Origin of the sequence: Variovorax paradoxus (genome assembly GCF_040544635.1) — a bacterium.
GTDB lineage: Bacteria > Pseudomonadota > Gammaproteobacteria > Burkholderiales > Burkholderiaceae_C > Variovorax > Variovorax paradoxus_R.
Map to the genome: position 1 here is coordinate 280937 of NZ_JBEPKJ010000006.1, position 56908 is coordinate 337844.

General features: G+C 66.2%; 47 protein-coding genes (2 of these 47 cut by a window edge). 23 read left to right on the plus strand and 24 right to left on the minus strand.

Features of this window, described 5'->3' with window-relative positions:
- Window positions 1–1675: the 5' portion of a glutamine--tRNA ligase/YqeY domain fusion protein gene (locus ABIC94_RS12875; RefSeq protein ID WP_354373388.1), read on the minus strand. It extends 152 nt beyond the left edge of the window; only the first 1675 of its 1827 coding nucleotides appear in the window; it begins with the start codon at window positions 1673–1675; its stop codon lies beyond the left edge, outside the window.
- Between the two features lie 134 nt (window positions 1676–1809).
- Here ABIC94_RS12875 and ABIC94_RS12880 point away from each other — a divergent pair, with 134 nt between their 5' ends.
- Window positions 1810–2163, plus strand: a complete 354-nt coding sequence (locus ABIC94_RS12880; protein ID WP_354373389.1) for a hypothetical protein — start codon at window positions 1810–1812, stop codon at window positions 2161–2163.
- A 92-nt stretch (window positions 2164–2255) separates the two neighbouring features.
- Here the strand turns inward: ABIC94_RS12880 and ABIC94_RS12885 are convergent, their stop codons facing one another.
- The 4 genes from ABIC94_RS12885 to ABIC94_RS12900 form a co-directional block, all read right to left on the minus strand.
- Window positions 2256–3095: a LytR/AlgR family response regulator transcription factor gene (locus ABIC94_RS12885; RefSeq protein ID WP_354373390.1), complete on the minus strand. Its 840-nt coding sequence runs from the start codon at window positions 3093–3095 to the stop codon at window positions 2256–2258.
- A complete protein-coding gene (locus tag ABIC94_RS12890; RefSeq protein ID WP_354373467.1) occupies window positions 3092–4186 on the minus strand; it encodes a sensor histidine kinase in 1095 nt (364 codons plus the stop codon). Before ABIC94_RS12890 ends, ABIC94_RS12885 begins: the two co-directional genes overlap by 4 nt.
- A complete protein-coding gene (locus ABIC94_RS12895; protein ID WP_354373391.1) occupies window positions 4186–4479 on the minus strand; it encodes a 2TM domain-containing protein in 294 nt (97 codons plus the stop codon). The genes ABIC94_RS12890 and ABIC94_RS12895 overlap by 1 nt, the downstream gene beginning before the upstream one ends.
- A gap of 68 nt (window positions 4480–4547) precedes the next feature.
- Window positions 4548–5069, minus strand: coding sequence for a DUF6622 family protein (locus ABIC94_RS12900; RefSeq protein ID WP_354373392.1), 522 nt, complete (start codon window positions 5067–5069; stop codon window positions 4548–4550).
- A gap of 226 nt (window positions 5070–5295) precedes the next feature.
- Here ABIC94_RS12900 and ABIC94_RS12905 point away from each other — a divergent pair, with 226 nt between their 5' ends.
- Genes ABIC94_RS12905 through ABIC94_RS12920 form a run of 4 tightly spaced genes read left to right on the plus strand, consistent with a single transcriptional unit; the run spans window position 5296 to window position 14468 of the window.
- Window positions 5296–6627: an efflux RND transporter periplasmic adaptor subunit gene (locus ABIC94_RS12905; protein ID WP_354373393.1), complete on the plus strand. Its 1332-nt coding sequence runs from the start codon at window positions 5296–5298 to the stop codon at window positions 6625–6627.
- Between the two features lie 43 nt (window positions 6628–6670).
- Window positions 6671–9778 (plus strand): efflux RND transporter permease subunit, encoded by a 3108-nt coding sequence (locus ABIC94_RS12910; protein WP_354373394.1) that lies wholly within the window; start codon window positions 6671–6673, stop codon window positions 9776–9778.
- Window positions 9775–13017 (plus strand): efflux RND transporter permease subunit, encoded by a 3243-nt coding sequence (locus ABIC94_RS12915; protein WP_354373395.1) that lies wholly within the window; start codon window positions 9775–9777, stop codon window positions 13015–13017. The genes ABIC94_RS12910 and ABIC94_RS12915 overlap by 4 nt, the downstream gene beginning before the upstream one ends.
- 23 nt (window positions 13018–13040) lie before the next feature.
- Window positions 13041–14468 (plus strand): efflux transporter outer membrane subunit, encoded by a 1428-nt coding sequence (locus tag ABIC94_RS12920; RefSeq protein WP_354373396.1) that lies wholly within the window; start codon window positions 13041–13043, stop codon window positions 14466–14468.
- Between the two features lie 11 nt (window positions 14469–14479).
- Here ABIC94_RS12920 and ABIC94_RS12925 read toward each other — a convergent pair whose 3' ends face one another.
- On the minus strand, window positions 14480–14845 hold the full coding sequence (locus tag ABIC94_RS12925) for an SPW repeat protein (protein WP_354373397.1): 366 nt from the start codon (window positions 14843–14845) through the stop codon (window positions 14480–14482).
- Between the two features lie 121 nt (window positions 14846–14966).
- Window positions 14967–15833 carry a MurR/RpiR family transcriptional regulator gene (locus tag ABIC94_RS12930; protein WP_354373398.1) on the minus strand — a complete coding sequence of 289 codons (867 nt, stop codon included), beginning with the start codon at window positions 15831–15833 and terminating at the stop codon, window positions 14967–14969.
- 183 nt (window positions 15834–16016) lie between these two features.
- Here ABIC94_RS12930 and ABIC94_RS12935 point away from each other — a divergent pair, with 183 nt between their 5' ends.
- The 4 genes from ABIC94_RS12935 (at window position 16017) to ABIC94_RS12950 (ending at window position 19939) form a co-directional block, all read left to right on the plus strand.
- On the plus strand, window positions 16017–17351 hold the full coding sequence (locus ABIC94_RS12935) for an aspartate aminotransferase family protein (RefSeq protein ID WP_354373399.1): 1335 nt from the start codon (window positions 16017–16019) through the stop codon (window positions 17349–17351).
- A 69-nt stretch (window positions 17352–17420) separates the two neighbouring features.
- Window positions 17421–18338, plus strand: a complete 918-nt coding sequence (locus tag ABIC94_RS12940) for an amino acid ABC transporter substrate-binding protein (protein WP_354373400.1) — start codon at window positions 17421–17423, stop codon at window positions 18336–18338.
- 17 nt (window positions 18339–18355) lie between these two features.
- Window positions 18356–19006 carry an aspartate/glutamate racemase family protein gene (locus ABIC94_RS12945; RefSeq protein WP_354373401.1) on the plus strand — a complete coding sequence of 217 codons (651 nt, stop codon included), beginning with the start codon at window positions 18356–18358 and terminating at the stop codon, window positions 19004–19006.
- Between the two features lie 108 nt (window positions 19007–19114).
- Window positions 19115–19939 carry an undecaprenyl-diphosphate phosphatase gene (locus ABIC94_RS12950; RefSeq protein ID WP_354373402.1) on the plus strand — a complete coding sequence of 275 codons (825 nt, stop codon included), beginning with the start codon at window positions 19115–19117 and terminating at the stop codon, window positions 19937–19939.
- A 34-nt stretch (window positions 19940–19973) separates the two neighbouring features.
- Here ABIC94_RS12950 and ABIC94_RS12955 read toward each other — a convergent pair whose 3' ends face one another.
- Both ABIC94_RS12955 and ABIC94_RS12960 read right to left on the minus strand, forming a co-directional pair.
- Window positions 19974–20657, minus strand: coding sequence for a response regulator transcription factor (locus ABIC94_RS12955; protein ID WP_354373403.1), 684 nt, complete (start codon window positions 20655–20657; stop codon window positions 19974–19976).
- A 187-nt stretch (window positions 20658–20844) separates the two neighbouring features.
- Window positions 20845–22737 carry a sensor histidine kinase gene (locus ABIC94_RS12960; protein ID WP_354373404.1) on the minus strand — a complete coding sequence of 631 codons (1893 nt, stop codon included), beginning with the start codon at window positions 22735–22737 and terminating at the stop codon, window positions 20845–20847.
- An 85-nt stretch (window positions 22738–22822) separates the two neighbouring features.
- Here ABIC94_RS12960 and ABIC94_RS12965 point away from each other — a divergent pair, with 85 nt between their 5' ends.
- The gene (locus tag ABIC94_RS12965; protein ID WP_354373405.1) at window positions 22823–24655 is read left to right on the plus strand and encodes a YadA family autotransporter adhesin; all 1833 of its coding nucleotides are present in this window, start codon (window positions 22823–22825) and stop codon (window positions 24653–24655) included.
- A gap of 39 nt (window positions 24656–24694) precedes the next feature.
- On the opposite strand, the gene ABIC94_RS12970 is transcribed toward ABIC94_RS12965, so the two are convergent.
- Genes ABIC94_RS12970 through mutS form a run of 4 tightly spaced genes read right to left on the minus strand, consistent with a single transcriptional unit; the run spans window position 24695 to window position 29761 of the window.
- The gene (locus tag ABIC94_RS12970) at window positions 24695–25402 is read right to left on the minus strand and encodes a response regulator transcription factor (RefSeq protein ID WP_354373406.1); all 708 of its coding nucleotides are present in this window, start codon (window positions 25400–25402) and stop codon (window positions 24695–24697) included.
- Between the two features lie 10 nt (window positions 25403–25412).
- The gene (locus tag ABIC94_RS12975) at window positions 25413–26222 is read right to left on the minus strand and encodes an alpha/beta hydrolase (protein ID WP_354373407.1); all 810 of its coding nucleotides are present in this window, start codon (window positions 26220–26222) and stop codon (window positions 25413–25415) included.
- Between the two features lie 14 nt (window positions 26223–26236).
- Complete coding sequence (locus tag ABIC94_RS12980) at window positions 26237–27076, minus strand: proteasome-type protease (RefSeq protein ID WP_012748685.1); 840 nt, start codon at window positions 27074–27076, stop codon at window positions 26237–26239.
- 27 nt (window positions 27077–27103) lie between these two features.
- Complete coding sequence (gene mutS, locus ABIC94_RS12985; RefSeq protein ID WP_436318003.1) at window positions 27104–29761, minus strand: DNA mismatch repair protein MutS; 2658 nt, start codon at window positions 29759–29761, stop codon at window positions 27104–27106.
- 105 nt (window positions 29762–29866) lie between these two features.
- Here mutS and ABIC94_RS12990 point away from each other — a divergent pair, with 105 nt between their 5' ends.
- Both ABIC94_RS12990 and ABIC94_RS12995 read left to right on the plus strand, forming a co-directional pair.
- Window positions 29867–30490, plus strand: coding sequence for a hypothetical protein (locus ABIC94_RS12990; RefSeq protein ID WP_354373408.1), 624 nt, complete (start codon window positions 29867–29869; stop codon window positions 30488–30490).
- 33 nt (window positions 30491–30523) lie between these two features.
- The gene (locus ABIC94_RS12995) at window positions 30524–31501 is read left to right on the plus strand and encodes a magnesium and cobalt transport protein CorA (RefSeq protein ID WP_354373409.1); all 978 of its coding nucleotides are present in this window, start codon (window positions 30524–30526) and stop codon (window positions 31499–31501) included.
- A gap of 132 nt (window positions 31502–31633) precedes the next feature.
- On the opposite strand, the gene ABIC94_RS13000 is transcribed toward ABIC94_RS12995, so the two are convergent.
- The 3 genes from ABIC94_RS13000 to ABIC94_RS13010 form a co-directional block, all read right to left on the minus strand.
- Window positions 31634–32476, minus strand: coding sequence for a siderophore-interacting protein (locus tag ABIC94_RS13000; protein WP_354373410.1), 843 nt, complete (start codon window positions 32474–32476; stop codon window positions 31634–31636).
- Window positions 32477–32492: 16 nt separating this feature from the next.
- A complete protein-coding gene (locus ABIC94_RS13005) occupies window positions 32493–33107 on the minus strand; it encodes a PadR family transcriptional regulator (protein WP_354373411.1) in 615 nt (204 codons plus the stop codon).
- Between the two features lie 173 nt (window positions 33108–33280).
- A complete protein-coding gene (locus ABIC94_RS13010; RefSeq protein WP_354373412.1) occupies window positions 33281–34147 on the minus strand; it encodes an HDOD domain-containing protein in 867 nt (288 codons plus the stop codon).
- Window positions 34148–34364: 217 nt separating this feature from the next.
- Between ABIC94_RS13010 and ABIC94_RS13015 the strand changes: the two genes are divergently transcribed.
- The 3 genes from ABIC94_RS13015 to ABIC94_RS13025 all read left to right on the plus strand — a co-directional run bounded on the left by ABIC94_RS13015 (window position 34365) and on the right by ABIC94_RS13025 (window position 38579).
- Window positions 34365–35879 carry a ComEC/Rec2 family competence protein gene (locus ABIC94_RS13015; RefSeq protein ID WP_354373413.1) on the plus strand — a complete coding sequence of 505 codons (1515 nt, stop codon included), beginning with the start codon at window positions 34365–34367 and terminating at the stop codon, window positions 35877–35879.
- A gap of 31 nt (window positions 35880–35910) precedes the next feature.
- Entirely contained in the window at window positions 35911–37077 is a 1167-nt protein-coding gene (locus tag ABIC94_RS13020; RefSeq protein WP_354373414.1) for a hypothetical protein, read from the plus strand.
- Window positions 37078–37145: 68 nt separating this feature from the next.
- Window positions 37146–38579 (plus strand): SEFIR domain-containing protein, encoded by a 1434-nt coding sequence (locus ABIC94_RS13025; RefSeq protein WP_354373415.1) that lies wholly within the window; start codon window positions 37146–37148, stop codon window positions 38577–38579.
- A gap of 260 nt (window positions 38580–38839) precedes the next feature.
- Here the strand turns inward: ABIC94_RS13025 and ABIC94_RS13030 are convergent, their stop codons facing one another.
- The 3 genes from ABIC94_RS13030 to ABIC94_RS13040 form a co-directional block, all read right to left on the minus strand.
- Window positions 38840–39697, minus strand: coding sequence for a hypothetical protein (locus ABIC94_RS13030; RefSeq protein WP_354373416.1), 858 nt, complete (start codon window positions 39695–39697; stop codon window positions 38840–38842).
- A 174-nt stretch (window positions 39698–39871) separates the two neighbouring features.
- Entirely contained in the window at window positions 39872–41203 is a 1332-nt protein-coding gene (locus ABIC94_RS13035; protein ID WP_354373417.1) for a sulfatase family protein, read from the minus strand.
- A 14-nt stretch (window positions 41204–41217) separates the two neighbouring features.
- Window positions 41218–42210, minus strand: a complete 993-nt coding sequence (locus ABIC94_RS13040; protein ID WP_354373418.1) for a Bug family tripartite tricarboxylate transporter substrate binding protein — start codon at window positions 42208–42210, stop codon at window positions 41218–41220.
- An 86-nt stretch (window positions 42211–42296) separates the two neighbouring features.
- Here ABIC94_RS13040 and ABIC94_RS13045 point away from each other — a divergent pair, with 86 nt between their 5' ends.
- Entirely contained in the window at window positions 42297–43541 is a 1245-nt protein-coding gene (locus tag ABIC94_RS13045) for a DUF418 domain-containing protein (RefSeq protein WP_354373419.1), read from the plus strand.
- Here ABIC94_RS13045 and ABIC94_RS13050 read toward each other — a convergent pair.
- From ABIC94_RS13050 to ABIC94_RS13060, 3 genes are read right to left on the minus strand one after another with little or no spacing between them, the layout of a single operon-like run.
- Window positions 43517–44647: a mechanosensitive ion channel family protein gene (locus ABIC94_RS13050; RefSeq protein ID WP_354373420.1), complete on the minus strand. Its 1131-nt coding sequence runs from the start codon at window positions 44645–44647 to the stop codon at window positions 43517–43519. The two genes, ABIC94_RS13045 and ABIC94_RS13050, sit on opposite strands and share 25 nt — an antisense overlap.
- Window positions 44644–46878: an FUSC family protein gene (locus ABIC94_RS13055; protein WP_354373421.1), complete on the minus strand. Its 2235-nt coding sequence runs from the start codon at window positions 46876–46878 to the stop codon at window positions 44644–44646. The genes ABIC94_RS13050 and ABIC94_RS13055 overlap by 4 nt, the downstream gene beginning before the upstream one ends.
- Window positions 46878–47939 carry an inositol monophosphatase family protein gene (locus tag ABIC94_RS13060; RefSeq protein ID WP_354373422.1) on the minus strand — a complete coding sequence of 354 codons (1062 nt, stop codon included), beginning with the start codon at window positions 47937–47939 and terminating at the stop codon, window positions 46878–46880. The genes ABIC94_RS13055 and ABIC94_RS13060 overlap by 1 nt, the downstream gene beginning before the upstream one ends.
- 121 nt (window positions 47940–48060) lie before the next feature.
- Between ABIC94_RS13060 and ABIC94_RS13065 the strand changes: the two genes are divergently transcribed.
- Genes ABIC94_RS13065 through ABIC94_RS13075 form a run of 3 tightly spaced genes read left to right on the plus strand, consistent with a single transcriptional unit; the run spans window position 48061 to window position 50201 of the window.
- The gene (locus ABIC94_RS13065; protein ID WP_354373423.1) at window positions 48061–48801 is read left to right on the plus strand and encodes an RNA methyltransferase; all 741 of its coding nucleotides are present in this window, start codon (window positions 48061–48063) and stop codon (window positions 48799–48801) included.
- Between the two features lie 57 nt (window positions 48802–48858).
- The gene (gene cysE, locus ABIC94_RS13070; protein ID WP_354373469.1) at window positions 48859–49650 is read left to right on the plus strand and encodes a serine O-acetyltransferase; all 792 of its coding nucleotides are present in this window, start codon (window positions 48859–48861) and stop codon (window positions 49648–49650) included.
- 14 nt (window positions 49651–49664) lie between these two features.
- Window positions 49665–50201: a DUF4256 domain-containing protein gene (locus ABIC94_RS13075; protein ID WP_354373424.1), complete on the plus strand. Its 537-nt coding sequence runs from the start codon at window positions 49665–49667 to the stop codon at window positions 50199–50201.
- Between the two features lie 44 nt (window positions 50202–50245).
- Here ABIC94_RS13075 and cadR read toward each other — a convergent pair whose 3' ends face one another.
- Window positions 50246–50722 carry a Cd(II)/Pb(II)-responsive transcriptional regulator gene (gene cadR / locus ABIC94_RS13080; RefSeq protein WP_354373425.1) on the minus strand — a complete coding sequence of 159 codons (477 nt, stop codon included), beginning with the start codon at window positions 50720–50722 and terminating at the stop codon, window positions 50246–50248.
- 71 nt (window positions 50723–50793) lie between these two features.
- On the opposite strand from cadR, the gene ABIC94_RS13085 reads away from it, so the two are divergent.
- Window positions 50794–53085 carry a heavy metal translocating P-type ATPase gene (locus tag ABIC94_RS13085; RefSeq protein WP_354373426.1) on the plus strand — a complete coding sequence of 764 codons (2292 nt, stop codon included), beginning with the start codon at window positions 50794–50796 and terminating at the stop codon, window positions 53083–53085.
- Between the two features lie 35 nt (window positions 53086–53120).
- Window positions 53121–54386 (plus strand): cation:proton antiporter, encoded by a 1266-nt coding sequence (locus ABIC94_RS13090; protein ID WP_354373427.1) that lies wholly within the window; start codon window positions 53121–53123, stop codon window positions 54384–54386.
- A gap of 30 nt (window positions 54387–54416) precedes the next feature.
- Here ABIC94_RS13090 and ABIC94_RS13095 read toward each other — a convergent pair whose 3' ends face one another.
- Window positions 54417–55094: a heavy metal response regulator transcription factor gene (locus ABIC94_RS13095; protein ID WP_354373428.1), complete on the minus strand. Its 678-nt coding sequence runs from the start codon at window positions 55092–55094 to the stop codon at window positions 54417–54419.
- A gap of 160 nt (window positions 55095–55254) precedes the next feature.
- Here ABIC94_RS13095 and czcI point away from each other — a divergent pair, with 160 nt between their 5' ends.
- Complete coding sequence (gene czcI, locus ABIC94_RS13100) at window positions 55255–55632, plus strand: cation efflux protein, CzcI family (RefSeq protein ID WP_354373429.1); 378 nt, start codon at window positions 55255–55257, stop codon at window positions 55630–55632.
- A 95-nt stretch (window positions 55633–55727) separates the two neighbouring features.
- On the plus strand, window positions 55728–56908 hold the 5' portion of the coding sequence (locus ABIC94_RS13105) for a TolC family protein (protein ID WP_354373430.1). 145 nt of this gene lie beyond the right edge of the window; 1181 of the gene's 1326 nt are visible here — the first part of the coding sequence; the start codon lies at window positions 55728–55730; its stop codon lies beyond the right edge, outside the window.

The following is a 56908-nucleotide window of genomic DNA, read 5'->3' on the forward strand; positions in this document are numbered from 1 at the left end:
CAGAGCAGGTTTCAAGGCTGGCCTTGTTCAGCTCATCCATCAGCTCCCCGCTGCCCGGATTGGCGGCCGCAAACAGCCGTTCATACAAGCGCACTTCGGCCTGCATTGCATCCGCCGCGGCCACCCAGGTGATGTTGCCCTTCACCTTGATGGCATCTGCACCGGGCGTGCCGCTCTTGGTGTCGGGCACCAGCGTGGCCTGCACTTCGATGAGCTTGCCGCTCGCGTCCTTGGTGCCGCCGGTGCATTCGATGACGTGGCCGTACTTGAGCCGCACCTTGTTGCCCGGGAACAGGCGGAAGAAGCCCTTGGGCTGCACTTCTTCGTAGTCGGTGCGCTCGATCCACACCTCGCGGCCGAGCTTGAACTCGCGCTTGCCCATTTCGGGGTGGTGCGGGTGCACGGGGGCGGAGCAGTCGTCGAGGACGCTTTCATCCTTGTTGGGGCCGCCCATCAGCTCGCCCCAGTTGGTAATCACCAGCTTGACGGGGTCGAGCACGGCCATGGCGCGGGGCGCCGTGGGGTCGAGCGTGTCGCGCAGCGCGGCCTCCAGGCTGGCGTAGTCGATCCAGCCGCCGGACTTGGTGGTGCCGCTGCGTTCGCAGAACAGGCGCAGCGCCTCGGGCGTGTAGCCGCGGCGGCGCAGGCCGGCCAGGGTGGGCATGCGGGGGTCGTCCCAGCCGTCGACGTGCTTTTCTTCGACCAGCTGGCGCAGCTTGCGCTTGCTGGTGAGCACGTGCGTGACGTTGAGCCGCGCAAATTCATACTGGCGCGGATGCGGGCTGGCGATGAGGCCGCCTTCGGCCAGCCGGTCGAGCAGCCAGTCGTAGAACGGGCGCTGGTCTTCGAACTCCAGCGTGCAGATGGAATGGGTGATCTGCTCGAGCGCGTCTTCGATGGGGTGCGCAAAGGTGTACATCGGGTAGATGCACCACTTGTCGCCGGTGTTGTGGTGGGTGGCACGGCGCACGCGGTACAGCGCGGGGTCGCGCATGTTGATGTTGGTGCTGGCCATGTCGATCTTGGCGCGCAGGATGGCGGCGCCATCGGCCACCTGGCCACCCTGCATGGCGCGGAAGCGCGCAAGGTTTTCTTCGGGCGTGCGGGTGCGGAAGGGGCTGTCGGTGCCGGGCGTGTTGAAGTCGCCGCGGTTCGCGCGCACTTCGTCGGCCGTCTGTTCGTCCACGTAGGCGAGGCCGGCGCCGATGAGGTATTCGGCGGCCTCGTACATGAAGTCGAAGTAGTCGCTCGCAAAGTACTCGTGCGGCTGCAGGGTGCCCGGCGCGCTGGGGCGGTCGGCCAGGTAGGTCTCGTAACCGAGCCATTTGACGGCGTCGCGGATGGAGTCGACGTATTCCTGCTCTTCTTTTTCGGGGTTGGTGTCGTCGAAGCGCAGGTGGCACACGCCGCCGTATTCCCTGGCCAGCTCGAAATTGAGCCAGATGCTCTTGGCATGGCCGATGTGCAGGTAGCCGTTGGGTTCGGGCGGAAAACGCATGCGCACCCTGGCCGGATCGGCCATGCCCTGGGCGTGATGGGCAGCGTCGCCGGGCGAACCGCCCCATTTGCGGCCAGAATAGGCACCCTGCGCAAGGTCGTTTTCGATCACGTGGCGCAAGAAATTACTCGGTGCAGCGGCTGTTTTTGCGCTGTCTTTGTCGGTCGGGGAGGTCATTGCGGCATTCTAGAGTGCACCCCCCGCCAGTTACTTTTGGCAACGTTCTTCACACTACGGCGGGCAACCGCTTTGCATTTGGCGCGTTCAATACCTACATGGGCGGGTAACGCCCCAACCAGGAGTCCAAGATCATGAGCCTCACACGTTCAACCTTCTTCAAATGGGCCGCCGCGGGTGTCGTGGCAGCCGGTGCTTTGTTTGCGGCCACTTCGGCCAGTGCCCGCGGTGACGTGAGCTGGTCAATCGGCGTGGGTCTGCCGGGGGTTGCCGTGGGAGTGGGCGCTCCGGCCTACTATCCGGCCCCGGTTTATTCGGCCCCCGCGCCGGTGTACTACGACGCGCCGCCCCCGGTGTACTACCGTCCGCCGCCGCCGGTCTATTACCGCCCGGCACCGGTGTACTACGCGCCGCCGGCGTATTACGCACCGCGTGGCTACTACCGCGGCGGTTATGGGCACGGCCACGGCCATCGCCACTGGCGTTAAGCCATAGCGCCTTCAAGGCGCGATTCGCAAAGTCAAAAAAAGCCGGTTCCCTTGAAGGAGTCGGCTTTTTCATGCGCGTTCGACTGTCGATTTCACATGGCGCGAAAGAGGTGGCCATAAAGCCGGCTGACGGGAATTTTTTCGGGCCGACCCTTCAGGTCCAGGTGCAGCTTGCCGGCCTCGTCGCGATGCACCGCCTCGATGGCCGAACTGCGCACCACCACCGCGCGGTGGACCTGCCAGAAGACCTCGGGGTCGAGCTGGGTCAGCAGCTGCTTCAGCGGCGTGCGAATCAGGTATTCGTGCGTGGCGGTCAGCACGCGAATGTATTTGTCGGCCGCCTCGAAATACAGCACCTCGTCGATCGGGACCATGCGCACGGTGCTGCCGCCGGCTTCGCTGGCGGCAATCATGCGCAGCGGGGCAGTGGAAGCGGGCAGTGCCGACCCGCCGTTGCCCGCGGCGGCCAGCACCTGGCGCCACTGTGCAAGGGTTCTCTCCAGCGCTTCGTCGGCTGCGGCGGGGGCCGGCTTTGTCTGCTGCTGCGCTGCCAATGCCTGCTGAAGCCGAAGCACGGTCTTGCGCAGGCGCTCGGGCTGCACGGGCTTGAGCACGTAGTCGATGGCCTGGGTCTCGAAGGCGCGGGCGGCGTATTCGTCGTAGGCGGTCACGAAGACGAGTTGCGGCATGGGCGCCTCGTCGGTGGGCCAGCGGTCGGCCAGTTCCGCGGCGGCACCCAGGCCGTCGAGGCCGGGCATGCGGATGTCGAAGAACAGCACCTGCGGCAGCAGCCGCAGCGCCTCGCGCACGGCGCTGCGGCCGTCGCCCGCGGTGGCAAGCAGTTGCAGCTCGGGCCATGCCGCGGCAAGTTCGGCCTTGAGGGCGTGGGCGAGCAGGGGCTCGTCTTCGGCGATGAGGGCGGTGGGATTCATGGGTGGGGCTGCAATGGAAAGCTGAGTGTGGCAAGGGTTCCGCCCGAAGGCCCGGCGGCCAGGCTCATGCGGCCCTGGTCGCCATACACGGTGGCAAGCCGTTCGCGCACCTGCTCGAGCCCGAAACCGCTGCCTTCGCCGCCTTCGTCACTTTCGATCGGCGAGGGCCGGGCCGCGTCGAGGCCGACACCGGTGTCACTCACTTCGATGACGAGCCGACCCGCCTCTTGCCGTGCACGCACGACGATCTCGCCGCCTTCCACCTTGGGCTCGAGCCCGTGGCGGATGCTGTTTTCAACCAGCGGCTGCAGCAGCAGCGGCGGCACCGGCGTGTCGCGCAATTCAGCGGGCAGATCGAGTGTGTAACGCAGTCGCTCGCCCATGCGCACCGACATCAGTTCGAGGTAATCGGCCAGCCGTTCGAACTCGGCCGACAGAGGATGCGCCAGGGCGCGCGAGCCGCTGAGCGTCATGCGCAGGTAGTTGTTCAGGCGGTCGAGCATGGCCACGGCGCGCGGCGGATCGGTCGTGATCAGCACGCGAAGGTTGGCCAGCGTGTTGAACAGCATGTGCGGTTCAAGCTGTGTTTCGAGCAGCTTGAGCCGCGCCTCCGTGGCGTTGCGCTGCGCCACGTTGAGTTGGCCCTGCATGTGCCTGCTCTTGCCGAGGCTGTAGAAGAAGTAGGAGATGCCGGCGGTGGCTGCCAGCGTGATGGCAATGGTGGAGACCATCTTCGCCTGGCCCAGCTTATAGAACGCGAACATCGGCCGGCCGCTCCATGCATCGCCAATGGCCTGGCCCGCGAAAAAGCCGATGGTCACGCTCACCGCCACCAGCACGACGCCGCGCGCACCGCGGGGCCAGCGGATGGGCTCCTGCCCGCTCAGCAGCAGCCGGCCCACGTCGATGAGAAACCAGCTGATGAGTCCGATAGACAGCGAATAGACAAGCTGCTCGCTCCAGCGGCCGCCTCCGGATGCGGTGATGGCGGCCGCAATGACGCAGCAGCAGGCTGCGGTGATCAGGCCGTGCCGCAGCAGGTCCCGCAGGTTCTCGGCCCGGGAAACCACCCTGGGAGGCGGGGCTGCTATCAAGAATCGCCTCCACGCAGCGTGCGGCGTTCGCGCTCCACCAGCCGGTCATAAAAACTGCCGCCGGGCGCAATGAACCAGATGACGGCGCCGTGAATCAGCAGGCCCAGGCCCCAGCCCATGAGCGGATACACCGCCCAGCTGTGGCCGCGCGAAGCGGAGATAGCCACCAACCCGAGGTTGACCAGTACATAGACGAAGGCATGGATGTACCAGCCCATCTTGGCGCCGGCGCGGCGGCGGGCGCGCTTTTCGATGTCGCCGGCGGAAGGGTTCGCTTGTGTGGTGTTCATGACAGTTCTCCGATAACGAATGGCTTGAATGGCTGGTTTGGCGGCAGTCGATGAATCGGCTGGCGATCTTAGGCCGCACGGGCTTCGATGGCCACGGCGTCGGTGCGGGCGGCCAGCTTCCAAAGCCGCACGGCGCGCGCCGCGAAAATGCCGCTGAAAGCGCCGTACAGCATGGGAATCGCGACGGCGAAGCTGGCCTGCTGGCGCAGTTCGGGGTGCATGGCCAGGGACACGCCCACCACGTACTTGGTGAGGAAAATGCCCATCATCAGCACCAGCGGTACCGCGCTGCCGGCCACATGAAACTCGCGTGCCGCACGGTCGTAGCGGGTGCTGGCGGGCAAGGGGCTCTGGAGTACCAGCAGCACCAGCGCGGCCGCCGCAACGGCCCAGCCGAGCAGGGCGCCGGGCGAGTCGCCGAAGGCCGAGATCACGCCGGCCAGCGAGAGGCCGGTCATGGCAATCGGCATCACGGTGACCTTGGTCAGGCTGACGCTGCCGGACAGCAGTTGCTTGCAGCCGAGCCACAGAAGCAGCGCGAAGACGGCGAAGACCCACTTCGGGGTGTGAAGAATGATTTGCAGCAGCATGGCGGTTCTCCGTTGAAAAGGCGATTCGATGGGCCGGACTGTGCCGGCGCCCCCATGCAGTCGCCACCGGCCTGCGACGAAATGCAAGCCGGCGGCGCGAGACGCAGCCAGCCGGCGCGAAACGCGCCGTTTTCCGGAGCTTTACCGGCGCTTTACGGTTCGGAAGACAGGAGCGCTACGATCCAGCGCTCCACTAGCGGCTGTACTTGCGCACTGCCACACACACATGGAATCACCGAACTCCGAGCCTTCTTCCGGCGATTCGCCTGCTGTTCAACCGGTACACCCTGCCTCGTCTCCACCTCCCCGGCCGCCTTCGCGCCGCAGAATCTGGCTCGGCAGCCTGATCGCGCTGCTGTTGCTGGTGGTGCTGGGAGGCGGCGCCTGGTACCTCATCAACCGCAAGAGCAGCTCCGCCGGCGGGCCGGGCTTCGGCGGTGCGACCGTCACGGTCGGCAACGCAAGGGCACGCGAGATCGAATTGCCGGTGACCATCGACGCGCTCGGCACCGTCACGCCGCTGGCAACCATCACGCTCAAGGCGCAGGTCGGCGGCGTGCTGACCGAGGTCCTGTTCACCGAAGGGCAGACGGTCGCCAAGAACCAACTGCTCGCGCGCATCGATCCCCGGCCCTACGAGCAGGCGCTGATGCAGGCCCGCGGCACGCGCCAGCGCGACGAGGCGCAGCTCGAGGCGGCGCGCGTCACGCTCGTGCGCTACCGCACGCTGCTGGGGCAAGACTCCATTGCCCGGCAAGACGTCGACACCCAGGCTGCGCTGGTCCGCCAGCTCGAAGGCACCGTCACCACCGACCTGGCCGCCGAGGCCGCCGCCAAGCTGAACCTCGACTACACCCGCATCACCTCGCCCGTGGCCGGCCGCATCGGCCTGCGCGCGGTGGATGCGGGCAACACCGTCACGGCCAACGCGACCACGGGCATCGCGGTCATCACGCAGATGAACCCGATCGACGTGCAGTTCTCGGTGCCGCAAGACCGCGTGCCAGACATCCAGACCCAGCTTGCCAAGGGCGAGCCGCTGCCGGTCACCGCCTTCGACCGTACCCGCGCGGCCACGCTCGACACGGGCACCTTCTCCACGCTCGACAACGTGGTCGACACCACCACCGGCACCGTCAGGGCCAAGGCCCGCTTCGGCAATGCACAGACCACGCTGTTCCCGAGCCAGTTTGTCAATGTGCAGTTGCTGCTGCGCAAGGTGCGCGCGGTGGTGGTGCCGGTCACGGCGGTGCGCACCGGCCCCAATGGCGACTACGTGTATGTCATCAACGAAGACCGCACCGTCTCCATGCGCCAGGTGAAGCGCGGCGAGGCGAATGTCGATGTGGTGGCCATCACTTCGGGCCTGCAGGCCGGCGAAAACGTCGTGACCGAGGGCGGCGACCGCATCAAGGACGGCGGCGTCGTGCAGCTCCAGGGCGACCGGCCCGCTGCAGGCCCGCGCGGCGGCGCCTCGGGCCCGCGCGGTGCGGCATCGGGCCCACGCGGAGCGCGTGGCGAAGGCGGAGAGCGGCGGCGCCAGCGTCCGCCGCAATGACGAGCAATAGCAGCAACCCACGGAACCAGCGAGCGCGTTCGCGATGAGCCCCTCACGCCCTTTTATCGAACGGCCGGTGGCCACGGCGCTGCTGATGGTCGCCATCGTGCTGGCCGGCTTCGTGGGCTTGCGGCTGCTGCCGCTGGCCGCGCTGCCGCAGGTCGACTACCCGACCATCCAGGTGCAGACCCTCTACCCGGGCGCCAGCCCCGAGGTGATGAGCCGCACCGTTACCGCGCCGCTCGAGCGTCAGTTCGGGCAAATGGCCGGGCTCAACCGCATGAGCTCGGTGAGCTCAGCGGGCGTGTCGATCGTCACGCTGCAGTTCGCGCTCGACCAGACCCTCGACGTGGCCGAACAGCAGGTGCAGGCCGCCATCAATGCCGGCGGCTCGCTGCTGCCGGCCGACCTGCCGGCGCCGCCCGTGTACGCCAAGGTGAACCCGGCCGACGCGCCCATTCTCTCGCTGGCGGTGAGCTCCGAGACCATGCCGCTCACCGAGGTGCAGAACCTCGTGAACACGCGGCTCGCGCAGAAGATCAGCCAGGTCAGCGGCGTGGGGCTGGTGTCGCTTTCGGGCGGGCAGCGTCCGGCCGTGCGCATCCAGGCCGACACCAATGCGCTGGCTTCGGTTGGCATTGGGCTGGACACGCTGCGCAGCGCCATCACCGCGGCCAACGCCAACAGCGCCAAGGGCAGCTTCGACGGCCCGCGGCGGGCCTACACCATCAACGCGAACGACCAGCTCGTGACGGCGGACGACTACAAGAACCTCATCGTCGCGTGGAAGAACGGCGCGCCGGTGAAGATGACCGACGTGGCGCGCGTGGTCGACGGTGCCGAGAACACGCAGCTGGGCGCCTGGGCCGCGCTGCGCACCGGCGAGCAGCAACCCGCGCTGTACCCGGCCATCATCCTGAACGTGCAGCGCCAGCCGGGCGCCAACGTAATCGGCACTGTCGACGCCATCAAGAAGCAGTTGCCCGAGCTCGAGGCCTCGCTGCCGGGCTCGCTGAAGGTGGAGGTGCTGAGCGACCGCACCACCGGCATCCGCGCCTCGGTCTCGCACGTGCAGCTCGAACTCGGGTTGGCGGTGGTGATGGTGGTGCTGGTGATCTTCTTCTTTTTGCACAGCGTGCGCGCGACCATCATCGCCAGCCTTGCGGTGCCGATCTCGCTCATCGGCACGTGCGGGCTGATGTACCTGCTGGGCTACAGCCTCAACAACCTGAGCCTGATGGCGCTGACCATTGCCACCGGCTTCGTGGTGGACGACGCGATCGTCATGATCGAGAACATCGCCCGCTACCTGGAAGAGGGCGAGCCGCCATTCAAGGCCGCGCTCAAGGGGGCCACGCAAATCGGCTTCACCATCATCTCGCTCACGGTGTCGCTCATCGCGGTGCTGATTCCGCTCTTGTTCATGGGCGACGTGGTGGGCCGGCTGTTCCGCGAGTTCGCCGTCACGCTGGCCATCACCATCCTGATTTCCGCCGTGGTGTCGCTCACGCTGGTGCCGATGATGTCGGCGCGCTGGCTCAAGCCCCAAGCCGAAGAGGGCGGGCGCTTCGGTGCCAGCGTGCAGCGCTTCTTTGACCGCGTGATTGCCCGCTACGACGTGTGGCTGCAATGGGTGCTGCGCCACCAGCTGCTGACGCTCATCGTGGCGGTGGCCACGCTGGCGCTTACCGTGCTGCTTTACGTGGTGATTCCCAAGGGCCTGTTTCCGACGCAGGACACCGGGCAGCTGCAGGCGCGCATCGAGGCGGCACAGGACGTGTCGTATACGCGCATGGCCGAGCTGCAGCAGCAAGCCGCCAACGCCATCCTGGCCGACCCCGAGGTGGCGAGCGTGAGCTCGGTGGTGGGCGTGGACGCGGCCAACAACACGGCGCTGAACACTGGCAGCATGCTCATCAACATGCGCGCCGACCGCGGCAACCAGGAAGACACGATGCAGCGCCTGCGCGAGCGGGTGCGCGCCGTGGCGGGCGTGACGCTGTATTTGCAGCCCACGCAAGACCTGACCATCGATGCCGAAACCGGTCCGACCGAGTTCCGCGTTTCGCTCGAAGGGGTGGACACCAACACCGTCGATGCCTGGGCGCAAAAGCTCGTGGAGCGCCTGCGCTCCGAACCGTTGGTGCGCAATGCCACCACCAACGCAGGCGCGAAGGGCCTGGCTGCCTATGTGGACATCGACCGCAACACGGCGTCGCGCCTCTCGGTCACGGCCAGTTCGGTGGACGACACGCTCTACAGTGCATTCGGCCAGCGCATCGTCTCGACCATCTTCACCGAAACCAACCAGTACCGCGTGATCCTCGAAGCGCAGCGCGAAGCCCTGGCCTCGCCGCAGCTGCTGGGCAACCTGCAATTGCGCACCGGCGGCGGTGGCGCGACCACGCTGTCGTCGATTGCCACGGTGCGCGAGCAGGCCGCGCCGCTGCAGGTGACGCACGTGGCGCAGTACCCTGCCGCCACGGTGGGCTTCGACACGGCCGAGAACGTGGCGCTCGGAAAATCGGTGGCGGCCATTCGCGCGGCGGCCAAGGAAATCGGCATGCCGGCGAGCATGACCATGAGCTTCCTGGGTGCGGCGGGGGCCTACGAAAAATCGCTCTCCAACCAGCTGTGGCTCATTCTGGCGGCGGTGGTGTGCGTGTACATCGTGCTGGGCGTGCTGTACGAGAGCTACATCCACCCGCTGACGATTCTCTCGACACTGCCCTCGGCCGGCGTGGGCGCGCTGCTTGCCTTGATGGTCACGGGCAACGACTTGGGCGTGATCGGCATCATCGGCATCATTCTTCTGATCGGCATCGTGAAGAAGAACGCGATCATGATGATCGACTTTGCCATCGACGCCGAGCGGCGCGAAGGCAAGTCGCCGCAGGAGGCCATTCACCAGGCGGCGCTGCTGCGCTTCCGGCCCATTCTGATGACCACGCTGGCGGCGCTTTTTGCGGCGCTGCCGCTGATGTTCGGCTGGGGCGAGGGCGCCGAGCTGCGCCGGCCGCTGGGCCTGGCCATCTTCGGCGGGCTGGTGGTGAGCCAGGTGCTCACGCTGTTCACCACGCCGGTGGTGTACCTGGCCTTTGACCGCATGGGCCGCCGGTTCGGGCGCAAGCCGGAGGTTGTGGCCGAATGAACCTCTCCAGGCCTTTCGTCGAACGCCCGATTGCGACGGTCTTGCTGACCATCGGCATCGCGCTGGCCGGGATTGCGGCGTTCTTCGTGCTGCCTGTGTCTCCGTTGCCCCAGGTCGACTTTCCCACCATCTCGGTCTCCGCCAGCCTTGCGGGTGCGAGCCCGAGCACCATGGCCTCGAGCGTTGCCACGCCGCTGGAGCGGCGGCTCGGCGTGATCGCGGGCGTCAACGAACTCACCTCGACCAGCTCGAACGGCTCGACCCGCATCAGCCTGCAGTTCGACCTGAAGCGCAACATCGACAGCGCCGCGCGCGAGGTGCAGGCGGCCATCAACGCGGCGCGGGCCGATCTGCCGGCCACCTTGCGCAGCAACCCGACCTACCGCAAGCGCAACCCCACGGCCGCGCCCATTGCGATTCTGGCGCTCACCTCCAAGACGCGCACGCCGGGGCAGATCTACGAGGCGGTGTCCAACATCGTGAGCCAGAAGCTCTCGCAGGTGGAAGGCGTGGGCGAGGTCGAGATCGGCGGCGGCTCGCTGCCGGCCGTGCGGGTGGAGCTCGAGCCCTTCTCGCTCAACCGCTTCGGCATCAGCAGCGAAGACGTGCGCGCCGCCATCCAGGCCAACAATGCCAACCGGCCCAAGGGCGCGATCGAGAACGACGACCGCCGGCTGCAGATCTACACGCCGTCCCCGGGCCGCCACGCCGTGGAGTACCGCGACATGGTCATTGCCTGGCGCAACGGCGCCGCCGTGAGGCTGGGCGACGTGGCGCGGGTGATCGACAGCGTGGAGAACACGCGCACGCTGGGCCTCTTCAACGGCCAGCCGGCGGTGATCGTGCTGGTCACGCAGGAGCCCGGCGCCAACATCATCGAGACCGTGGACGGCGTGCGCGAGCTGCTGCCCGAACTGCGCGCGCAGTTGCCGCAGGACATCGAGGTGCAGGTGGCCTCCGACCGCACCAACTCCATCCGCGCCTCGCTGCACGAGATCGAGGCCACGCTCATGATCTCCATCGCGCTGGTGGTGCTGGTGGTCGGCCTGTTCCTGCGCAAGGCGCGCGCCACCATCATTCCCGCGGTGGCCACGGTGGTGTCGCTGCTCGGCACCTTCGGCGTGATGCACCTGCTGGGCTACAGCCTCAACAACCTGAGCCTGATGGCGCTCACGGTGGCCACCGGCTTCGTGGTGGACGACGCCATCGTGGTGCTCGAGAACACCAGCCGCCACATCGAAGCCGGCGTGGGCCGCATCGAGGCGGCCCTGCGCGGCGCGCGCGAGGTGGGCTTTACCGTGCTGTCGATCAGCCTCTCGCTCGTTGCGGTGTTCATTCCGCTGCTGTTCATGGACGGGCAGATCGGCCGGCTGTTCCGCGAATTCGCGGTCACGCTGTCGGTGGCGGTGCTGATATCGCTGGTCATCTCTCTCACCACCACGCCCATGCTGTGCGCCATGCTGCTGAAGCCCGAGGAGCCCGACGCCAAGCCGCCGGGGCGCTTTGCGCGCATGTCGGAGAGCGTGTACCAGTGGAGCCTGCGCACCTATGCCCACAGCCTGGATTGGGCGCTCGCGAGCAAGGCCGTGGTCATGGTGGTGCTGCTGGCGGTGGTGGGCCTCAACGTGTATCTGTTCTCCGCCATTCCCAAGGGCTACTTCCCCGAGCAGGACAACGGCCAGCTCAATGCGGGCCTGCGCGCGGACCAGAGCATTTCGTCGGTGGCGCTGAGCGAAAAGCTGCGCCAGGCGGTCGACATCATCCACAAGGACCCGGCGGTCGACACCGTGGTGGGCTTCGCGGGCGGCAGCCGCTCGGGTGGCGGTTTCATGTTCGTCAATCTCAAGCCGCTGTCGCAGCGTACCGAGAAGACCGCGGCGGTCGTCAACCGGCTGCGGCCGCAGCTCAACCAGCTGACCGGCCTGCGCGTGTTCCTGAGCCCGGTGCAAGACCTGCGCATGGGCGGGCGCTCGAGCAATTCCACCTACCAGTACACGCTGAAGGGCGACAACCTCGCCGACCTGCGCACCTGGACCGCGAAGCTGGCGGACAGGCTGCGCCAGGAAACCGCGCTGACCGACGTCGACAGCGACCAGTCGGACAACGGCGTGGAGACCTTCGTCGACGTCAACCGCGAAAACGCCGCCCGGCTGGGCGTGACTTCGAGCGCGGTCGACAACGCGCTCTACAACGCCTACGGCCAGCGCTCGGTCGCCACCATCTACGACGAGCTCAACCAGTATTCCGTGATCATGGAGTGGGCGCCGCGCTACCAGCGCGCGCCCGTGGTGCTGAAGGACCTGTACGTGCCTTCGACGCTCACCACCAGCACCACCGCGAGCGGCGCCACCACCGTCAACTCCCTGGCCAATACCACCGATGCAAGCACCGGCACCTCGACCACCACCTCGGCCAACCCGGGGCTGCGCACTGCCTCCACCGGGCAGGCGCTGGCGGCGAACACCACGCTCATGGTGCCGCTTTCGGCCATTGCCAAGGTGAGCGAACGCGCGGTGCCGAGTTCCATCGACCACCAGGACACCGAACTCGCGAGCACCGTCTCGTTCAACCTGGGCGAGGGCGTCACGCTGCAAGAGGCGCGGCGCATCGTTGCGCAGGCCGAGGCGGACATTGCCATGCCGGTGAACGTGCGCGGCAGCTTCCAGGGCACGGCGCTGGCGGCGCAGCAGTCGCAGGGGCAGCAGCTGGCGCTCATCGTGGCGGCCATCGTGGTCATCTACATCGTGCTCGGCGTGCTCTACGAAAGCCTGATCCACCCGATCACGGTGCTGACCACGCTGCCTTCCGCGGGCGTGGGCGCGGTGCTGGCGCTGCTGCTGTTCCGCATGGAGTTTTCGATCATTGCGCTGATCGGGCTCTTCCTCCTGATCGGCATCGTGAAGAAGAACGCGATTCTGATCATCGACTTTGCGCTCGAGGCCGAGCGCGCGCGCGGCATCTCGGCCGTGGAAGCGGTGCGCGAGGCCTGCATGCTGCGCTTCCGGCCGATTCTCATGACCACGCTCGCCGCCGCACTGGGCGCGCTGCCGCTGGCCATCGGCTTCGGCCAGGGCTCCGAACTGCGCCAGCCGCTGGGCGTGGCAATCATCGGCGGCCTGGTGGCGAGCCAGCTGCTCACCTTGCTGACGACCCCCGTGGTCTACGTGTTGCTCGACAAGCTGCGCCGGCGTTCCGGCAGCGAGCGGCACCTGAGCCGCGCCGCGAGCTCGCCGACATGAAGAGAAGAACGAACGAACCTGCCATGAAACAACGACAACGCATCTTTTCGCATCTGCCCGGCAGGCTGTCCGCACTCGTGTTGGCCGCCATGGTGGCCGGCTGCGCCGTGGGTCCCGCCTACGAAGTACCCACCTCGGCCGCGCCCGCCGGCTGGAAAGAGCAGAAGACCGCCGAAGGCTGGCTGCCCGCTGCACCGGCCGACGCGCTCGACCGCGGCGAATGGTGGAAGCTTTTCGGCGATGCCACGCTCGACGAGCTGGCCGCCCGCGTGCAGGTGTCGAACCAGAACATCGCCGCCGCCGTGGCCAACTACGCGCAGGCCCAGGCGCTGGTGCGGGGAGAGCGCGCTGCGCTGTTCCCGACGGTGTCGCTCGACGGCAGCGGCAGGCGAAGCGGCAACGTCGGCGGCACCAGCAATGCGGCCAGTACTTTTTCCGCAACGCTCGGTGTCGACTGGGCGCCCGATGTATGGGGCCGGCTGCGGCAAGCGGTAAGCAGCGCGCAGGCCAATGCCCAGGCCAGCGAAGCCGACCTGGCTTCGGCGCGCCTGTCGGCCATCGGCGACCTGGCGACCAACTATTTTTCGCTGCGCGAAACCGACGCCGAGATCGTGCTGCTCGACCAGACCATCGAGGGCTACCAGCGCGCCTTCGAAATCACGAACAACCGCTACCAGGCCGGCATTGCCGCCCAGACCGACGTGCTGCAGGCGCGGACCCAGCTCGTGACCGCGCAAGCGGAGCGCGTGGGCCTGCAGCGCACCCGCGCCACGCTGGAGCACGCCATTGCCATGCTGGTGGGCGTGGCGCCTGCCGACTTCAGCCTGCCCGCGGCGCAGTGGACGCCCACGGTGCCGGGCATTCCGACCGGCGTGCCGTCCACGCTGCTGCAGCGCCGGCCCGACATCGCGGCCGCCGAGCGCGCGGTGGCGGCGGCCAATGCGCAGATCGGCATTGCGCGTTCGGCGTACTTCCCGAACTTCGGGCTCAGCGCTTCCGTAGGCGGCAACGCGAGCCGCGTGAAAGACCTGTTCAACGCATCCAACACGCTGTGGGCGCTCGGCCTTTCGGTGGCGCAGGTGGTGTTCGATGCGGGCGCCATCGGCGCGAGCGTCGATTCGGCCAAGGCGGGCCATGAAGCCAGCGTGGCGCGCTATCGCCAGACGGTGCTCGCCGCGTTCCAGGGGGTGGAAGACCAATTGACGGCCGGCGCCGCGCTGGCGCAGCAGGAAGGCCTGCGGCGCGAAGCCTCGGCCGCGGCCGACAAGACCGAGCAGCAATTGCTCAATCGCTACCGTGCGGGCCAGGTCAGCTACACCGAAGTGGTCACCGCGCAGGCAGCCGCGTTGAACGCACGCCGCACCCTGGTGCAGCTGCTTGTAAATCGCCAGACCGCCGCAGTGGCGCTCATTCAAGCCCTCGGCGGCGGTTGGCAGGCTGGGGCAACGTAATCAACGTGCCTTCAGTGCGCGTGACGGTCGATGGATCCGCCCAGGTAGTCCTTGTCGGTCACAAGCACCCAGAGTGCGAGCACCAGGATCGCAGCGGATACGAGCACCGCATTGACCATCGGGTTCTCGATGGTGGCAAAGCCGAGTACCCAGGGAGACACGGCCAGCCAGATGGCGAGCGCGCCTTCGGTCCACTCTTCCCAAGCACGCGGTACCAGGGTCGCCCCCAGCGCCACGGCGCCCAGCGCGATACCTGTCGCCACTGTGCTCCACATCGCGAAAGTCACGTCCTGGAAACCCAGGACCCAAGGCGAGACGATCAGCCACACGCCGAGAACGACGTTGACCGGGTCTTGCCAATGTTTCACCTGCTTCATGGTCATTACCTCCTGTCGCAGCACAAAACCGCGACAGCTGTTGGACCGGGCGGTTCCTGCGGGGTTCCGTGATGCGGCGCTGCAGCATGCGATTGGGCCGCCATGCCTAGTTCCTTGGCTTCTAGCCTCCGCGCGCCACAGGCGGCACCAGGTACGCACCGGATTCGAACAGCTGCGCTTCCGCCTGGTCGATGCGCCGGATCACCGGCTTGCCCGCGCGGCTCGCCAGCAGTTCGACCAGCGCCTCGGTCACGGCCACGCCGGCCGCCACCGAGGGGAAGAACGAAGGGCTGTTGATCGTGAAGAGCAGCGTTTCGTCCGCCAGCAGCGAGAGCGGTGAGGTCACGCTGTCGGTAATGGCGACGATGCGGCAACCCGCCGCCTTGGCTGCCTGCGTCACCTGCAGTGCCTCGCGCGAGTAGGGAATGAAGCTGGCCACCACCAGCGCATCGCCCTTGGCAAAGGCGCGCTGCTGCATTTCGAGCGAGCCGCCCTGGCCGTCGACCAGGTGCACGCTGGCGCGGAAGAGCCGGTACACGTAGACGAACGAGAACGCGATCGGAAAGCACGCCCTGAAGCCCGCCGCGTGCACCGCGGGCGCCTTCTCGATCAACGCGCAGGCCTTTTGCAGCGCCTGCTCGCTCTGCTGGTGCGTGGCCTCCAGGTTGCGGCGCTGCACCTCGAACATCTCGCCCGTGAGGCTCCGGTCTTGCGCACGGCCGATGAGCTGCTTGGCGCGCCCGCCGTACGTTTCGGTGCCAAGGCCCATGTCGCCCGCAAAGGCTTCCTTCAGCTGCGGCCAGCCCGCATAGCCGAGGTGCTGCGCAAAGCGCACCAGCGTGGCGGGCGTGCTTTGCGCGCGCGTGCCCACGTTGCGCATCGATGCCGTGACGACTTCGTTCGGATGGTCGAGCACATAGCGCGCCACCTGCTGCAGTGCAGGGCTCAGTTCGTTGAAGCGCTGGCGGATCAGGTCTCTGGCGCCCATTCGGGAGCTCCTCTGGAATGTGTGTCTGGAACGAATGTACCGGACTCGGCCCGAGTGTTCCACGCAGCACCCGGAACAACTGCAGCGAACGGAACAGTTGACGGAACAAATGTTCCAAACAATAATCCACACGAAACGTTAGTTCCAAACACGGCTCCGCCATCCGCCGCCCACCCCGCCACCATGACGCACGTCTTTCACCGCCACCTTCGCCAGACTCCGCCTGTTGCCGCCGGCTCCAAGGGCATGTTCATCCGCGACGCCGAAGGGCGCGAATACCTCGACGCTTCGGGCGGGGCGGCCGTGTCGTCGCTCGGCCACGCGCACCCCGAAGTGCTGGCCGCCATGCATGCGCAGCTCGACAGGCTGGCCTACGCCCACACCAGCTTCTTCACGAGCGAAGTGGCCGAGCAGCTGGCCGATGAGTTGATTGCCTCGGCACCGGAAGGCATGAGCCATGTGTACCTGGTGAGCGGCGGCTCCGAGGCGGTGGAAGCGGCGCTCAAGATGGCGCGGCAGTACTTCGTCGAAACCGGCCAGCCGCAGCGCACGCACTTCATCGCGCGCCGCCAGAGCTACCACGGCAACACGCTGGGCGCGCTCGCGGTGGGCGGCAACGCGTGGCGGCGCGAACCGTTCGCGCCCATCCTGGTGCCGGCCACGCATGTGTCGCCGTGCTATCCGTACCGCGAGCAGCAGGCGGAAGAAAGCGCCGAGCAGTACGGCCTGCGCCTCGCGGCCGAACTCGAAGCCACCATCGTTGCGCAGGGCGCCGACCGCGTGATCGCCTTCGTCGCCGAAACGGTGGGCGGTGCCACGGCCGGTGTGCTCACGCCCGTACCCGGCTACTTCAAGGCCGTGCGCGGGGTGTGCGACAAGTACGGCGTGCTGCTGATCCTCGACGAGGTGATGTGCGGCATGGGCCGCACCGGCACGCTGCATGCCTGCGAGCAGGAGGGCGTGGTGCCCGACCTCATGACCATCGCCAAGGGCCTGGGCGGCGGCTACCAGCCGATCGGCGCGGTGCTGGCGCAGCGCAAGATCGTCGATGCCATGTCGAAGGGAAGCGGCTTCTTCCAGCACGGCCACACCTACCTCGGCCACCCCATGGCCTGTGCGGCGGCGCTCGCGGTGCAGCAGGTGATCCGGCGCGACGGCCTGGTCGACAAAGTGCGCGACGACGGCGTGGCCTTCGGCGCCATGCTGGCCGAGGCGCTCGGCGGTCACGCGCATGTCGGCGACATCCGCGGCCGCGGCTTTTTCTGGGGCATCGAACTCGTGGCCGACCGCGCCAGCAAGGCGCCGTTCGATCCGGCCTTGAAGGTCAACGCAGCCATCAAGAAAGACGCCATGGCGCGCGGCCTGCTGTGCTACCCCTTCGGCGGTACCGTCGACGGCCGCCAGGGCGACCACGTGCTGCTCGCGCCGCCTTTTATCGCCACGCGGCAAGACCTGCGGGAAATCGCCGCCCGCCTCGCGGCTTCCATCGATGCGGTAACGAGCGCCGCCGCGCGCTGACCGCGAACCCGTTTCGAACCCCTTTCCTTCGCCGTTTTTTTTCAACCCGCCGTTCCGAGGAGCGCTTCCATGCCCAAGCTTCGTCTGCCGATTCCCTTCGGTGCTGCCGCTCTCGCGGTGGCCTTCGCCCTGTTGTTGCCGCACACGGCCGCGCAGGCCCAGGACAACAACGACACGCTCGCCAAGATCAAGGCGAGCGGCGCCATCACCTTCGGCTACCGCGAGTCGTCTTTCGGCTTCTCGTACCTCGACGGCAACCTGAAGCCCGTGGGCTACAGCATCGAGATCTGCAACCGCATCGTCGAAGCGGTGAAGAGCGAGCTGAAGCTGCCCGCCATCGAAATCAAGTACCAGGCCGTGACCTCGGCCAACCGCATTCCGCTGGTGCAGAACGGCACGGTGGACATCGAGTGCGGCTCTACCACCAACCTGGTCGAGCGCCAGAAGCAGGTGGCGTTTTCGCCCGACATCTTCCGCTACAACGTGCGCATGCTGGTGAAGGCCGATGCGGGCATCAAGAGCATTGCCGACCTGCAGGGCAAGACGGTGGTCACCACCACTGGCACCACCTCGTTCCGCCTGTTGCGCGAGGCCGACAAGGGCCGCAACCTCGAGGTGAACAACCTCGGCGGCAAGGACCACAGCGACTCTTTCCTGCTGGTGGAAAGCGGCAGGGCGCAGGCCTTCGTGCTCGACGACATCCTGCTGGCCGGCCAGATCGCGAATGCGCGCAACCCGAAGGACTTCATCATTACCGGTGAGAGCCTGCGCACCGAGAACCAGTCGCTCATGTTCCGCAAGGACGACCCGGCCTTCAAGGCGCTGGTGGACCGCGTGGTGTCGGGCATGATGAAGTCGGGCGAGATGGAGAAGCTCTACAACAAATGGTTCATGTCGCCGATTCCGCCGAAGGGCATCAACATCAACTACCCGCTCAACGCCGAGACGAAGGAGGGCTTTGCCAATCCGTCGTCCAAGGGCATCTGACCATCGTTCCTTCCCGCATGACCCGCATCGCACTGATCCACGCGCTTTCGCATTCGGTTGCGCCCATCAACGCCGCCTTCGAGCGCGACTGGCCCGAGGCCCAGCGCATGAACCTGCTGGACGACAGCCTTTCGGCCGACCTGGCGCGCGGCGGCCAAGGCTTGGACGCCGCCATGCACGAGCGCTTTCAGCGGCTTGCGCAGTACGCGGTCGACACCGGCGCGCGGGGCATTCTTTTCACCTGCTCGGCCTTCGGGCCCTGCATCGAAGCAGTGGCGCGGCGGCATGCGGATATTCCGGTGCTCAAGCCCAACGAAGCGATGGTGGCGGAGGCCGTGCAAGCGCAAAGCCATGAGCAGGGCAGGCTCGGACTCATTGCAACCTTTGCGGCCACGCTGGTGTCAATGCCGCCGGAGTTTCCGCCCGGCATCGAGCTCGAGCCCGCGCTGGCCGAAGGCGCGCTCGATGCGCTGAATGCCGGCGACACCGGGCGGCACGACGCCCTGATTGCTGCGCAGGCGGCGGCGCTGCGCGAGCGCGGCTGCACGCGCATTGCGCTCGCGCAGTTCAGCATGGCGCGCGCCCGCGCCGCCTGCGAGCAGGCCAGCGGCCTGCCGGTACTCACCACCGTCGACAGTGCCGTGCGGGCCCTGCGGCTGCGCTCTTAACAAGGCGCCGAACAAGGCTTTCGATAAAAGCCCGCAGCAATCCGGGGCCAGCTGAACCTGGCCTGACTCGATGCCTCGCCATAATTGGTGCTCTTTAAAGGAGTAAGCGTGGACATCGTTTTGCTGGTGAAGGCCGCTGTCATGGGCATCGTCGAGGGGCTGACCGAGTTTCTGCCGATCTCGTCGACCGGGCATCTGATTCTTGCGGGCTCGCTGCTCGGCTTCGACGATGCCAAGGCCAAGGTGTTCGACATCGCCATTCAGACGGGTGCGATCTTCGCGGTGATCCTGGTGTACTGGCAGAAGATCCACTCCACCGTGGTGGCGCTGCCGCGGCAGCCGAAGGCGAGGCGCCTGGCCATCAACGTGGTCATCGGTTTTCTGCCCGCCGTGGTGCTGGGGCTGATTTTCGGCAAGATGATCAAGGCGCATCTCTTCACCCCGGTGGTCGTGGCAAGCACTTTCATCATCGGCGGCTTCATCATCCTCTGGGCCGAGAAGCGGCCGCCCGGTTCGGTGCGCATCGAGCACGTCGACGACATGACGACGTGGGACGCCCTCAAGGTCGGCCTGGTGCAGTGCTTTGCGATGATTCCGGGCACCAGCCGCAGCGGCTCGACCATCATCGGCGGCATGCTGCTGGGCCTCTCGCGCCAGGCGGCCACCGATTTTTCGTTCTTCCTTGCCATTCCGACGCTCATCGGCGCCGGTGCCTACAGTCTCTACAAGGAGCGCGCGCTGCTGTCGGTGGCCGACATTCCGTTGTTCTCGGTGGGGCTGGTGTTCTCGTTCCTGAGCGCGTGGCTCTGCGTGCGCTGGCTGCTGAAGTACATCAGCACGCACAACTTCATTCCTTTTGCCTGGTACCGCATTGCCTTCGGCATCGTGGTGCTGGCCACGGCATGGACCGGCATGGTGGTCTGGGCGGAATAGAACGAACTCCGGGTGGCGCGCCCGGTTCGTTGCCTCAGCGCGACGAAAAATGATCGCCGGCCGTGTGGGCCATCTCGACACGCGAGCCGAGCGCCAGTTTCTTGTAGATGCCCTTGGTGCGGCACTCCACCTCCAGCCGGGGCGTCGAGAGCGTTTCGGCAATGTCGCTGTGGCTGCGCCCTTGCACCACGAGCTCGAGCATCTTGCGTTCACGCGGCGTCAACGCCGCGTCCGGTTCATCCGGTGAATCGGACGCATGCCCTGCGTGCCAGGCGAGGATGCGCTTGGCAATGGCCACGTCGATCGGTGCGCCGCCTTGCTCGATGCTGCGCAGCCCGATGCTGAGCTCGAGATCGTCGCGCTCCTTCAGCAGGTAGGCGACCGCACCGGCGCGCAGCGCCGAAAAAATGGTTTCCTCGGTGCGCGACGCGGAAACCGCGACGGCGGGCACCTGCGGATGGTGCGCCTGCAGCCAGTCGATCAGCTCGACCCCGCTGCCGTCGGGCAAGCCGATGTCCACCAAGGCAACCCCGAAACGCTGGTTCTCGAGGAGTTGCATGGCTGTCTCGCCGCTCTCGGTCCAGACGATTTGCGGCTCGTCGCATCCGAGCGTCGACAGGATGTAGCGAAAACGTTCCTGCATCGCCGGATCGTTTTCGACCACGAGCGTCGGGCTCAGGGAGATGGCTTCGACGGCTTCCAACTGAAAGGTTGACATTTGGGCGACATTTTGGAACGGTAACCGGTTAACTGGGACGTTTTTACTTATTTTCTGCGATTGTTACTGATGATTGCAATTTGTATCGCCCGGTTTATCCCCGTCTTGACAGAACCGCGGCGAGGCAGGTCGCCGGAGCGGTTGCGGACGGGAAAATGCGCCTCGCGCGGGGCGGGCGCCCGTGGGCTCAGGCTGCGGGCGCCAGCGGCATGCGCAGTACCAGCTGTGTCTCGCCGGGCCGCGAATGCAGCTGCAGCTCGGCTCCCAGCCTGCGCGCGCGCGTGCGCAGGCTGCGCAAACCCGCGCCGGCACGCTTGTCGGCGCCGTCCACCACGAAGCCGCAGCCGTCGTCGCGCACGCTGAGCTGCAGTTCGGTCTCGGCGCGCGTCACCGCCACATCCACGCGGCGGCCTGCGCTGTGCTTGAGCACATTGGTCAGCGCTTCCTGCAGAAAGCGCAGCAGGTCGAGGCTCTGCGAGGGGGGCAGCTCGAGCGTCTCGAGGTTCGACACCTGCCAGCGGCAGTCGATGCCGTTGGCGTCGAGCAACTGCGAGGTGCGGTGCCGCAAGGGCGCCAGCAGCTCGCCGAATGCGCGCGCACCATCGTGCCGGCCGGTGGCGTCGATGATCAGCCGCAGGTCGTCGCGCAGGCGCTTGAGCATGGCGAGCAGCTCGGGCGCAGAGAGGTTCTCGGGCTTGCGCTCGAGCGTTGCGATGCTGCCGACCAGCATGCCGCCCAGCCCGTCGTGCAGGTCGCTTGCGAGGTTCACGCGCTCGCCGATGCGCGCATGCGCCAGCTCCAGCGCATGCTGCTGCGCGAGCGTGGCGGCCAGTTCGGCCTTGGCGGCGTTCACTTCCTCGATCAGTTCGGTGTTGAAGTTCTCGATGCGCTTCAGGCTCTGCACGAAGCGCGCGGCCTGCGTCAGCGCCATGCCCAGCAGCAAGCCGTACGACGACATCGTCGTGTAGTAGATGTTGCTGTCGATCACCTGGGTGAACACCAGCAGGTCGTGCGCGCCCGTTACCGCCGACAGTGCCATGAAGGGTGCAAGGGAGCGCATCGGGCTGTTGCGATGGCGCACGGCGTGGACCAGCGAGGCGCTGTTCACCGCAATGATCGTGAGGCCGCCCACCAGCGTCCAGAGTGCGCGGTGAGTGACCAGGTTCGCGGCGCCGGCAAGCCACAGGTCGAGCACGCCGGCCGCCGCGACCAGCAGCGCAAAGCCTTCCAGGCGGGGCATGCGCCGCTCGCAGAAGCGCAGCGCGAAGACGACGTAGGACACGCTGAAAAGCAGCAGCAGCGAGGTGTTCAACGCCTGCCAGCTGTGGTTGCTCGCAAAAGGCCAGGGGCTGGTTGCGATCTGGTTGTAGCCGAACAGAAGCCACAGCACCGACATCAGCGCGAACCAGCCATAGGCCGTCTCGCGCCGGCGCAATAGCCACAGCGCGGCGAAGAAGGCCGAGACCGCGGCGCTTACCGCCAGGCCAAGCATTTGCAGGTCGCGGCGCAAGACGCGCTCCTGCCCGTATTCCGCCTGCATGGCCGCGGGTGTGCCGAGACTGACCGGACCGAGGCCGGCCTGATAGGCGGAAAGGCCCGAAACGCGCACCAGCAGCGTGTTGCGGCCCGCCTGCAGCAGCGGCGGCGCCAGCAGCCAGTAGCGCGGGCTGTTCCAGGCGCGGGTCAGCGGTTCGACCAGGCTTTCGTCGCGCGAGATCGGGCTGCCGTTGAGCGACACCGCGCCGGCCATGTTGAGGTAGTGCAGCAGCAGGCCCATTTCGGCGACCTGCGCGGGTTGGTCCCAGGTCAGCCGGTACCAGACCACGCCGTCGAAGCCGGGCCAGCGCGCGGCCCAGCTGTCGGGCAGGGTGACGGGCGTCCAGCCGGTGACGGGCGGGGCGGTCTCGTCCCAGCCGCTGCCGCGCACCGCTTCGACGTGGAGCTCAGGGGAGGGCTGCTGCGCCAACGCCGTGCCGGCCGCCAAGAGAAGAAGGAGGAAGAAACAGGTGCCGATCTGCGCAGCAAGCCATGCCGCGAAGCCTGGGCGCACGGCCTGCGGGAGAGATTCTTGGTATGGCATTTACCAGCTTTCGGGGATGGCTTGGTCGAGATGGGAAATACACACTTCGTCTTACTTGTTTTATTTGCTTTCAAGAAAGAAGTCCATGCCCACACAGATCCACGCCGACCACGCCAAAGGCGGCTCGCACAAGGCGCCGGCAAAACAGCGGCTGGTGCGGGCACTCCGGTATTTGCCTGCGTTCGCCCTGCTGGTCGGCGGAAGCGTCTACGCGGCCGGATTTGTCGATGGCACCGCGGGCAATGTCGGGTCGGGAACCAACAACGGGACGGCGGGAGTGGGGGGCGCTGCGGCCAGTGTCTCGGGAGACGGAGCCACCGCGCTCGGTGCGGGCGGCGATGGCGGCACCGGAACGGCCGGTGGCACCGGCGGCACGGGCGGGGCGGGGGCCAGCGCAACTGCGAACGGTGCAACGGCCATCGGAGGCGGGGGGAGCGGCGCGTTTGGCGAGGCGGGGGGAACGGGGGGCACAGGGGGGCGTGGGGCCCAAGCCTCGGCGGGCGGTGCGATCGCGCTCGGCGCGGGAGGCGCGGGCACCGACGGTTGTTGCGGCCAAACCGCCCCGGCAGGCGGCAGCGGCGCACAGGCTTCGGGCACTGCCGCGATCGCCATCGGAAGCGCCTCTGGCTCCAGCCAGGGCGCCGTGGCATCCGGCAGCGGCAGCACTGCGATCGGCGGCGCCAACGGCGGCGCTTCGGGCGCGGCCGCATTGGCCACGGGCAGCGTGGCGGTCGGGTCCGGCAGCCGGGTCGCGAGCGGCGCGAACGGCAGCGTGGCCATCGGCGCGAATTCTGTTGCCACGGCGGCCAACACGGTGTCTTTCGGGACCGCGGGCCAGACGCGCGGCCTGGTCAACGTCAGTGCCGGAGCGGTGACAGCCACAAGCACCGATGCCGTCAACGGCAGCCAGCTGTTCACCGTGCAGCAGACCGCCAGCACGGCGGCATCCGCAGCCTCCGCCGCGCAAGGCACGGCCAACTCCGCGCTCGGCCTGGCGCAGAACTCGGCGCAGTACGGCGCGGGCGGCACCTTGCTGCAACTCAATGCCAACGGCGGCGCCGGCACCATCATCAACAATGTCGGCGCCGGCCAGGTTGCCACGGATGCCGCCAACGTCGGCCAGGTGCAGCAGGCCCAGCAGGCAGCCGTTATCACGGCGAACAATTTCACCGTCCAGCAGGTCACCGCATTGCAGAGCTTGATGAACCAGGCGTTGGCCAGCGGTGTGTGCGCGGTGGGCGCGGGCGGCGCCGTGGCCTGCGGGCCCGGGGCCGGCGCCAGCGGTGCCGGCAGCACGTCGATGGGCACCAACGCGCAGGCCAACGGCGAAGACACCGTCGCCGTCGGCAATGGCGCGCAAGCCAGCCATGCGGGCTCGGTCGCCATCGGCGCCGGCGCCAGGGCGCTGGCCGATCCCACCACCGCCGTGGGCAACAACGCGGTGGCCACCGGCAACAACGCCGTGGCGCTGGGCGCCAACACGCTGGCATCGGGCAGCAATGCGGTCGCGCTGGGCCAGGGTTCGGTGGCGGATCGCGACAACACCGTGTCGGTGGGCAACGCGGCCACCGGCCAGTTGCGCGGCATTGCGAATGTCGCGCCCGGCCTGCTTGGCACCGATGCCGTCAACGTCAACCAGCTGCAGCAGGCGGTGAGCAATGCGACCAGCCAGGCCAACGCCTTTGCCGCACAGGGCGTTGCAGCGGCGTTGGCCATGCCGTCGATGCCGACACTGCCGGTGGGCAAGAAATGGATGGGGGCCGCCGTGGGCAACTACGCCGGCGCATCGGCCGTCGGCTTCGCTTTCGGCTACCAGGTCAACGACAACCTGAACCTGGGGCTGGGTGTTTCCACTGCAACCAGCAGCGGCAGCAGCAACCGCATTGCCGCTCGTGTGCAGGCCGGCTATTCATGGTGAGGCGCGCAGAGAAGAAGAACGGAAGAACGCGTGCACCGATCAATGCAGCAAACCGTGCCTTCGGGCCTGATAGACGGCCTCGGTGCGAGAGGTGACGGCCAGCTTGCGGTAGATGTTCTTGGTGTGGCATTCCACCGTCAGCTTGGAGATGGAAAGCGATTCGGCCATGTCGCGGTTGCTCAGCCCCTGCGCCACGAGTTCGAGGATCATGCGCTCTCGCGGGGTCAGCGCGGCCGGGAGCGGGGCAGGCGCATCGGCCGCCGGCGTGGGGGATAGTGACGGCTGCTGCGTCGCAAGCCAGCCGAGGATATGGCGCGCGATGGCCGGGTCGATCGGTGAGCCCCCTTGCTCGATGCTGCGCAGCGCAATGCTCAGCTCCAGATCGTCGCGTTCTTTCAGCAGGTAGCCGATGGCGCCGGCGCGCAGCGCCGCGAAGATGGTTTCCTCGGTCCGCCAGGCCGAGATCACCACCGCGGGCACCTTGGGGTGCGTTGCCTGCATCCAGCCGATCAGTTCGACCCCGCTGCCGTCCGGCAGGCCGATGTCGACCAGCGCGACCCCGAAGTTCTGCGCGCCAAGCAGTTCCTTGGCCGCGGCAATGCTGTCGGCCCATGCGATCTGCGGCTCGTCGCAGCCGAGCATGGCCAGCACGCGGCCCAGGCGTTCGCGCATTGCGGGGTCGTCTTCGACAACCAGCGAAGGGCTCAGGGAGACCGCTTCAATCACTGCCGATTGGGAGGAAGACATGGGGCTCCAATCAGTCCAGCAGGTTGCGCAGCGCCGCCTCGACAGCCGCCGCTGTGGCCAGCGGCTTTTCCATGGGGAACAGGTGCGAGCCGTCGAGCATCGCGATGCGCCCCTTGGTGACCTTCTGGGTCATGGCCATGCCCACCTGCTTCATCTCGGCCGACTGGCGTCCGCCGACGAAGGCCACCTTGCATTTGAGTGGATGGCTGCGCAGCAGGGCTGCGAGGTTATGGGGCAGGGTGTTGTAGATGGCCGTTTCCACGTTGCGGTCGAAGCTCAGCGCGCGCGTGTCTTCGCTGTCGAACGTGCCGTGGTCGATGTAGTCGTGCAGCACCTGCTCGTCCCACTTGGCAAACGCCTTCTTGCTGCGGAAGTGCTCGAACACTGCTTCCCGGTGGGCCCAGCTGTTCTTGCGCTTGCGGCTGACGGCACCAGGCGACACGGTCTTCATCAGCGGGGTGCGCTTCACGAGGTTCAGCGTGTTCGCGCGCCAGCCGCCAAGGATCGGCGAATCGAGCAGCACCACGCCGCAGGCGAGCGCCGGATGCAGCGCCGCGCACATCAGGCTCAGAAACCCGCCGAGCGAATGTCCGACCAGAAACACCGGGCCGCCGGCGCGATCGGCGCGCTGCTGTGCGAAGTCGGCCAGCTGGTGCACCAGGTGCGGCCAGTTGTCGGTAACGGGGTATTTCGGGTCGTGCCCGAACTTCTCGATGGCATCGACCTCGAAGCCGCGGTTGCGCAGGCTGTCGAGAACGACGCGGTAGGTGCTCGCAGGAAAGCTGTTGCCGTGCGAGAAGACGACAGGGGGCATCGCCATGGCCGCAGCCCGCTTCAGATGAGCTTTTCGTCGGGCGTGGAAATCTTGCGCAGCGGGCTGTGCCGCGTGGCCGGCATCTTCAGCGGGTGCTCGGTGGCGGAGTCGTCCCACACCGGGTCTTCGATGCTGTCGAACACCTCGCGCAGCTTCTGGCCCCAGCTGTTGTGCATCATGCGGTAGTAGGGGTTGTCGGCGTCGATGCAGATCACGCGGTCGGTCTCGAGCTTGTTGGCCTCGTACACCACCAGGTCGAGCGGCAGGCCCACCGAGAGGTTGGACTTCATGGTCGAGTCCATCGACACCAGCGCGCACTTGGCGGCTTCGTCGAGCGGGGTTTCGGGCGTGAGCACGCGGTCGAGCACCGGCTTGCCGTATTTCGACTCGCCCACCTGGAAGTAGGGCGTTTCGGTGGTGGCTTCGATGAAGTTGCCGGCCGCATAGACCAGGAACAGGCGCATGCCTTCGCCCTTGACCTGCCCGCCGAAGATGAACGACACGTTGAAGTCGAGGCCCGCGTGCTTCAGCGCCTCGGCGTCGCGGTCGTACACGTGGCGCACGGCCGAGCCGAGCACGCGCGCGGCATCGAACATGCTCTTGGCATTCCAGATGGTGATGGGGTCGCCCTGGGAGCCGTCTTCGCGGGTTTCGCGCAGTTCCTCGATCTGGAGAATTTCGCGCACCGATTGCGAGATGCTCAGGTTGCCCGAAGACAGCAGCACCATGACGCGGTCGCCCGGCTGCTCGTAGACGATCATCTTGCGGAAGGTGCTGATGTGGTCCACGCCCGCATTGGTGCGCGAGTCGGAGAGAAACACCAGGCCGGCGTTGAGTTTGATGCCTACGCAATAAGTCATTTTTTCATCTCGCACGAAGGATGCCCGCTACGCGGCGCCGCGCTCGCGCGTGTTCAGTTTTTGTAAGGCATAGAGCGCGTCGAGCGCCTCCCGCGGCGTCATCGCGTCGGGGTCGAGCGCGGCCAGGGCGGATTCTACGGCGCTGGCCATGGGCGTTTCGGCCGCCGGGGGCGGGGCGAACAGGTCGACCTGTGCACGCGTCTGGGCGTGCTGCGATTCCAGCGCCTCGAGCGCCTGCCGCGCATGGTTGACCACCGCGGCGGGCATGCCCGCGAGCCGAGCTACCTGGATGCCGTAGCTCTTGCTGGCCGGGCCGGGCTGCATTTCGTGCAGAAACACGATGTCGCGGCCCGCTTCGGTGGCGCTTACGTGCATGTTCACGGCGCCATGGTGCGTGGCCGGGAACTCGGTCAGCTCGAAGTAGTGGGTGGCAAAGAGCGTGAACGCCTTGCTGCGGTCGTGCAGCTGGGCGGCAATGCCCGCGGCCAGCGCCAGCCCGTCGAAAGTGCTGGTGCCGCGGCCGATTTCGTCCATGAGCACCAGCGATTGCGCGGTGGCGCTGTGCAAAATTTGCGCGGCCTCGGTCATCTCGAGCATGAAGGTCGACTGCGCGTTGGCCAGGTCGTCCGCCGCGCCTATGCGCGTGTGAATGGCGTCGATGGGCCCGAGCCGGCAAGCCGCCGCCGGCACGTGCGAGCCGATGGAGGCCAAGAGCACGATGATGGCCACCTGCCGCATGTAGGTCGACTTACCGCCCATGTTGGGGCCGGTGATCACCTGCATGCGCTGCTGCGGCCCGAGCTGGGTGTCGTTGGCAATGAAGCCGCCGGACGACTTTTCAGCCAGCCGCGCTTCCACCACCGGGTGGCGGCCCTGCTGGATTTCGATGCACGGGTGCGACACGAAGCTCGGCGCGCGCCAGTGCAGCGTGTGCGAGCGCTCGGCCAGCGCGCAGAGTGCGTCGAGCGTGGCAATGGCGCCCGCCAGCTGCGTGAGCGCGTGCACCGAGGGCTGCAGTGCATCGAGCAGCTGCTCGTAAAGCCACTTTTCGCGGGCGAGGGCACGGTCTTGCGCGCTCAGCGCCTTGTCTTCGAAGGCCTTGAGCTCGGGCGTGATGAAGCGCTCGGCATTCTTCAGCGTCTGGCGGCGGCGGTAGTTGTCGGGCACCTTCGAGAGCGCGCTTTGCGTCACCTCGATGTAGAAGCCGTGCACGCGGTTGAACTGCACGCGCAGGTTGGAAATGCCGGTGCGCTCGCGTTCGCTGACTTCGAGCTTCAGCAGAAAGTCGTCGCAGTTCTCGCTGATGGCGCGCAGTTCGTCGAGCTCGGCGTCGTGGCCGGTGGCGATCACGCCGCCGTCACGCACCAGTGCCGACGGGTCGGGCTTGATGGCGCTCACCAGCAGGTCCGCGCAGCCGGGCGGCGGCGCGAGGCGCTCGGTAATCTGGTCGAGCAACGCAACCGACGGGGGCAGAAGCGGCGCCAGTTGCTCCGCCTTCGCGAGTGCGAGCTGCAGCGCCAGCAGTTCGCGCGGGCGCACCTGCCTGAGCGCGATGCGCGCCGCAATGCGTTCCACATCGCTCGTGTTCTTGAGCTGCTCGCGCAGCGTGCGCCAGGGCGCGGCCGTGCCGCCCAGCACCGTGGACTGCAGCGCACCGATGGCTTCGAGTCGCGCCTGCGCCTCGCTGCGGTCGCGCCGCGGCGAGAGCAGCCAGCGCTTCAGGAGGCGGCTGCCCATGCCCGTCATGCAGGTGTCGAGCAGCGAGAACATGGTGGGCGAATCTTCGCCGCGCAGCGTCTGCACCAGTTCCAGGTTGCGCCGCGTGGTGGGCGGCAGCTCGATCAGGTCGCCGTCGCGCTCCACCGAAAGGCGCTGCACGTGCGAGAGGGCGCGGCCCTGCGTGTGCTCGGCATAGCCCAGCAGCGCGGCGGCGGCGGCATGCGCGTTGGTCAGCGATTCGGCGTTCCACGCGGCAAGGCTGTTGCTGCCCATCTGCTCGCTGAGCTTGCGTTCGCCCAGGCCGCCGTCGAACTGCCAGGCCGGGCGAATCGAGAGCGTGAAAGGCGTGGCCGCGCGCGCGGCCTTCAGGCGCTGCTCGAAGGCGGGGGTGACTTCGGCGCTGTAGAGAAGCTCGCTCGGCGCGATGCGCGCAATCCATGCTTCGAGCGCGTCGGCCGGGCATTCGGCCAGCCGCAGTTCGGCGCCGGTCACGCTGAGCCAGGCCAGGCCGCAGAAATTGCGCGTGCCCGCGTGCACCGCCAGCAGCAGCGATTCGCTCTTGTCGTTGAGCAATTCGGAATCGGTCAACGTGCCGGGCGTGACCACCCGCACCACCTTGCGCTCGACCGGCCCCTTGCTCGCGCCGACCTCGCCCACCTGCTCGCAAATGGCGACCGATTCGCCCAGCTTGATGAGCCGCCCAAGGTACGTATCGACCGCATGAAAGGGCACGCCGCACATCACCACCGGCTGGCCGGCCGACTGGCCGCGCTGGGTGAGCGTGATGTCGAGCAGGCGCGCGGCCTTTTCGGCGTCGGCCCAGAACAGTTCGTAGAAATCGCCCATCCGGTAGAACAGCAGGGTGTCCGGATGGTTCGCCTTGAGGCCCAGGTACTGCGCCATCATCGGCGTGTGCCCGGAAAAGTCGCTGGTCGAGGGGGAAGGTTGGGCAGTCGTCGTTTTCACTCGGGCGATTATCGGGGACGGGCGGACGGCCCAGCCGGCGACGGGCCCACCCGGCGCCGCTCTAAAATCCGCCGGCGCAAACCCCGCGTGAAGAACAAGGCGCCCATGGCCCACCCGGAAGAATTCAAAGGCCCTGAAGCGGACGCGCTGCCCGACACCGCCACTGTGCCCGCAGAGCTCGCCGCGCTGTACCTCTGCATGTCGCCTGCCCAGCTCGCCGACCTGCGCAAATCAAGACGCCCCGATGGGCGCGCAGGCAACGGCCCACCCGTCATCAGGCCCGTGGAAGGCGGCGCAGCCGGCTCCAAAGACCCGGTGCTCTACACGCTCGGCACCTTGCGCGACTTCGCCAAGGCGCACACCGCCCCCACCGCCTTCGACGCCGCGTTGAACTCCGGAATGCTGGGCTGGGTATCCGCCAAGCTGCCTTTCTTTGCCGAGCTCGAACCCCGCATCAAACGCGGCCGGCGCGTGCTCATCGGCGGCGCCTGGGACCGGGCGGACCCCCTGCGCGAGAAGCGCTTCAAGGAGCTGGCGAAGGGCCGCATCCGCTTCACATCATTGACGTGCGCCGAAGCCGCCGCGAGCCTGTGGGCCGACGTTGCAAGCCACTCGGCGCTCGCCGAAAAAGGCTTGGCGCTGCTCAGGAGCGAGACGCAGGCAATCGAAGCTTCGCTGGCCGCCACCGCGGCCCTGGCGGCGGCGTCGAATCCGGATGCGGCGGCCTGACCCCATTTCAAGATCGACCATGGACGAGTACCGATGCTGATCAATTGCGTGGCCTACGAAAACGGCGCCAAGCTCGCCGATATTCCGGTCGAGGACATCAGCGAATACATCACGCGCCCCGGTTGCTTTGTCTGGGTGGCGCTGAGCGACGCCACGCCGGAAGAGCTGGCGCAGATGCAGGACGAGTTCAACCTGCATCCGCTGGCGGTCGAAGACGCGCATCACGGCCATCAGCGCCCCAAGGTCGAGGAGTACGGCGACTCGCTCTTCGTGGTGATGCACCTCGTGGAGCCCTCGACCGAAGGCGCGCACTGCGTGAACGTGGGCGAGGTCGACGTGTTCGTGGGCAAGAACTACGTGCTTTCGGTGCGCAACCGCAGCCAGCAGGGCTTTCTGGGTGTGCGCGAACGCTGCGAGCGCGAGCCCGACTTGCTGCGCAACGGCGCGGGCTTTGTGCTCTATGCGCTGATGGATGCCGTGGTCGACCGTTACTTTCCCGTGATCGACGCGCTCGAAGTGGAGCTGGAATCCATCGAGCAGCAGATCTTCACGCAGGGCGGGGCGGCGCGCGACAAGATCAAGCAGCTTTACGACCTGAAGCGGCGCAGCATGATTCTCAAGCGGGCAGTGGCGCCGCTGACCGAGGCGGCAGGCAAGCTGCACGGCGGGCGGGTGCCGCAGATCTGCGTGAGCTCGCAGGAATACTTTCGCGACGTGGCCGACCACCTGGTTCGCATCAACGGCTCCATCGACGCCATGCGCGACACCATCGGCACGGCCATTTCGGTGAACCTGTCGATGGTCACCATCGAAGAGAGCGAAGTGACCAAGCGGCTCGCCGCCTGGGCCAGTATCTTTGCGGTGTGCACTGCGTTTGCCGGCATCTGGGGTATGAACTTCGAGCACATGCCGGAGCTGAAACTCCGCTACGGCTATGCGGCGGCGCTGGCGTTGATGGGCGGCACCTGCAGCTACCTCTACTACCGGTTCAGGCGCGCCGGCTGGCTCTGAGTTTCTTTCTCCCTCCCCTTCCGGGGGAGGGCAGGGGTGGGGGCAAGCGGCGTATCAAGTTGATAGCGGCTTTTTCGTAGGCCGCTTGCCCCCATCCCAACCTTCCCCCGAAGGGGGAAGGAGCAATGCGGGTTACTCGTCGTGCGTGTCGTGCGTGGCCACCGCGCCGCGGCGCCAGTAGCCTGAGGCCCGCGTCCACTTCGGATTGGCACCGCGCTCGCCCACCAGATGCGCGCGCAGCGCCTTGGCAATTGCCGATTCGCATCCCACCCACGCATGGAAGTCGCCGGCCGGCAGCTTCATCGCCTTCAGCGCATCGAGCAGCACCGGGCTCATCCCGGGCTCGGTTCCGCGGCGGTGCACCCACTGCAGCGTGAGTTCGGTCTGCGTTTCGAATGGAATCTGGTCGGCCTCGCTGTCGATCTCGGCCAGCACCACCACCCGCGCACCGGCCGGCAACTCGGCCAGGCGCCGTGCGATGGCGGGCAGGGCGGTGTCGTCGCCGATCAGCAGATGCCAGTCGAACCCGGTCGGCACGATGAACGAGCCGCGCGGGCCGCCCACGCCGAGCACGTCGCCGGACTTGGCCTGTTCGGCCCATTGAGTGGCGGGGCCGGTCTCGTGCAGCGCGAAGTCGAGTTCCAGCGTGTTGGCCTGTGCGTCATGCCGGCGTGGCGTGTAGTCGCGCATGGTCGGCCGGCCTGCGGGCCACACCGGGCCGTCGGGCCCCATGGTCGGCAGCGTCAGCTCGCCGGTCGCGGCATCGGGAAAAAAGATCTTCGAGTGGTCGTCGAAGCCCGGGCTCGTGAAGCCCGCGAGGTCGTCGCCCGTGAGCGTGACGCGGATCAGGTGCGGCGTGATGCGCTGCACTGTTTTTACCGTGAGCCGGCGAAAGCGAAGCTCGTGGCGCACGCGGCGCGGCGTGCGGTCGGGCAGGGAGGAGGCGGTAGATGTGTCGGTCGAAAAGTCAGTCATTTCAAGAAAGTTCTTTCTAGATGCGTTCCAGTTGCTGGGCGGCGCTGTCGAGCACCGCGGCGAAATCGTGGGCTTGTTGTTCGGTGAGGGGGGCGCCCGAGAGGCGCATGCGCATCGCGAGCTTCAGGTTCTCGATGGCGCGCGTCACCTGCGGCGGGCGTCCGCCGCGCGGGCCGGCGCCATCCACGCCGCCGCTCATGCGGGCCATCATGGCGTCGGCCGTGTCGCGGTTGGCGGCCAGAAACTCCTGGCCGCTGGCGGTGATGCTGTAGCGCTTGCGGCCACCGGTGTCGGCCGTTTCCACGCTCAGGTAGCCCAGCTCTTCCAGCAGCGTGAGCGTGGGGTAGACCACGCCGGGGCTCGGCGCGTAGCTGCCGCCCAAGCGGTCTTCAATGGCCTTGATGAGCTCGTAGCCGTGGGCCGGCTTGTCGGCGATGAGCTGCAGCAGCACGAAGCGCAGCCCGCCATGGCCGAACACCCGCCCGCCGCCGCGACCGCCGCGGCCTCCTCCATGCATGCGCTCTTCGCCGCCGCCGTGATGGCCGCGGCCGCCGGAAAGGCCGTCTTCATGTTCGCCACGCGGGGTGTGGCAGTGGTGATGGTGGTGATGGCCGAAGTGGGGGTGTCTCATATCGAAGTCTTCTTGAGGTATGTCGAAATTATTTTCGATATATCTAAAAAAGTCAAACGACTGTGCCCTGTCGCATCGTCGTGCGATGCCATCCACGGAGGCGGGGGGCTGGTCAGGGGGCCGCTGACTGCGGCCGAAGTAGCCGGAAGACGGGCAAGGCGCCCGTCCGATGATCAGGCGATCATCGACTCCAGGTCGGACGCCAGTTCGCGAGGCGCCGGCATGTCCTGCATCACGTCTTCGGAAAGCCCGATGGCGTCTGCCGACAAGGCCGGCCAGACGTGCTGCGCGTCACCGATGCGCAGCCCTTCGCGCTCCAGTGCGACGCGCCAGACCGCAAGGTGCAGCACGTTGGCCAGGGGGTCGACGTGCTCGGCCTCCATCGGGTTGGCAAAGCAGGAGAGGGCGCTGACGAACTCGGGCGCGAACTTCCAGCGGGCGGCCAGCCGGGAGCCGACTTCGCCGTAGTGGAAGCCGAACTTCTGCTGTTCCACCTCGAGTCGCCCCATGAGGTCGAAGGGGTGGGCGGCGTTGAGCTCGGCTATCTGCTCCTTCATGGCGCTGGCCATGATCAGGTGGCCGATGGCGTGCATGCTGCCGACGGTGAATGCAAGGCTCTGGTCCACACGGCGGGTCTTGCCAGCGAGGTAACGGGCCACCGCCGCCACGCGCAGGCTGTGCGACCAGAAGGCCGGCAGGTTCACGCCGTCGATCTTGCGGAACGTGCCCGTCAGGCCGGAGCTCACCACCAGGGAGCGGATGGAGGAGAAACCCAGCAGCTGGATGGCGTCCTGAATCGACAGGATCTTGCGGCGCAACCCGAAGTACGGCGAGTTGGCCATGCGCAGCACGCGGGCCGTCAGCACCTGGTCGAGTTCGATCTTGCGCGCCACCACGGAAACCGCGGCATCCTCGTTGCGAAGGAGCTCGATGAGATCGAACACCACCTTGGGCACCGTGGGAAGCAGATGGCTTTCGGCAAATAGTTCGTCCAGGGTCATGGCGATCTCGGTGTAGTTTTCGCTGCCCGGAATTGTCATGCAACTTTAGTGTTACATGTTGACGACTTCTGAAATCGAGCCCGTTCTCGCGGACCGATTGCAGACTTCCTGCAACACAGATTGCGTTTGCGGGGCTGTTTTTGGGTGAGGTCGACTTTGCCGCCAACGCCCTCCCGTCGCCATACCGCTTTCGAGGGATGTGCTTCGCGCCAGGCGCTGCTAAAAGCATGGAATTCGTCAAAAGAGGGGGCGGGGCATGGCACACCGATTCGTCAACTTGCGCGCGGACGGAAGTCCGGTCCACCTCTACGACGACAAGAAGAAAAAATTCCGCGAGGTGATCTGGGGCGACTTCCTCAAGGTCAAGAAAGATCTCGGCGACGGCTGGCTCGAAATCGACTGGGCCGCCCGCTCGCCCACCAAGCGGCGCACGCTCTACATCCGCAAGGAAGACACCCTCGCCCGCCGGCCGCTCGAGATCATCTTCGTCGACGTGGGCCAGGGCGACGGCGCCGTGCTGATCTCGCCCGAGACCGACGGCGAAGAACGCATCGTGGTCATCGACGCCGGCGAGGGCGGCAACATGCGCGCCTTTCTCGCCGCAAGGTTCCAGACCTACCGCGGCTTCGACTTTGCCGCTGCCGTGATGACGCACCCGGACAGCGACCACTACCTCGGCTTCAAGGATGTGTTTGCAGACCCCGGTATCGGATTCGGCACCGTCTATCACAACGGGCTCGTCGAGCGGCCCGTGAGCGGAACCTGGGAGAAGCTGGGCGGCAAGCCCGTGAAGGAAGACGGCGCTTCCGTTGCCTACATCGGCGACCTTGCGACCGACTACGCAACCGTAAAGACCATCTTCGGGAACGCCGGCACCAACCACCTGTTTCCGCAGGTCATGAAAGCCGCGCTCGAGAACCCGAAGATCCAGGACATCTGCATGCTCTCCGTGCAGCACGCGACAGTGGAAGACGACATTGCCTGGATGCCCGACTTTGCCCCGTCGGACAACCGCGGCTACACGATTCGGGTGCTGGCCCCTGTCGTCGAAGAAGGCCCCGACGGCATGCCGGCGCTGCGGCAGCTGGGCTCGTTCAATGAAACCAAGAACGGGCACTCCGTCATCCTGCGGCTCCAGTACGGCAAGTTCAGCGTGCTGTTCGGCGGCGACTTGAACGAGGGGGCCGAGAAATTCCTGCTGCAGCACTACACCGGCAACGCCGATAGCAAGTTCCCGAAGACCGGCACGCCGGCCTACGACGACATGGTGACCAAGGCGCGCGACATCTTCAGGTCAGACATCATGAAGTCGTGCCACCACGGCTCCGAAAAGGTGACCGATGCGTTTCTGGATGCCGTCAATCCGGCGGCCTTCATCATCTCGTCGGGAGACGAAGAGGGCCACATCCACCCGAGGCCCGACCTGCTCGGCCGCCTGGGCCGCTTCGGCCGCGGCGGCGCGCCGGTGATTCTTTCCACCGAGCTCCAGCGCTCGTCGCGGGCGATGGAAGACAAGAACTCCGTCGACAAGCTGCTGGCCGGCATCGACAAGCTCGCCGCGGGCACGCTTTCGCCGGACAAGATCACCCAGCTCAAGGCCGATGTGAAGGAACTCGCGCGCAGCAACGTCGAGGTGTATGGCGCGATCTATCTGAAGACCGATGGGGAGCGGCTGATTACCGCTTTTCGTATTGAGGCTAAGTCGGAGATTGAGAAGTGGTTTTATTTTCGGTATCGGTTTGAGGGGGATGTGCTTGTTCGGGAGGATTGAGGCAGGCGCCCTGGCATCCCACAAAGAGGGGATGCCCAGCACCTTCCACACCGCTAACGTGTTGCAGAGGAAATCACAAATGGGAGGCGGAAAAATGCATTGGACAGCTGCGAGCGTAGCCATAGCGGCATTCTTGGTAATGCCAAATATCTCCCTTGCTTTCGAACTGTCGCCTGACGGAACGTCCTTCGAGAAGAAGCTTGCGAAGAAGGGGCAGCCAACCGGGGATAGGTTGCTCAGTCTGATAGCAAACTTAGGCGTCCGGAAGTTCGGTAGCCCAGTTCACGAAGAGATCGCAAACCGATCACTGGATTGCGATGGAGATGCAGATATCTGCGCTGACCCTGATTGGGATCCGGCGCAGGCCTACGTACTTGCCGGCGTACGTTGGAACGATGACCCGCCATTCAGGTTCGAGTCTTCATTCGGCAAGTACCGAGGATGCAAGACCGGCGACACGGTACGCCTCGTAGTGCAACCAGAGTGCTGGGGGCGAGTGTTCTTCGACGGGAAGAAAAGGGCAGCTCGCGGTGAGGCGCTGAATGCCAAGACCGCGCCGCTCCTTGTACGGTCCCATTTTGGCGATATGCAGTTTCTTCACGCGATGGGTTCGGTCGATGGTGAACCGCCGGACATTACCTACGGGCGCATCATGATGTGGGCCGAGTTCACGTGGAAGGTCGCGACCAAGAAGATTGCCCCCGATGGCATCGTCGCGAACCAGGATGTGGTGGGTATTCGCGACGTCTTCGGCTTGAACGGATGGAGCGTGCAAGATCTTTTTGCTCTCGGAAATCCGAACATCCGTAAGCCTTCCTATCTGGGGGCGGTTGCGTTCGGAAGCCTCTTGCACACCGTTCAGGACTCGTTCTCGCGCGCGCATGTAGAGCGAGAACAAGTAACGAAGGGGGCCAAGTGCCCAAGCGCTGCTGGTGAGTACGCGGCGCCAGGCCGCATCAGAGAGTTTCACGCCTATGGTCACCAAGACTCGGACAAGCACTCCACCGCGGACGTTCGTGATGCGTTCTCCGTTCACTGGTCTTCCGGAGCGCCAAGCGCGGTAGATGTCGGAAGAGTGCTTGCGCAGTTCTATGACCGCCAGGCGGAATGGTCGGAGGTTCAGCCGTATGTGGAGTGCATATTCCGGTTGGCGCCAAATGCGACGACGGCGTCCCCTGGTGACTATGCTCTCGATTGATCGACGCATGGTTCATTGAACTAAATTCGCCGACGTAGGTTAGCATCAAGCGAAGACTTGCGAGAGTAATGATGGCCACCGGTGCACCACCTAAAGTTTTTGTTTCCTACAGCTGGTCAACTGCGGACCATCAAGACTGGGTACTCGGCTTGGCCACTGAATTGACCGAATCAGGTGTCGATGTCATCTTAGACAAATGGCACCTGCGTGATGGCCACGATTCCATCAAGTTCATGGAATCGATGGTGACGGATCCAGAAGTCAAGAAGGTGATCATCTTGGCAGATAAGATCTATGTCGAGCGCGCGAACGCCCGCACGGGAGGGGTGGGTACCGAGACACAGATCCTCACGCCCGATCTTTACGGAGGCCAGGATCCAGACAAATTCGTCCTCGTTGTGTGTGAGCGCGATGAAGAGGGTAAGCCGTATATCCCGACCTACTACAAGGGACGGATCTTTATCGATATGAGCGACAGAAGCCAGCAGGCCGCAAGTCAAGAACAGTTGCTCCGATGGATATTTGGCAAGCCTGTACACGTTCGACCCGCGATTGGACGTCGCCCGGACTATCTCGAGAAGGAGCCGTCGATCGATCTAGGCACTGGAGCTGCTGCGCGGCGCTGCTTGGATGCAATTTCCCACGGAAAGCCGATCGCGTTGGGTGCGTTGATCTCGTATTTCGAAGTCTTTCAGGAGAACCTCGAAAGATTTCGCATCGTGCGGTCCAACGAAATGGCTTTCGACGATCAAGTCGTCAGGAGCATCGACGATTTCCTGCACTTTCGAAACGAGGTCATTGCGATCTTCAAGGCCGTGGCCCAATACGCTCCTGCCGGCGATTTTGCAGGCGCGATCCATCATTTCTTCGAGGCCCTTCTGGAGTACACGGCACGAGCCCCCGAACATGCCGGCCGCTATCACGAGACGGACTGGGACAATTACCGCTTCTTCGTTCACGAGTTGTTCCTGTACGCCATCGCAGCTCTTGTTCGTTTCGAGCGCTTTGAGGTTGCCTCCACTTTGCTAACCAAGCAGTACTTGCTCCCGAAGAGCGTGCGTGAAAGCCGCAACGACCCGACCGGCAGCTTCGACCGACTCTTCAATTCCCTGGGCTCTTTCGAAGAGCGAAAGCGTCGAACTGCTAGCAACCGAATCTCGCTCTGGGCCGACAAGTTGATCGAACGGGTAGTTGGAAGTGGCCTAGAAATGCGCGAGCTCTGCCAAGCCGACATGTTGGCCTATGTCAAAGGCCAACTGGCTGAATTGCGCTGGTATCCGGTCACCTGGATCTATTTGGGTGAAAGCAGCGGTACGCTGGAACTCTTCGCTCGTGGAAGTTCGGCTCGATATTTCCAGGAAATACTGGTTCCGTTGCTTGGGATTGACGACAAGGCCGCGTTCGTCGATGCGGTCGGCAAGATGCGCCGCTTTCAAGCGGGTTACTCAACCATGGATCTCGACTCAATGTTCGGGCTCGACAAGCTGTCAACACGCCCGTAGATCGCAGTGCGACTGAGAATATCCACGGAAAATCGACCTAGGTGCGACGTGCGTGAAGCCAGATGCCGATGCCACAATGCACCCGGAATCTGTGGTCCATTAGCCCGATTGACGAGCGACCGGTGCCGACGTGGATCAACGCGGCCACCTGCGCAGGCGAAGCAGGCGATCGATCGTTCATATTCCGAAAGCGTCATGGTCCTTCGCGGAGATCCGCGACCAGCGGCAAGTCCGGAGCGTGCTTGCTTGGCCCCGCAGCCTCACCAAGGTATGGTCTTGACCTTTTGTTCGCCATTGTCCAAAGGCATAGCTTCGATTGCATCTAGAAACTGCGACAGCTCGCGAGGAGCGAAGGCGCGCGGCAGTCTGTGCGTCACTCCCATTTTCCGAAGGCGCCTGTCGGCTTGGTTCATTTTGTGAGCCCAACGGCCGTCCAAAAGGACCAGCTCGCAGGACATTGCCGCGCCCATCGCATGGACGAAATCTGACGCATCATGCGGCCCAAAGACTGCAGCCGCATCAACCACAAAATCGCGAAGCAATGCGTTCATGACAAGGTCGCGCAGAGTCGCGCCTTGAGCTCGTTTGTCAGATTTCGCTAATGCCACTTTGGCAGGGTCAATCTTCAGCGAGTTCACTGTCTGCGCCACACTAACTTGAAGGTCTTGAAGGGCTCGATTAACGATGGCTCGATTCTCAACAGAGTCTCCGACCAGTCCAACCATTGTCAGGCGATTTCCGTTTCCCAACCAACGATCGGCCATTTCGCGCAGTATCAAGTTTTCCCTCTTGCCGTCCTCGGTTGGTCGCCCATGGCGTTGCATAAAGCCCGGGTCGCCGCCAAAGTCCGCGACGAAGAGTCTAGGAAGCGCCAGGTCGAAAAAAAGTTCGGCCGCGGCAGCTTGTTGCTCGTCGGTCATGCCGCTGAACTCACCAAAGTTGTGAAGTGACAAGAGTAGTGTTCCACCCGAGCGATTGAGCGCTGCCAAGAACCTGTCTCGAAGTGACAGGTCTTCAGAAAATTTCCGAATCGCCCAGTGATCCATGTAGATGGCAGGAGCCACCAAAGATTGGCGCATTCGCGGCTCGCCCGCCTCAGTCGAAAACATTGAAATCATGCGACGGTTCCCTGTGAGCTACTAGCCTCTCTTGCTCGGCCGTGAGTTGAACGGCCACTGCTGGATCAGCACGGCTTGCCGAGACGCAAACCGATTGCGTTCCAGTGATTTTCGTGTCTTCGAAAGTCGCATGCAGACGCTTCTTGCGGTCAAGTACAGCCTATGCGCCGCCCCTCACCTCTGCGGCATATCCCTAACCGAATACCCCAAACTAACAGTCGCATCCTCCGGAATCCCAGGCATCGTCGCATTCCACGCCGCCCAGTCAGCCCGCATCGCAGCCAACCTCTCCGGCTCCTTCTTCCCCAGATTCGCCCGCTCGCGCTCATCCGCCGGAATGTTGAACAGGTACTCGTTCCCGTCCACCTTCAGATATTTCCAATCCCCATCGCGCATCGCTTCCTGCCCGCGATGGTTCATGCGCCAATGCAGCGGCCTGCGGAAGCTGTGCTTCGCATCTTTCAGCAAGGGCATCAGCGACACGCCGTCGAGCGGGTAGGCCGCATCGGCCTTCACGCCGGCCGCGTCGAGCATGGTGGCGGACCAGTCCATGGTCATGCAGAGTTGCGTACTCTCGCTGCCCTTGGCGATCACTGCGGGCCAGTGCGCGATCCATGGCACGCGGATGCCGCCTTCGGTCAGGTCCATCTTGCCGCCGACCAGCGGCCAGTTGTCGGAGAAGCGCTCGCCGCCGTTGTCGCTGGTAAACACCACCAGGGTGTTGTCGGCCATGCCGTGCTTTTCTAGCGCGGCCATGATCCAGCCGATGCCTTCGTCCATGTGATGGATCATGCGGCGGTACACGTGAATGTTGCCGCCGGCCAGGTCGAACAGGTTGTCTTTGACCGTGGGCGCCTTCTCGGCGTCGTCGCGGGTTTCCCAGGGCCAGTGCGGGGCGGTGTAGTGCAGGCTCAGGAAGAAGGGGGCTTCTTCCTCTTGTTTCTGTTTGACGGCCATGCGTTCCACGTAGTCGACTGCGCGTTTGGAAAGAATGTCGGTCAGGTAGCCGTCTTCCTTCTTGTCCTCTTCGCCGAACCACAGGTCGTGCTGGCCGGTGGAGTCGCAGTGGGTGAAGTAGTCGACCCCGCCCGACATGGGCCCGAAGAATTCGTCGTACCCCGAGCGCAGCGGCCCGAAGTGGGGCGGGTAGCCCAGGTGCCATTTGCCGATGAGGGCGGTCTGGTAGCCGCTGGCTTTCAGTAGCGACGGCAGCGTGGGGTGGTCGGTGGGCAGGCCGAGCGTGGTGCTGCCGCGGCTGCTGCTCCTGATGGGCTCTTCGGCCGCGCCGCGCAGTCGGTATTGATACCGCGCGGTAATCATCGCGAAGCGGGTGGGCGAGCACACGGGCGAGTTCGAGTAGCCCTGGGTGAGCTTCAGGCCGTTGGCGGCCAGGCCGTCGAGCACGGGCGACACGGGGCCGAACGCGGCATCGCGCCCGCCGTAGCAGCCGAGGTCGGCATAGCCGAGGTCGTCGGCCACGATGAAGATGATGTTGGGTCTGGTCATGTGTCTGAAAAGATTCAGGGCTGGTAGCCGGACTTCTGCACGACGGGTGCCCACTGTGCGCGGTAGGCCTTGAGCATTGCGGCGGTCTGCGCCTGCGTGCTCACCACCGGGGTCATGCTGGCGTCCTTGAACTTGCGCTGCGTGTCCGGGTCTTGCATCACCTCGCGAATCATGTTCGACAGGCGTTCGACCTTGTCCTTGGGCATGCTGGCGGGCGCGAAGAAGGTGTTCCAGCCGGTGGCGGCCAGGTCGAGGCCGGCTTCCTTGAAGGTCGGAATGTTCGGCGCAAAGGGCGAGCGCTTGGCGCCGGAGAGGGCGAGGATGCGCAGCTTGCCCGCGTTGTGCTGCGGCAGCACCACGTCTTCGGTGTCGACGGAAATCGGCACCTGGCCGCCGATGAGGTCGTTCAGCAGCGGGGCCGAGCCGCGGTAGCCGATGATCTGCGTCTGCACCTTGGCCTTCTCGCCCACCATCAGGCCGAAGAAGTGCGGCAGGCTGCCGGTGGCGGGCACGCCCACGTTGGCCTGGTTGGGGTTGGCCCGCATCCAGGCGAGCAGATGGTTCAGTTCGCGCACCGGCAGGTGGGGCGACACAGACAGCGCAAAGTCGTAGGCGTTGACGTGCGAAACGGGCACGAAGTCGCGCTCGGGGTCGTAGTTGTTGTCCTTGAAGACCAGCGGCGCCACCACCATCACGGCGGGGTTGGCGAGCATCAGCACGTTCTGGCTGGCGGGGGTGTTCTTGACCTGCTGGGCCGCAAGGCGGCCACCCGCGCCGGGCTTGTTGTCGACCACCACCGGCACGCCCAGGCGTGCGCTGAGCTTGTCGCCCACGATGCGCGCCACGCGGTCGGTGGCGCCGCCGGGTGCGTAGCCGACCACGATGCGCAGCGGGCTGTCGAGCGCCTGGGCGCCGGCGGGGGTGGCCAGGGTGGCCATGGACGCCATGAGGCCGGCTGCGGCAAGCAGCGTGGCAAGGCGGCGGGTGATGGGGGTGTTCTTCAGCATGATGGGGTTCCTCGTTCAGACGACTGTAGAGACGCTACATTCGATTGATCTAATCAACCATCCTCCAGACTAACCCGCAACGCCACATGGCGCACCAGAACCCTTCCGCGCAAAACCCGGGCAGCGCCTCGAACGAACGCCAGCACATGGTCGATGCACTGCGCGGCTTTGCGCTGCTGGGCATCCTGGTGGTCAACATCGCGAGTTTTGCATCGACCTACTACGGCCTGGGCATTCCCGATCCGCTGGGCGTTTCCCTGGCCGATCGCAGTGCCTCGTTCGTGCGGGCCTTTGTGTTCGAGACCAAGTTCTACCTGCTGTTCTCGTTCCTGTTCGGCTACAGCTTCACGCTGCAGATGCAGGCGGCGGAGCGCGACGGCAAGCCGTTCGTGCCGCGCATGGTGCGGCGGCTCGTCGGCCTGTGGGTCATCGGCGTGCTGCATGCCGTGCTGCTCTATTACGGCGACATCCTCACCGCGTATGCGGTGCTGGGCGCGGTGCTGCTCATGCTGCGGCGGCGCGGGGATGTGTTCCTGGCGTGTGCGGCCATCGGGCTGGTGCTGCTTGTTTCGCTGTTGTGGGCCGGCGTCGGCCTCATGTATTCCCAAGCGGACATGCAAATGGCAACCCAGGCGGCGTACGCCGATGCCGCGGCTGCGCTGGCCGCCTATCGTGCCTCGCCCGCCATGGTGGTCGTGCAGCATTTGCGCGACCTTTCGCAGGTCTGGTGGATCACCGCGCTGGTGCAGGCCCCGGAGGCGCTGGCCATGTTCTTTGCGGGGTTCATTGCCGGACGGCGCGGGCTGCTCGCGCATGTGGAAGCGCATCGCAAGCTGCTGCAGCGGGTGTTGTTGTGGGGCTTGGTCATCGGCTTGCCGGGTGCGCTGGCTTACGGGCTTCCAGCCATGCGGCTGAACGACGCGGTGCGCGAGCTCCAGGGCCTTGCGGTCACTTTGCTGACGGCGCCGTTTCTGGCCGCTGCGTATGCGGCCGGCATGCTGCTGGTGTTCCAGACCAAGCGGGGCAGCGCGCTGGCGCGGCTTTTGGCGCCGGCGGGCCGCATGGCGCTGTCGAATTACCTGCTGCAATCGCTGGTCTGCGCGTGGATCTTTCTTGCCTACGGGCTGCGCTGGGTCGGAACCATCGGGCCGCTGGCCACATTTGCCGTCGCGCTGGCAATCTTTGCCGGCAACCTGGTGCTGAGCCGGTGGTGGATGCACCGCTTCGCCTACGGGCCGGCGGAGTGGGCGCTGCGGGCGTTCACCAACCTCCGGCTTCCGCCGATGCGCCGCCGCCACCACGCCGGTCAGCGCGGCGGCACGCCTTCCTGAGCCAGCTGGCCCGTCGGGTATTCCGCGTGGGCGGCCTGCGCGCCTTGACCGAGTTGCTTCTCCTGCATGCCGTCGCTTTCGATGCGCATTCTTGGCAGGAACTGCGGGTATTCGCGCTGCATGAAATCGATGAGCCCTTCGCGCACCTTGCAGCGCAGGTCGAAGGCAAGGCCCGAAGTGGCCGCGGTGCACAGCACGCGAAGCTGCATGGTGCGCTCGGTGGCGTCGGTTACCTGCAGGTTGAAGAAGCGGCGGTCCCACTCGGGCGCCGCCTTCACGATGCGTTCGACCTCTTCGCGCAGCGGCGCCATCGGCATGCCGTAGTCGGCATAGACGAAGACGGCGCCCAGCAGTTGCGACGAATGGCGTGTCCAGTTCTGGAACGGCTTCTCGATGAAGTAGGTCAGCGGCAAGATCAGCCGGCGATCGTCCCAGATCTTCAGCACCACGAAGGTGCCCGTAATCTCCTCGACGCGGCCCCATTCGCCCTCGACCACCAGCACGTCGTCAATTCGAATCGGTTGCGCCAGCGCAATCTGCAACCCAGCAATCAGGTTGCTGAACACCGGCTTGGCCGCCAGGCCGGCCACGATGCCGATCACGCCCGCGGAGGCTAGCAGGCTGGCACCGACCTGCCTCGCACCGGGAAAGGTCATGAGCATCATCGCGCCGCCGGCCACCAGCACCATCGACATGGCGGTGCGCGCAAGCACGCGCGTCTGGGTGAGCACGCGGCGTGCGTGGAGGTTGTCTTCGACGTCGTAGGGGTGCTGCGCGAGCACGCCGTCGGCGAATCCGCTGATGGCCTTTACCGCGAGCCACGTGGTGGCTGCAATCAGCAGCAGGCCGTTGAAATGCCGCACGCTGCCTATGAAGCGAAGGTCCTCGGGCGCGGCCTGGAAAACGAGCAGCAGGGCAATGAGCGGCAGCACCAGCCGGGCGACCGCCTTGCAGTTGACCACCATCGCATGGAGCGCGGGCGTCGGGCGGGTCACTCGCATCAGGACAAGGCCGCCAATGCGGTGGATCAGCAGCGCGAGCGGAACGGCGATCAGGGCTGCGAGCCAGGTGCCGAACCAGGGGTGGGCAAGCATCTCTTCGGTCATTGAGCGGTGGTCGTGGTTTGTGTCTCCAGGGGTTGAAGAATGCGCGCCGCGTCGTCGCGCAGCTGCGTGGCGAGTGCCGTGGCCAGATCGAGACGGCGCAGCAGCCAGGGGCTGATGTCGTTGTCGAACGGGTCGGGCAGGGGAATCGGGCCGCCCACGGTGGTGGCGCCGGGGCTTTCGGGCAAGGTGGGGCCGGTGGTCGGCGCGGTGCCGATGGCCGCTTCGATGCGCTGTGCCGTGCGCGCGAGCGGGCCTTCGATTTCACCCGGAGTGAGCCGGTCGCGCCGCAGCACGAGCATCGATTTGACGGCGCTCAGCTGCGCCAGCAACTGGTAGCTGTGCGCCTGCAGGTGCTCGAGCGGTTCGAGCGGCGGCTGCACCGCGCGCGGTTCGGAGAGCGAACGCTGCGTGGCCTGCACCAGGGCCGAAAGGCTGTCGAAGGCCTCACGGCGCGCAAGCCGCCATTCGAGCTCGGGGCTGCTGTCGATGGCCTGCAGCTGGCCGAGGCCGAGCGCCAGGCGTGCGTGGCGTGCCTGCGCGGTGAGCGTGCGCGCCACCAGCGCCGGAATCTGCCCGCGCTCCCACGAGGGCAGCACATAGCAGAAGCCCCAGGCCAGCGCGGCACCGATGAGTGTGTCGGCAATGCGCTCGAACAGCGCGAAGATGGGCGCGGCACCGGTGTTGAGCATGTGCGCCTGCAGCAGGCCGAGCACCGTGGCCGCCACCGCCGTGATCAGGTAGCGCCGCACCGCAAAGCTGTGGGCAATGGCCTGCGACACCGTGACGAAGGCCAGCAGCAACAGCGCCGACGGATGCGCGGAAAGCAGGCCCACGGCCAGCACGCAGCCCAGCAGCGTGCCGGCGACGCGGCTGTTGCGCCGCTCCAGCGTTTGCGAAAGGCTGCCGCGCAGCACCACCACGATGGTCAGCAGAATCCAGTAGTCGTGCGAGCCCCAGGGCAGCGACACCGCAATGGCGTAGCCGGTTGCAATGGCCAGCGCCGCGCGAATGGCATGGCGCAGCGGCGGTGCGTCCCAGCGCCACAGCGCGAGGAAGGGGCGCCACGACCAGTCGGTCGGGCTCACGAACATCTGCCAGTTGGCGCGCACCACCGCGAGGTTGGGCTCCGCATCGCCGCGGGCCATGGCCGAGAGGCGCAGCACCTCGTCGTTGATGTGGCCGATGCGGCTTGCGAGGCCGCGCGCGAGCATGGCGGCATTCGGGCCCGGCAGGCCGTGGCTCGCCGCATGGTCTTCACCGGGAAGGTGAATCGATGCCAGCCGCGGCCGCCGGTCGGCCACGGCTTCGGGTTGGCGGCCCATCAGCAGGGCGTCGGCGAGCGCGGTGGTCTCGTCGGCCAGCTCCTCGAGCACGCGGCGCATCTCGATGAGCGCCTCGGCATGCGCGGGGTGGCTCTTGAGCGCGTCGAGATCGAGCTCGCTCGCGAGCAGCTGGTCGCGCATTTCGAGCACGATCACCAGCATGGCGGCCAGCCGCTGCCGGCGCGGCGTGCGCGGCGACTCGAGCACGATGTCGCGCGTGGCCTGCAACTGGTCGGCCAGCGCGGCTTGTTCGCGCAGCAACTGGCCGAGCAGCGGGGCAGGGGTTTCGCGCACGTCGCGGGTGTCGTCGCGCGGCGTGAACTGGGTGGCCTCGGTGCGCATCAGCGCAGCAAGCGAATACAGCACGTCCGAGACCGACTGCACGCGATAGCGCGAATTGAGCGCGTGGTTGGCCAGGTTGGCCCAGATCACGTAGAGGCCGGCGCCCAGGCCGAAGTGCCAGGTGCGTTCGATGGCCTCGGCCATGCCGCTCGGCGCGGGCGTAGCCATCGAGAAAACCATCGAGAACATCACCGCAATGGCGATGGGAATGCCCCGCTTGCCCCACGCCATGGCCAGAAAGGCGACGAAGGTGGCGGGCACCAGCACCAGGCCGAGGCGAATGGGGGCGGTGTGCAGCAGCTGCACCAGAAAGAAGAGCGGCAGCCCGATCAATGGGGCCGGCAGCATCTGGAAGAACTTGCCGCGGCGCGGGCCGGGCAGGTCGGGCGGGGCCGTGACGATCACGCCCACCGCGGCGGCGGACGCCGCGATGGTGCCGAGCCACAGGTGCGCGCCGGCCGAAATGACCAGCAGGCCGAGCGCAACGCTCACGCCGTTGGCGACGTATTGGCTCAGCGCAACACGCAGCGCCGCACGAAACCGCAGGGCGGCACCTGGCCCCTGCATCACTTGGCCGAAGTGTCGCCTTCGGAAGGGCTGCCGTCGGCAGGCGCGTCGCGGCGAATGCGCGTGAGCTTGCGCGACACCGGCGCTGCCGGCGCAGCCGCCGGAGCAGGCGCCTCGTCGTCGAGCGGCGCGGCCGACAGCTCGGTGACGGTGCTGCGGGCGTACAGGTCGACCGATTCGTCGGCATTGGGCCGGGCGGCGGCCGACACGGCGCGCACGCGGTCGCTGGCGCGCATCTTGTCGTCGATGCCGGCGAACTTGGAGTACTTGGCGAGCAGCGGCACCAGCTGGCCGTAGATGCGCGGTGCGCCGGCCAGGCATTCGCGCTGTTCGAGGAAGTCGGGCTCGCCCGTGAAGTTGCCGATCAGGCCGCCGGCCTCGGTAACCAGCAGCGAGCCTGCGGCCACGTCCCAGGGGTTCAGGCCGGTTTCGAAGAAGCCGTCGGTAAAGCCGGCCGCCACGTAGGCCAGGTCGAGCGCTGCCGCGCCGGGGCGGCGCAGGCCTGCCATGCGGGGCATCATGTCGGCCATGATGGCCAGGTACTGCTTGAAGTTGTCGCCGCTGCGGAACGGAAAGCCGGTCGAAACCAGGCATTCGCTGAGCTTGGTGCGCTTGGAAACGCGGATGCGGCGCTCGTTCATGTAGGCGCCGCGGCCCTTGGTGGCCGTGAACAGGTCGTTGCGGCTCGGGTCGTAAATGACCGCCTGCTCGATCTTGCCGCGCACCGACAGCGCAATGGAAACGCAATAGACCGGAAAGCCGTGGATGAAGTTGGTGGTGCCGTCGAGCGGATCGATGATCCAGACGTAGTCGGAATCTTTTGCACCGTGCTGGGTGCCCGATTCTTCGGCCAGGATGCCGTGCCCCGGATACGCGCCAAGCAGCGTTTCGATGATGACCTGCTCGCTGGCGTGGTCGACTTCGGTAACGAAGTCGTTGACCTGCTTTTGCGAAATGCGCACGGCCTCGACGTCGAGGGCGGCGCGATTGATGATGGCGCCGGCGGCGCGTGCGGCCTTGACGGCCACATTGAGCATGGGATGCAGGTTGGGGGACGACATTCTGGATTGTGAGAAGAACGGTGGGGTAGGTCCCTTGGAGGCGACCCTGCGGCCCGGCGATGCGGGCGGCGAGAATCGGGGATTTTACCGGCTCCGCCCGTTTCGTGTCTCCAAACCCTCCATGCGCACCCGTTTTATCCTGATCCAGACCAGCCATGCCGGCAATGTGGGCGCCGCCGCCCGCGCCATGAAGACCATGGGTTTCGACGACCTCGTGCTGGTCACGCCGCGGTGGGCCAACGTGCTGCGGCGGGAAGAAACCATCCAGCGCGCAAGCGGGGCGCTGGACGTGCTGAACAACGCCCGCATCGTCGAAACGCTGGACGAGGCGCTCGACGGCATCACCCACCTGTGCGCCACCGCCATGGTGCCGCGCGACTTCGGCCCGCCCACGCGCACCCCGCGCGAGCACCTGGAGCCGCTCGCGAAAGAGGGCGACCAGCATGTGGCCTTTCTCTTCGGCTCCGAGCGTTTCGGCATGCGCAACGAAGACGTTTACCGCTGCAACGTGGCCCTGACCATTCCCACCGACCCGAATTTCGGCTCCCTCAACCTCGGGGCCGCCATTCAGGTGATTGCCTACGAATGGCGGCTTGCGCTGGGCGGCTATGCGGTGCGCGACGCCACGGCGCCCGTCGAGGCGGCCGACGCGAAGGCGGTGGCCGGCATGCTCGACCACTGGGAGCGCTCGCTGGTGGACGTCGGCTTTCTGGACCCCCAGGCGCCGAAGAAGCTGATGCCCCGGCTGCAGCAGCTCTTCAACCGGGCCCAGCCCACGCCCGAAGAAATCCACATTCTTCGCGGCATTGCCAAGGCCATGGCCGATGCGGCCAAGGGGCCGCAGGGGCCCCGAAATGGCTAAAACCCCATCGCCCGTGCGCGAAGACGGCCGGCTTTAGACTCCTCGGCCCCTATCGATATAACGACAACAAAGGCAGCGATGTTCTCTCGTTTGCGCGCCGACATCCGGTGCATCCTCGAACGCGACCCGGCCGCGCGCAGCGCCTGGGAAGTGATCACGGTCTACCCTGGCTTTCATGCCGTGGTGCTGCATCGCTGGGCGCATGCCTGTTGGACGCATGGTTTCAAGTGGCCGGCCCGCTTCATTGCACACGTGGCGCGCGGGCTCACGGGCATCGAGATCCATCCGGCGGCCAAGATCGGCGAGCGGGTGTTCTTCGACCATGCCATGGGCGTGGTGGTGGGCGAAACCGCCGAGATCGGCGACGGCTGCACCATCTACCAGGGCGTGACGCTGGGCGGCACCTCGCTCTACAAGGGCACCAAGCGCCACCCCACGTTGGGGCGCAACGTGGTGGTGAGCGCGGGGGCCAAGGTGCTGGGCGGGTTCGTCGTCGGCGACGGCGCCAAGATCGGCAGCAACGCCGTGGTCATCAAGCCGGTGCCGGCAGGGGCGACCGCGGTGGGCATTCCCGCACGCATCATCCCGTCGAAGGCCGGCGAGAGCGCCGACGTGGCCACGTCGCAGAAGTTCTCCGCCTACGGCATCACCCAGGACGACGACCCGCTGAGCCAGGCCATGCGCGGCCTGATCGACAGCGCCGCCGGCCAGGAACACCAGATCGCGCTGCTTTGGCAGGCCATCGAGAAGCTGTCCGCGCACCCCGGCTCCAAGGACTGCGTGCCCTGCGACGCGGCCCTGGACGAAAACTTCGAGGCGGAGAAGCTCACCCAACTCATAGGCAAGTAGCGGAACCAAGAACCATGAAGACGCAAGAACTGCTTCAGACATTGCAAGCTCGCTTCGAGAAGAACATGCAACGCCACAAAGGCGTCACGTGGGCCGAAGTGCAAGCCAGGCTCGAAAGCCACCCCGCTGCGCTGAAGTCGCTTGGCGCAATGGAAGAAACCGGCGGCGAGCCGGACGTGATCGGCCAGGACAAGAAAACCGGGCAGGTCACGTTCTGCGATTGCGCCCCCGAGAGCCCGACGGGCCGCAGAAGCCTTTGCTACGACCGTGAAGCGCTGGACTCGCGCAAGGAAAACAAGCCGCAGGACAGTGCTCTCGACATGGCGGCCTCCATGGGCATCGAGCTGTTGACGGAAGAGCAGTACCGGGAGCTGCAGAAGCTCGGCAAGTTCGATGCGAAGACGTCCAGCTGGATAGAGACGCCGCCTGACGTTCGCTCACTCGGCGGAGCGCTCTTCGGCGACTACCGCTATGGCAAGGTGTTCGTGTATCACAACGGTGCCCAGTCGTACTACGCGGCAAGGGGCTTCCGCGGCTCGCTTCGCGTGTGAGAGCGCGGCCGGCGTGATCGTGCCCTGAATCACGTCAAGACACATCAAGTCGAACGTTTGGCGGATGTGTTGTGCAGCGAGCCGTGTACATGGCCCGCGTGCTGCCCGAAGGGATCATCGGATGCGAGCGCGGCGGTGTCCAGCTCCTGCAGGATGCCGCAGTTCTGCGCCGATTCGGACCCGCCGCATTGCAGGCGCAGCGCCTTCAATTGCTTCTCGAGCGTCTTGAGTTCCGAGATGCGCGCGGCCACGTGGCCGATGTGGTCGTCCAGCAGCTGGTTGACCTGGCCGCAGTCTTCTCCCGGCGCGTCGCGAAAACGCAGCAGGCTGCGGATCTCGTCGAGCGTCATGTCCAGCGAACGGCAGCGCCGGATAAAGCCCAGCCGCTGCGCATGCTCGTCGTCGTAGATGCGGTAGTTGCCTTCGGTGCGCGCCGGCTCGGGCAACAGCTGTTCGCGCTCGTAGTACCGGATGGTTTCCACCGGCGTGTTCGCGGCCTTGGCCAGTTCTCCAATTTTCATGATGCGGCAAGAACGAAGTGAAGGAATTGGCGTTTGACTCTACACCTGCTTCAGGGTTTCCAATTGCTTTCATGACGAACCAGAATGCTCTGAAACCGGTAGCGGCGCATGCGCATCCCCATTCGCAAGCCCCTGCCGAAACGGCCTGCTGCGGCAGCCCCGCCTGCGGCTCGCCAACCGCTTCCATCAATATCAACACCGCCGACGTCCCGAAGGGCGCCTTGCTCTTCCGCATTCCCACCATGGACTGCGCCGTGGAAGAGTCGGAGATCCGGCGCGCGCTCGAGCCCGTCCGCGGCATCAGCGGGCTGCGCTTCCGGCTCGGGGAGCGGACCATGGCCATCACCGCCGACGACGCAGCCTTGCCCGATGCGCTGGCAGCCATTCGCAAGGCGGGGTTCAAGCCTGAGCCGCTGAACGACGTGGCCAGTGCCCAGCCCGCCGCCGGCGCAGCGCGCACCGCCGGCCTCATGACGCCGGAGCTCTTGCGGCTGGTTGCCGCGCTGGTCCTGGCCATCGCTGCCGAGACGATTTCCTTTCTTGCACCGGAAGGCGCCGGGGTCACGGCGGTGGAGATGGTGCTTGCGCTCGCGGCCATCGCACTGGCCGGCCTCGACACCTACAAGAAGGGCTTCGCGGCATTGGTGCGCGGGCGCCTGAACATCAACGCCCTGATGGCCGTGGCCGTGACGGGCGCCTTCCTGATCGGCCAATGGCCCGAGGCCGCAATGGTGATGGCGCTTTATGCAATTGCCGAAATGATCGAGGCGCGCGCGGTCGATCGTGCCCGCAACGCCATCCAGGGCCTGCTGGCACTGGCGCCCGAACAGGCCGAGGTCAGGCAGCCCGACGGCAGCTGGAAGACGGCAAAGGCCGACACCGTGGCGCTCGATGCCGTCGTGCGCATCCGGCCCGGCGAGCGCGTGCCGCTGGACGGCGTCGTCACCGAAGGCGCAAGCGCCGTCGACCAGGCGCCCGTCACGGGCGAGAGCATTCCGGTCGACAAGGCGGTGGGAGACCCGGTGTTCGCAGGCACCATCAACCAGACGGCCGCGCTCGAATTCCGCGTGACGGCCGTGGCGGCCAACACCACGCTCGCCCGCATCATTCATGCGGTCGAAGAAGCGCAGGGTTCGCGCGCGCCCACCCAGCGCTTCGTCGACAAGTTCGCGAGTGTCTACACGCCGGCGGTCTTCGTGCTGGCGATTGCCGTCGCGGTGCTCACGCCCTGGCTCATGGGCTGGACCTGGATGCAGGCCATCTACAAGGCGCTGGTGCTGCTGGTCATTGCGTGCCCTTGCGCGCTCGTCATCTCGACGCCCGTTACCGTGGTGAGCGCGCTGGCCTCGGCTGCGCGGCGCGGCATTCTGATCAAGGGCGGCGTGTACCTCGAAGAGGCGCGCAAGCTCAAGGCCGTGGCGCTCGACAAGACGGGCACCATCACCGAAGGAAAGCCGCGGCTGGTCGAGTCGAGACTGCTCGATGCAGCAGGCGACGAGGGCGCGGTCTTCGCAATTGCAGCGAGCATCGCGGGCCGTTCGGACCACCCGGTATCGAAGGCCATTGCCGAGGGCCTGCAGCGCGAGCCGCAGCAGGTCGGCGACTTCACGGCCCTGCCCGGACGCGGTGTGCAGGCCACGCACGAAGGCCGGGACTATGTGCTCGGCAACCACCGGCTGATCGAGGAGCGAGGGCTGTGCACCCCGCCGCTCGAAGCCGAATTGAAGCGCCATGAAGAGGCGGGCCGCACGGTCACGCTGCTGGCCTCCGGGCACGAGGTGCTGGCGCTGTTCGCGGTGGCGGACACCATCAAGCCGTCTTCCAAAGCGGCCATGGCCGAGTTGCGCGCCCTCGGTGTCACGCCGGTGATGCTGACCGGCGACAACGCCGCCACGGCCCGGGCGATAGGTGCCCACGCAGGCATCGACGACGTGCGCGGCAACCTGCTGCCCGAGGAGAAGCTCGGCGCCATCAAGGCACTGCAGCAGCGCCACGGCATCGCCGGCATGGCAGGCGACGGCATCAACGACGCGCCCGCGCTCGCCCAGGCGGACATAGGGTTTGCAATGGGCGGTGCCGGTACCGACACGGCGATGGAAGCGGCCGACGTGGTCATCATGAACGACGACCTGCGGCGCATTCCCGAGACCATTCGCCTCTCGCGCCGCGCGCACTCGGTGCTGTGGCAGAACATCACCCTGGCGCTCGGCATCAAGGGCGTGTTCTTCGTGCTCGCGGTGTTCGGCAGTGCAACCATGTGGATGGCGGTGTTCGCGGACATGGGGGCGAGCCTGCTGGTGGTGGCCAATGGGTTGCGGTTGATGCGCATGCCAAGGACGGTGGATTCACCCGAACGAAACTAAGATCGCGTATTCCCGATTCACCCGCGCCCCGGTTCATGTCTGCCACTTCTCTCCTGCTGCAACTCATCGTCATCCTGAGCACGGCGCGCATCTGCGGCTGGGTGCTTCGCCATGTGGGCCAACCGAGCGTGGTCGGCGAAATGGCGGCGGGCCTGATGCTCGGGCCGGTGGTCATGGGAGCCCTGTTCCCTTCGTTGCACGCGCAGCTTTTCTCCAAGAGCCACCTCGAAGGGCTCTCGTCGCTTTCGACCGTAGGCCTGGTGCTCTTCATGTTCGTGGTGGGGCTGGAACTGCGGGCCGCACACGGCGTGCGTGCGCAATTGAAGGCAGCCGGTTATGTGGGGGCGCTCAGCATCGTCGTGCCGATGGTGCTGGGCATCGGGATCTCGCCGGTGCTGCATCCGGCGCTGGCGCCCGCGGGCGTGGGCTTCTGGCCGTTCGCGCTGTTCATGGCCGCGGCGCTTTCGATCACGGCCTTTCCCGTCATGGCGCGCATCCTGAAAGACCGCGGCCTCACGCGCACGCCTTTCGGCCAGCTCTCGCTCAGCGCCGCGGCCGTGGTCGATGTGTTCGCCTGGATCTTGCTGGCGCTCGTGGTGGCGCTGGCCGGTGCCGGGGAGGGCTACACCGGCCTGCTCAAGACCACGGCCGGCGTGGCCGTGCTGCTGGCTGTGCTGTTCTTCGGCATGAAGCCGGCCTTTGCCTGGCTGCTGCGCACGCGCGCACCCGATGGCGAGCCTTCGACCACCATGATGGCCGCGCTCATGATCGGCCTCCTGGTTTGCGCACTGGCGACCGAGTGGCTGCATCTGCACGCCGTGTTCGGTGCCTTCCTGTTCGGCGTCTGCCTGCCGCGCGACGACCGCCTGCTGCGCTCGCTGACGGAGCGCATCGAGCCTATTTCCATCGTCGTGCTGATGCCGCTGTTCTTCGCCCTCGCGGGGCTTGGCACCACCGCCAACGCGTTTTCGGGAGCGAGCGTGGGTGCCATGCTGCTGATCGTCGGGGTGGCCACCGTCGGCAAGCTGGCTGGCGGCGCCATCGGCGCGCGCATGGCGGGCTACGGATGGCGCGACAGCCTCGCCACCGGTTCGCTGATGAACGCGCGCGGCCTGATGGAACTCATCGTGATGAAGATCGGCCTGGACGCCGGCTTGATCGGCCCGGAACTCTTCACCATGCTGCTGGTGATGGCGCTCGTGACCACCGCGATGACGGGGCCGCTGATCAACCTGGTCATGGGGCGCACGAAAGCGCCCACAGCGGCAAGAGACGAAACACAGGCGCGCGCAGAGCCGTAGTCCGTCCCCGGCGCGGTTCTGCGCGCGGGCTCAAGACCAGGAACGATCTTCGAGCACGTAGCCGCTGCCGCGCACCGTGTGCAGCAGCTTGACCTCGAACGGGTCGTCGATCTTGCCGCGCAGCCTGCGAATGGCCACCTCGACCACGTTGGTGTCGCTGTCCAGAGGCGTGTTCCACACCTCTTCGACGAGCGTGCTGCGCGACACGATCTGCCCGCGGTGGCGCAGCAGCACCTTCAGCAGCGTGAACTCCTTGGCCGTGAGTTCGATGCGCGTGCGGTTGCGAAAGCACTTGCGGCTCGCAAGATCGAGCTCCAGGTCGGCCAGCCGAAGCGTGGCGGGCTCCTGCGGCTTGCCACGCTGCAGCAGGGCATGCACGCGCGCCAGCAGCTCGGGCAACGTGAAGGGCTTGACGAGGTAGTCGTCGGCGCCCTGCCGCAGGCCGTTGACCCGGTCTTCGACCTTGTCCCGCGCGGTGAGCACCAGCACGGGCACCTTGCTGGTGCGCCGTATGGCCTGCAGCACCGCAAAGCCGTCGACGCCGGGAAGCATGACGTCGAGAAGGATCAAGGCGTAATCGCGTTCCGCGGACAGATAGCGGCCCTCGGCGCTGTCGCTCGCCACGTCGACTGCATATCCGTTCTCTTCCAGGCCTTTCTTCAGCCGGTCTCCCAACTGGGGCTCGTCTTCAATGACCAGAATTCGCATCGGCGGATATTAGCTATGAGGTTGCTCTGGGAAGCTGACGAACTTGTCATCTGAACGAAGGACAAAACGCCGCCTGCGTGTCATACATGGCGCTGGGGCCTGCAACCTGCAGGGGCATTGCAGGACGCGTGCCACATGCCGCCGATATACTTTTGCGAACATGCGCCGCTGGCTTCTGATCTTTTTGCTGCTCTTGCTTCCCTTCCAGTTCAGCTGGGCGGCGTCGGCAGCGTATTGCCAGCACGAACGCGATTTGCAGCCCCGGCACTGGGGCCATCACGAGCATGAGCCCGAACCGGGCAGCCAGGGCAATGCCCGCGCGGACGACACGCAGAAGAGCCCTGGCACGCAACCGAACGCCGTGCTCGGAGATTGCGCGGTGTGCCATCTGGGCCACGCGCAGCACACGCCCTCGGCCGCAGAGCAGGAGCGTGACCTGCCCGCGGTCGCGCAGGCGCTGCGTGTCGCGCGCATGGAGCACTTTGTCTCGCATATCTCCGAAGTGCCCGTGCGTCCTGCCAGGCCTCTCGCCGTTTGATTCGGCGAGAGAACCACCCACACACCTGAGTCCCGACATCAGCTGAGCTCTCGCCGAATTCCCCCGCCCGTTGTTTTGCAACCCAGGAGAATTCGATGCGCACGCTCTTCGTGCCGCTGGCCGTCATGGCCTTGGCGGTGCCCCCGGCATTTTCACAAACCGTTGCCGGTTCCAACCCTTCGCCGCTCAGGCAAGCTGCTGCAAGAACGGTGGAGCCCACGGGCCCGCTGGACCTGCGCAGCGCCCTTGCGCTCGCACAGCAGTTCAACCCCGGGCTCTCATCCGCCTGGCATGAACGGCAGGCCACCGATGCGGCCGTGCTGCAGGCCGGTGCCTGGCCCAACCCCGTGCTCGACGCGCAGGTGGAAGACCTGCGCCGCGACAACCGCACCACCACGCTGCTGCTGAGCCAGCCCATCGAACTGGGCGGCAAGCGTGCGGCCCGCGTGACGGCGGCCGAACGTGCACGCGACCAGGCCGCGTCGGCGTTGCTTGCGCGGCGTTCCGAACTGCGCGCATCGACGATCACGCTGTTCTTCGAAGTGCTGACCGCGCAGGAGCGCCTGCGGCTCGCGCAGGACTCGGTAGCCCTCGCACAGACCGCGACCCGCGCGGCCGCCAACCGCGTGGCGGCCGGCAAGATTCCGCCGATCGAGGAAACCCGGTCGCGCGTGGCCGAGGCCGGCATCCAGGTCGAACTGCTGCAGGCCGAGGGCGCGTTGCGCTCGGCGCGCCAGCAACTCGCCGCGCTGTGGGGCAACCCGAACCCACGCTTCACGAACGCAGAGGGCGCTGTCGACAGGCTGCCCGCAGTTGCATCGGCGCAGGAGGTGGAGAGCCGGCTTTCGGCGGCGCCCGTGCTGCGCCAGGCGCGGTTCGAGGTCGAGCGGCGGCAAGCGCTTTCGGAACTGGAACAGGCCCGGCGCGTGCCCGACGTCACCGTGTCGCTCGGTGCCAAGCGTGTGCCGGCCAATGACGGCGTGGGCAGCAGCAGCGGCCGCAACCAGGTCGTGGTGGGCCTGTCGGTGCCGTTGCCGATCTTCGACACCAACCGCGGCAACGTTGCCGAGGCGCTGAGCCGCGAAGAGAAGGCGCGCGATGACCTTGTTGCGGCCGAGCTGCAGCTGGGTGCCGATGCCGCGCAAGCCGCCGAGCGCCTGCGTTCGGCGCGCGCCACCGCCGAGACGCTGCAGCGCGATGCGCTGCCTGGCGCCGAAGCCGCCTACAAGGCCGCCACCAAGGGCTTCGAACTCGGCAAGTTCAGCTTTCTCGAAGC

Coding starts and splice junctions, on each gene's coding strand:
- ABIC94_RS12900 (WP_354373392.1), bottom strand. CDS start 5,069: ATGCTGCTGCAAATCATTCTTCACACCCCGAAGTGGGTCTTCGCCGTC.
- ABIC94_RS13010 (WP_354373412.1), bottom strand. CDS start 34,147: ATGACAATTCCGGGCAGCGAAAACTACACCGAGATCGCCATGACCCTG.
- ABIC94_RS12935 (WP_354373399.1), top strand. CDS start 16,017: ATGACGCACGTCTTTCACCGCCACCTTCGCCAGACTCCGCCTGTTGCC.
- ABIC94_RS12970 (WP_354373406.1), bottom strand. CDS start 25,402: ATGTCTTCCTCCCAATCGGCAGTGATTGAAGCGGTCTCCCTGAGCCCT.
- ABIC94_RS13085 (WP_354373426.1), top strand. CDS start 50,794: ATGACGAACCAGAATGCTCTGAAACCGGTAGCGGCGCATGCGCATCCC.
- ABIC94_RS13095 (WP_354373428.1), bottom strand. CDS start 55,094: ATGCGAATTCTGGTCATTGAAGACGAGCCCCAGTTGGGAGACCGGCTG.
- ABIC94_RS13075 (WP_354373424.1), top strand. CDS start 49,665: ATGAAGACGCAAGAACTGCTTCAGACATTGCAAGCTCGCTTCGAGAAG.
- ABIC94_RS13065 (WP_354373423.1), top strand. CDS start 48,061: ATGCGCACCCGTTTTATCCTGATCCAGACCAGCCATGCCGGCAATGTG.
- cadR (WP_354373425.1), bottom strand. CDS start 50,722: ATGAAAATTGGAGAACTGGCCAAGGCCGCGAACACGCCGGTGGAAACC.
- ABIC94_RS12960 (WP_354373404.1), bottom strand. CDS start 22,737: ATGCCATACCAAGAATCTCTCCCGCAGGCCGTGCGCCCAGGCTTCGCG.
- ABIC94_RS12995 (WP_354373409.1), top strand. CDS start 30,524: ATGCTGATCAATTGCGTGGCCTACGAAAACGGCGCCAAGCTCGCCGAT.
- ABIC94_RS12885 (WP_354373390.1), bottom strand. CDS start 3,095: ATGAATCCCACCGCCCTCATCGCCGAAGACGAGCCCCTGCTCGCCCAC.
- ABIC94_RS12975 (WP_354373407.1), bottom strand. CDS start 26,222: ATGGCGATGCCCCCTGTCGTCTTCTCGCACGGCAACAGCTTTCCTGCG.
- ABIC94_RS12905 (WP_354373393.1), top strand. CDS start 5,296: ATGGAATCACCGAACTCCGAGCCTTCTTCCGGCGATTCGCCTGCTGTT.
- ABIC94_RS12945 (WP_354373401.1), top strand. CDS start 18,356: ATGACCCGCATCGCACTGATCCACGCGCTTTCGCATTCGGTTGCGCCC.
- ABIC94_RS12895 (WP_354373391.1), bottom strand. CDS start 4,479: ATGAACACCACACAAGCGAACCCTTCCGCCGGCGACATCGAAAAGCGC.
- ABIC94_RS13040 (WP_354373418.1), bottom strand. CDS start 42,210: ATGCTGAAGAACACCCCCATCACCCGCCGCCTTGCCACGCTGCTTGCC.
- ABIC94_RS12930 (WP_354373398.1), bottom strand. CDS start 15,833: ATGGGCGCCAGAGACCTGATCCGCCAGCGCTTCAACGAACTGAGCCCT.
- ABIC94_RS13045 (WP_354373419.1), top strand. CDS start 42,297: ATGGCGCACCAGAACCCTTCCGCGCAAAACCCGGGCAGCGCCTCGAAC.
- ABIC94_RS13005 (WP_354373411.1), bottom strand. CDS start 33,107: ATGAGACACCCCCACTTCGGCCATCACCACCATCACCACTGCCACACC.
- ABIC94_RS12990 (WP_354373408.1), top strand. CDS start 29,867: ATGGCCCACCCGGAAGAATTCAAAGGCCCTGAAGCGGACGCGCTGCCC.
- ABIC94_RS13015 (WP_354373413.1), top strand. CDS start 34,365: ATGGCACACCGATTCGTCAACTTGCGCGCGGACGGAAGTCCGGTCCAC.
- ABIC94_RS12925 (WP_354373397.1), bottom strand. CDS start 14,845: ATGAAGCAGGTGAAACATTGGCAAGACCCGGTCAACGTCGTTCTCGGC.
- ABIC94_RS13020 (WP_354373414.1), top strand. CDS start 35,911: ATGCCCAGCACCTTCCACACCGCTAACGTGTTGCAGAGGAAATCACAA.
- ABIC94_RS12940 (WP_354373400.1), top strand. CDS start 17,421: ATGCCCAAGCTTCGTCTGCCGATTCCCTTCGGTGCTGCCGCTCTCGCG.
- ABIC94_RS13090 (WP_354373427.1), top strand. CDS start 53,121: ATGTCTGCCACTTCTCTCCTGCTGCAACTCATCGTCATCCTGAGCACG.
- ABIC94_RS12915 (WP_354373395.1), top strand. CDS start 9,775: ATGAACCTCTCCAGGCCTTTCGTCGAACGCCCGATTGCGACGGTCTTG.
- czcI (WP_354373429.1), top strand. CDS start 55,255: ATGCGCCGCTGGCTTCTGATCTTTTTGCTGCTCTTGCTTCCCTTCCAG.
- ABIC94_RS12965 (WP_354373405.1), top strand. CDS start 22,823: ATGCCCACACAGATCCACGCCGACCACGCCAAAGGCGGCTCGCACAAG.
- ABIC94_RS12880 (WP_354373389.1), top strand. CDS start 1,810: ATGAGCCTCACACGTTCAACCTTCTTCAAATGGGCCGCCGCGGGTGTC.
- ABIC94_RS13050 (WP_354373420.1), bottom strand. CDS start 44,647: ATGACCGAAGAGATGCTTGCCCACCCCTGGTTCGGCACCTGGCTCGCA.
- ABIC94_RS13000 (WP_354373410.1), bottom strand. CDS start 32,476: ATGACTGACTTTTCGACCGACACATCTACCGCCTCCTCCCTGCCCGAC.
- ABIC94_RS13025 (WP_354373415.1), top strand. CDS start 37,146: ATGATGGCCACCGGTGCACCACCTAAAGTTTTTGTTTCCTACAGCTGG.
- ABIC94_RS13055 (WP_354373421.1), bottom strand. CDS start 46,878: ATGCAGGGGCCAGGTGCCGCCCTGCGGTTTCGTGCGGCGCTGCGTGTT.
- ABIC94_RS13030 (WP_354373416.1), bottom strand. CDS start 39,697: ATGATTTCAATGTTTTCGACTGAGGCGGGCGAGCCGCGAATGCGCCAA.
- ABIC94_RS12980 (WP_012748685.1), bottom strand. CDS start 27,076: ATGACTTATTGCGTAGGCATCAAACTCAACGCCGGCCTGGTGTTTCTC.
- ABIC94_RS12920 (WP_354373396.1), top strand. CDS start 13,041: ATGAAACAACGACAACGCATCTTTTCGCATCTGCCCGGCAGGCTGTCC.
- ABIC94_RS13060 (WP_354373422.1), bottom strand. CDS start 47,939: ATGTCGTCCCCCAACCTGCATCCCATGCTCAATGTGGCCGTCAAGGCC.
- ABIC94_RS12910 (WP_354373394.1), top strand. CDS start 6,671: ATGAGCCCCTCACGCCCTTTTATCGAACGGCCGGTGGCCACGGCGCTG.
- ABIC94_RS12955 (WP_354373403.1), bottom strand. CDS start 20,657: ATGTCAACCTTTCAGTTGGAAGCCGTCGAAGCCATCTCCCTGAGCCCG.
- ABIC94_RS13035 (WP_354373417.1), bottom strand. CDS start 41,203: ATGACCAGACCCAACATCATCTTCATCGTGGCCGACGACCTCGGCTAT.